The sequence below is a fragment of the Spongiibacter sp. genome, assembly GCF_041602295.1.
Taxonomy (GTDB): Bacteria; Pseudomonadota; Gammaproteobacteria; order Pseudomonadales; family Spongiibacteraceae; genus Spongiibacter.
Genome location: NZ_JBFIGO010000003.1, coordinates 1 through 57,671 on the forward strand (window position 1 = coordinate 1; position 57,671 = coordinate 57,671).

Below are 57,671 nucleotides of genomic sequence, written 5' to 3' on the forward strand. Positions count from 1 at the left end.
CGTACCGGACTCGGTCTTACCGAACTTGGTGCCATCCGCCTTGGTAACCAGCGGCATCGTCATGCCGTGCACCGAAGCGCTGTGCATGCGCCGTGTCAAATCAATACCGGCGGTGATGTTCCCCCACTGATCCGAGCCACCCAATTGCAGGCTGCAGCCGTGGCGCTGATGCAATTCGGCAAAATCCAAGGCCTGCAATAAAGAGTAACTAAACTCAGTAAAGGAGATACCCGAGCCCTCTCTATCTATACGCTGTTTGACCGACTCCTTGGCGATCATACTGTTCACTGAGAAGTGCTTGCCAATATCGCGCAAAAACTCCAAGGCGGTCATCGGCCCAAACCAATCGAGGTTATTGGCCATCTCGGCGGCGTTATCACCACAATCAAAGCTGACAAAACGGGAAATCTGCGACTTCAACCGGTCAACCCAGGTCGCCACCACATCCGGCGTATTGAGCTGGCGCTCCTGCGCCTTAAAGCTCGGATCACCAATCAAGCCGGTGGCTCCACCGACCAAGGCTATCGGCTTATGCCCCGCATCCTGAAAGCGCTTTAGCGCCAACAGCGGTACCAAATGGCCGATATGCAGGCTATCGGCAGTGGGGTCAAAGCCACAATAGAGGGTGCGCGGAGCTTCAGAGAGATACTCCGCCAGACCATTTTCACCTGTCATCTGCGCCACCAAGCCGCGCGCCTCCAAGTCGGCCAGTAACCCGTTATTGAGCCTTGTCATGTTTAAAGAACCTTAATTAACTTTTGTCTGTCATACCGACACACGGAAACTGCATCGGCGCGAACGGCAGGGACTGCCCGGGGCCGAGCAAGATACAACAAGCCCTGCAAAAATGAAACGCAGCACGGCTGACAGCGCCATGCGCAAAGGCTAGAATCTACCTTAACTTTCGGTAAATACGGCTTCAGCCGCAATTCCCCTTTGTTATAATGATCAAAAATTCGCCACACATAACTACCCGGACTCACGATGTTTGACCGCCAACCCAAACGCCACGCAGACTTCCGGGAAAGCCCACGCTTTCCGCGGCGACACCTCGCTATCGCCGCCTCGACCCTGATTGCACTGGGTGTATCGCTGCTGATGCTACCCGGCGAAAATGCGGAAGCCAAACGCACCGCTATCCCGCTTAACCTTGAACTGACACCGCTAAGCGCCATTGAGCAAAGTGCCGAACCGGCACCACTGATCGAGCCCGAACAAGAGTGGCTGGAAGTTGAAGTCCAGTCCGGCGACTCGCTATCGAGCATTTTCGGCCGCGCCAAACTCAGCCCACAGGACTTACACGAGCTGGTCAGCAGCGCGAAAAAGACCAAGGCTCTCAACAAGATCCGCCCCGGACAAAAACTCGGCTTCCAAATTAACGACGAGGGCAAGCTCAAGGCCATGAGCCTGCAAATTGACAAGCTGAGCAGCCTGATTTACGAACGCGGCGTCAATGGCTTTACCACTACCGAGGTGAGCAAAACCCCGGAAGTCAGGCAGCGCGTTGCCAGTGCCACCATTACCAGCTCATTATATAAAGCGGCGCAGGATGCCGGGGTCAGCCAAAGTATTATTATGGAGCTGGCCAATATTTTCGGTGGCGTATTGGACTTCGTTTACGACGTTCGCAAAAACGACTTTTTTATTGTGATCTACGAAGAACTATACCTCGGCGGAGAGCACCTAGGTAGCGGCCAGATTCTCGCCGCCCAGTACTTCAATCGCGGCGACTCCTTTCAAGCGTATCGCTATGTAAATAAAGAAGGCGAGATCGACTATTTTTCAGAAAGCGGCGAGAGCATGCGAAAAGCCTTCCTGCGCGCGCCCCTCGACTTCACCCGGATCAGCTCGCGTTTTGACCCCAAGCGACTACACCCGGTATTTAAAACCGTGCGCCCGCACCGCGGCGTCGACTACGCCGCCCCCAGGGGCACCCCGGTCTATGCTGCCGGCGACGGCCGCGTACTGGAAGCCGGCTACTCGCGAGGCAATGGCAACTACGTGTTTATCAAGCACGGCGAGGCCTACGTCACCAAATATCTACACCTGCACAAACGCGCCGTGTCGCGTGGCGAGCGCGTTCGCCAGCGCGAAACCATCGGCTGGGTAGGCTCCACCGGCTACGCCACCGGCCCGCACCTGCATTACGAATTCCTGATGAACGGCGTGCACCGCAACCCCGCCACCATCGTCGACAAACTCCCCCCGCCAACGCGAGTTAGCCGAGACGACATGCCCGAATTCCACAACCAGATTAGCGGCCTGCAATTGCAGCTGCGCACCTATGCCGCCCAACGCAACTACAGCAACAGCAGTAGCGAAGGCTAGTGAGTCACCCCCTGTATATAGGCCTGATGTGCGGCACCAGCCTGGACGCCATCGATGTGGCGCTGCTGGCCACTGAGCCCGAGATAAAACTGCTCGCCGCCGCCGACTACGCCTTCCCCGGCGACCTGCGCAACGACTTAATGGCACTGTGCCTTGACGGCGACCAGGAAATAGAGCGCCTGGGGCGCGCCGACCGGCAACTTGCCGCCACCCTCGCCGGGGCGGTGAATGACTTCCTGCAAAAACAGGGCCTCAAGGCCGAGCACATCACCGCTATCGGCAGCCACGGGCAAACCATCCGCCACCGACCACACGACGGGCAGCGCAGTGCCGCGGACAGCTTTACCCTGCAAATAGGCGACCCAAACACCATCGCCGAATTAACCGGCATTACCACCGTAGCGGACTTTCGCCGCCGCGACATCGCCGCGGGCGGCCAAGGAGCTCCCCTGGTCCCCGCCTTCCACTCAGCCGCCTTTGCCGCGCCGGGCCGTGATCGCGTGGTCGCCAACATAGGCGGCATGGCGAACATCAGCATACTGTGCGGCGATGGCAGCGTTAGCGGTTTCGACACCGGCCCAGGCAATGTATTAATGGATAGCTGGATTCAGCGCTGCCGCAAACTGCGCTACGACCGCAACGGCAACTGGGCCGCAAGTGGCAAAGCCAATCCAGACTTAGTCGCCCTCCTGCTCGCCGACCCCTATTACCGGCAGCTCCCTCCCAAAAGCACTGGGCGCGAACATTTTTCCCTGGCGAGCATCGACCACTTGCTCAGGCAATTTTCCGATCTCGCACCACAACACATCCAGGCAAGCCTGCTCGAGCTGACCGCCCGCAGTCTTTGCGAGGCGATCACTGAGGCGTCATTAGACAGCGCCGAAGTGTTTCTATGCGGCGGTGGCGCCGCCAACCGCCAGCTGGTTAGCCGAATTGAAGCCCTACTGCCTGACAGCCTCGTCAGTAGCAGCAGCCGCCTGGGAATTGCCCCCGACTGGGTGGAAGCCGCGGCCTTTGCCTGGCTGGCACAGCAGACACTTGATCACCGGCCCGGCAACGTCGCCGCAGTTACCGGCGCCCGCGGCCCGCGCATCTTAGGCGGCATTTATCCCGCTTAACTAAAAGCGGTAGGCCAAACCGATACTGTATACCCACGGGTCGACATCAACATCGACCGTCATCCGCTCGCCACCGTCGAAGCGAATTTCTGCCTCGCTGCGCAAATAGATCCAGCGCAGTGAAGCATTTGCAGCCCAGCGACCAGTTAATTGATAGTCTGCGCCGAGCTGGGCCGACAGCCCAAAGGCATTATTAAGTTTAATCTCGCCCCCGGTCAGACCCAAATCACTGAGCGCTGCGTCACCCTCTGAAGTAAGCTCCTCGTCGAACATCGCCGTATAGTTCAGCCCAATGCCCACATAGGGCTGAACAGCGCCCCGCGGTGCCAAGTGATAGACCGCACTCAGTGTCGGTGGCAACTGCCTGAAATCAGCAATGTCCAAGCCCTCCAACTCACCGCCACCAGACACGCGATGCCTAAAAGGTGTCGCCGCCAACAGCTCAATCCCCCACCGCGCATCCAACATATACGCAATAGTAAATCCCAGCTGTGTATCGCCATCCAACCCCACAGACGAACGGCCACCCGCCAGGCTCAACGCACTGCCATTAAGCTCAACCGGACCGCTATTTTCACGCGGATCAACATGGCTAAGCCCGGCTCGCAACAACCACGCCCCCGCCTCCAAACTATTGGCCGCCACCGGCAATAGCAGGCCCGCGAATACCGCGGGCACACATGTCTTCACTTTGTTCATTTCATCGCCCTTCTCATCAACATAAACCGGACGCTATTAGAACGAAGCCCAGCGACACGCCTGTTGATCTAGATTAAGCAGGGGCCAGAATGGCGATATTTCTTAAGACAGGGCAAGGCGCGGAAAATAAGCAACCCGTCGCATATGGCCGACGACTTATAACGCGCAAGGTAAAAAGAGAGAACGGCGCCGGAGAAACCCAGCGCCCGAAGGTTAGATCGAGAAAGAAGAGCCGCAGCCGCAGGTCGTACTGGCATTGGGGTTACTAACAACAAAGCGCGAGCCTTCAAGGCCCTCCGTGTAATCCAACTGGGCGCCTTCAATATACTGGTAGCTCAGCGGGTCAACCAAGACAACAACACCATCTTTCTCAATCAGCGTGTCATCCTCCTCAGCCAGCTCATCAAAGGTGAAGCCGTACTGGAACCCCGAACAGCCACCACCGGTAACAAACACCCGAAGTTTGAGGTCCTCGTTGGCCTCATCGTCCATCAGGGCTCTCACCTTGGCAACGGCCCGCTCGGTCAATTGCAAGACCGACGGCGTAAATTCCTCAACTGCTGACATACTTCACCTCACTGCTTCGCCCACTGGGCAGACCGCAATTATCCCCTTATCCGACCAAAACAGTCAAGAATTACACCCTCGCACTACGGCAATAGCGCGATACCATCCAGGCCGCTGCGCTCATCCAGCCCGAACATCAGATTCATGTTCTGAACGGCCTGACCCGACGCACCTTTCACCAAATTATCAATCACCGACAACACCACTACGGTATTGCGATTCTGTGGTCGGTGAAGGGCGATACGACAGGTATTGACGCCGCGCACGGTGCGGGTCTGCGGCATACTGCCCAACGGCATAACGTCAACAAAGGGCGCGTCCGCATAGCGCTTTTCAAATATAAACTGCAGCTCATCCAGGCCAACCGCAGAATCCAGCAACTCCGAATACAAGGTCGCGTGAATACCGCGCACCTGCGGCAGCAAATGCGGCGTAAAAGTCAGCTGCACCGGCCTGCCTGCGGCGACCGACAACTCCTGTTCGATTTCCGGCAAATGGCGATGCCCAGCCACGCCGTAGGCCTTAAAACTGCCATCCAATTCTGCAAACAGAGTGTCTACCTTGGCCTGACGGCCCGCGCCGCTAACCCCGGAGGCCGCACTGGCGATCAGCCGCTGATCGTCAACCAACTTCTGCTCCAACAACGGCAAAAAACCCAGTTCAACCGCAGTTGGATAGCAGCCCGGACAGGCAATCAGTCGCGCCGACGCAATCGCCTCGCGATTGACTTCCGGCAAGCCGTATACCGCCTCATCCAGCAAGCCAGCACAGGCGTGCTCCTCGTTGTACCACTTCGACCACAGCGCCGCATCGCGAATACGGAAATCCGCCGACAAATCAATCACCCGGGTACCCGCCGCCAACAACTCCGGCACCAGCTGCATCGCCACATTGTGTGGCGTTGCGAAAAACACCACATCGCAGGTCGCCAACGCTGCGACATCGGGCACGGTAAACTTCAGATCACAGACACCGCGCAGACTGGGGAATAACTGATCGACTGCCACACCATCTTCGGCGCGCGAGGTAATCATTGCCACTTCAGCACCGGGATGAGCAGCTATCAAACGCAGCAACTCCGCGCCGGTATAGCCCGTCCCTCCTACAATCCCTACCTTTAACACTATCCAACCCCTGCCCGCTGCGCGGTAAATATAAGAAATCACCAATATACCGGCCCATAGGCCGGCCAATACAAGACCATATATAATACTTGATTTGCCGGAGACACGCGAAGCCGGTATGGTTTCCGCTCTTACATACCAAGCATTCCAGCATGAACTTCAGCGGCATTAGTCATTTTCGGCGCCGGCTTGCCAATCCGGAGGCCGCACTCCCCTACGCGATCCTCGGACTCGCCTCGGGCGCCATTACCGCCGTACTGATGATCGCCTTCCGGCTGGCACTGGAATGGCCACTGGCCCAGTGGTTACCGCAAGGAAGTTCGGAAAACTTTGAGTCCCTTGAACGCCACTGGCATTTTCTACTGCCGGTGGGCGGCGCACTGCTACTGGGCCTCGCCCTGAGCTTTATTCAGCCGGCCGACCGCTTCACCGGCATTCCCCATGTCATTGCCGCCCTGCACAATGGCCGCGGCCGCCTGCCCTTCAAGAACATGGTCGTGCAGTTTTTTGGCGGCCTACTGGCCCTGCTCAGCGGCCAGTCCGGCGGCAGAGAGGGACCAGCGGTGCATATCGGCGCGGCGGCCAGCAGCCTGGCCGGCTCGCGGCTTCGGCTGCCCAACAACAGCCTGCGGGTGATGACCGCCTGCGGCACCGCGGCCGCCATCGCCGCCTCGTTCAACACCCCCATCGCCGGCGTCATCTTCGCGATGGAGGTGGTGATGATGGAATATACCGTCGCCGGTTTTGTCCCGGTGATTCTTGCCGCCGTCACCGCCACCACGATGTCGCAGGCCGTTTTTGGCGACGTGGTGTTTCTGCCATCGAGCCAGATCGCCATGAACTCCCTGCTCGAACTGCCATTTATCGCCTTTCTCGGCGCCATTTGCGGCGCACTTTCCGGGCTGTTTGTGCTGATTCAGAAACGCTGTCTGGCACTGATTAACCAGCCCATTTTACTGCGCCTCGCACTGGCCGGACTGCTGACCGGACTGTGCGCGCTGATCGCTCCGGAGGTCCTGGGCATCGGCTACGACAGCCTGCAAGCCACCATCGAGGGCCAATACAGCCTGTGGTTTCTGCTGACTCTGATGGCCTTAAAGCTGTTCGCCACCGCAGTATCCTGTGGACTGGGCATGCCGATAGGCATTATTGGCCCCAGCTTGCTGGTCGGCGCCTTTGCCGGCGGCGCCCTCGGCGGCCTTGGCGCCCAGTGGGTACCCAGTCTCGCCGCCGAACACAGCTTCTATGTGCTGATTGGCATGGCGGCGGTGATGGGCGCCGTCCTCAACGCCCCCTTGGCGGCGCTGCTGGCGCTGATCGAGCTGACCCACAATCAAAGCATCATCTTCCCGGCCATGCTGGCGGTCACCGCAGCGCAGCTGGTGCACAAGGAGCTGTTTGGTCTGCAATCTGCCCACCAGACAACACTGCAGGCCACCCAGCAAGCGGTGCGCGCCAACCCGCTAACACTGGCGCTGCTGCGCACCAGCGCCGCCGCACTGATGGACAGAAACCTCCGCCATGTCGCCCAGCATCTCGGCGCCGCCGAGCAGGAAAAACTGCTGGAAACACCGGTGCGCTGGCTAGTCATCACCAATGCCGAAGGCCAGCGCATTATTGTCCACCGCGAGCACTGGTTCCCCTTTGTCAGCGAGCTTACACTGCCGGCAGACGAGACCGTCGATCTCCTCGCCACCCTGGAAAATCGCCGTCGCGCTGCCGCGTTCGACATCAACGGCACCTTGATGGAAGCCCTTGAAACCATGAATCAAGAGGGTTTAGACAGCCTGTTTGTTCGCAACCCCTTCCAGCGCCAAGGCCCGCTGGACGAGGGCATCATTACCCGCGAAGCGCTTTCAGACCACTACAATTTACCGATCAGGTTCTAGCTATGCTCTGGCTTAAAGCTTTCCATATTATCGCCGTTATTTGCTGGTTCGCCGGCATCTTTTACCTGCCGCGCATATTTGTCTATCACGCCATGAGCGAAGACCGCGCCACCCGCGCCCAACTGGCCGTTATGGCCGGCAAGCTGTACCGCTTTGTCAGCCCCTTCGCACTGTTCACCATTGTGTTTGGCCTCGCCATGATCGCCCAACACCCCGACTACTACTTGCAGGCCGGTTGGATGTGGCTGAAATTAGTGTTTGTCGGCGCCTTGGTCGCCTACCATCTATACTGCGGCCGACTGGTGAAACGCTTTGCCGACGACCGCAATCAGCGCAGCCATGTGTTCTTTCGCTGGTTCAACGAAGCACCGGTCATCGCCCTGTTCGCCATTGTATTGCTAGTGGTACTCAAGCCCTTTTAAACACACGACAACTAGGCAAGGCCGGCGCAAGCCGGGATAATGCCCGGCACAACACCGCCGACACCTCGAGGACAGCCCACACACCATGAGTCGCTCAGATCAGCTCTTCCAACAGGCCCGCCAACACATCCCCGGCGGGGTCAACAGCCCGGTTCGCGCCTTCAAAGCTGTGGGCGGCACGCCCCGCTTTATCGACCGCGCCGAAGGCCCCTATATTTTTGATGTCGACGGCAAACGCTATATTGACTACGTGCTGTCCTGGGGCCCGATGCTGCTCGGCCATGCCAACCCGGCGGTCATTCACGCGGTCACCAAGCAGATCCAGAAAGGCCTGAGCTTCGGCGCCCCCACCGAAATTGAAACCCAGTTGGCCGAGCGCCTGTGCGACATCGTGCCGGGTATGGATATGGTGCGCATGGTCAATTCCGGCACCGAGGCCACCATGAGCGCCATCCGCCTGGCGCGCGGCGCCACCGGCCGCGACAAGATTATTAAATTTGAGGGCTGCTACCACGGCCACTCCGACTCGCTGCTCATTAAAGCCGGCTCCGGCGCGCTCACCTTTGGCGTACCCAGCTCACCCGGCGTGCCGGCTGCCCTCGCCGAGCACACCGTGACGCTGAGCTACAACGATATCGACGGCGTACAGCGCGCCTTTGAAGAATTTGGCGATCAGGTGGCCTGCGTCATTGTCGAGCCCGTCGCCGGCAATATGAACTGCGTGCCGCCGCTGCCCGGCTTCCTGGAGTGCCTGCGCAGCTGCTGCGACAACTACCAAAGCCTGCTGATTATCGACGAGGTGATGACCGGCTTCCGCCTCGGCCTGCAGGGTGCACAGGGCTATTACGGCGTAACCGCCGACATTACCTGCCTGGGCAAAGTCATTGGCGGCGGCATGCCCGTGGCCGCCTTTGGCGGTCGCCGCGAGGTGATGGAACAACTGGCGCCCAGCGGCCCGGTGTATCAAGCCGGCACCCTGTCCGGCAACCCCGCCGCCATGGCCGCGGGCCTGGCCATGCTCGACGCCATTGCCGCGCCCGGCTTTTACGATGCCCCCTTCGCCCGCACCCAGCAATTGATCGATGGCCTGCACCAGCGCGCAGACGCCGCCGGCATCGCGCTGAGCAGCAATCATGTCGGCACCATGTTCGGCGTGTTTTTCACCGACGAAGACCGTATCAGCAATTACCAGCAGGTCATGGCCTGCGACACCGAACGCTTTAATCGCTTTTTCCACGGCATGCTCGACGGCGGCGTCTACCTCGCCCCCGCCTCTTACGAAGCGGGCTTTTTGTCGGCCGCCCACAGCGAGGCCGATATCGACGAAACCCTCGACGTCGCCGAGCGCGTATTTGCCACGCTGCGCTAGCCAGCTCAACCAAGGACAAGCATACGATGACCATTAACTTGAGCCGCGGCGCCTTTCCCGCCACCCGTATGCGGCGGCTGCGCGCCGCCGACTTCAGCCGTCGCCTGACGCGGGAAAACCGCCTGAGCGTCGACGACTTGATCTACCCGATGTTTGTCCACGAGGGCCAGCAAAAGCGCGAGACCGTGGCGTCGATGCCCGGTGTCGAGCGACTGAGTATTGACCTGCTCGCCGCCGAGGCCAAGCAGCTCGTGCGACTGGGCATCCCCGCCATCGCCCTGTTCCCGGTTGTCGGTGACGGCGGCAAATCGCTGCATGCCGAAGAGGCCTACAACCCCGACGGCCTCGCCCAGCGCGCCATTAAAGCGGTTAAAGACGCCGCTCCCGAACTCGGCATCATCACCGATGTCGCGCTCGACCCCTACACCACACACGGTCAGGACGGCATCATCGACCAACACGGCTATGTGCTCAACGACGTCACCACCGAGGTGCTGTGCAAGCAGGCACTGGCACAGGCACAGGCGGGCGCCGACGTTGTCGCCCCCTCCGACATGATGGACGGCCGCATTGGCGCGGTGCGCCAAGCACTGGAAAGCGCCGGCCACGTCAACACCTGCATCCTCAGCTACGCCGCCAAATACGCCTCCAGCTACTACGGACCGTTCCGCGACGCGGTCGGCTCGGCCGGCAATCTCGGCAGCGGCAATAAGTACAGCTACCAAATGGATCCCGGCAACAGCGATGAAGCCCTGCACGAATGCGCACTGGATCTGGCCGAGGGCGCCGACATGATCATGGTCAAACCCGGCATGCCCTATCTGGATATTGTGCGGCGAGTAAAAGACCAACTGGCGGTGCCGACCTATGCCTACCAGGTGAGCGGCGAGTACGCCATGCACTGCGCCGCCTTCGACAAGGGCTGGCTAAATCGCGAGGCCGTCATTGTGGAATCACTGCTGTCATTCAAGCGCGCCGGCGCCGATGGCATTCTCACTTACTTTGCCAAAGAGGCCGCAATATTATTGAACCGCTAGCCTTTACGCTGCCAGCGGGAAGCACTATTGTTCACAACACTATAACGATCAAAACAGGGGAAAAGCATTATGAACAAGAACATCCTGGCTATCGCCGTTCTCGCCGCAACGGCCGTCAGCGCCCAGGCCGATGTTGTCGGCGCCAGCGCCGGCGTCTATCAGTGGAAACAGAACTGGGAAGGCGATATCAAATCCGGTGGCGACGAAATTGATCTGAACGACGATCTCGGCTACGACGACGATAACGGCAACAGCTTTTATGTCGCCCTGGAACACCCCATTCCGGTGTTGCCCAATATTCGCCTGCAGCGCACCGATATTGAAATTTCCGAGCGCAGTACGCTGGAGCGTTCATTCACCTATGACGGCAAGGTCTATGTCGCCACAGAAGATGTCGACTCCACCACCGACCTGGGCCACACCGACGCCACCCTTTACTACGAAATCCTCGACAACTGGGTAAACCTCGATGTGGGTCTGACCATCAGAATGTTTGACGGCGAAGCCTCCATCAAAGGCACCAGCGGCGAAGGTAGCGTCGACCTCGATGCGCCCGTCCCCATGCTTTACGGCAACGCCCGCTTCAACCTGCCGCTGACCGGCCTCTATGCACAAGCCATCGGCAACGTGATCAGCGTTGGCGACAACAGTGTGACTGACATGACCGTTGGCCTCGGCTACGAGGTCGCTATCGTATCGCTGGAAGTCGGCTACCGCAGCTTCGATGTCTCACTGGAAGACGACGACGATGAAGCCAATGTCACCGTGGACGGCATTTACTTCGGCCTGAACATCGACATCTAAACACTCCACAACGCAATACGTAAACGCGCAGCCGGGCAACCGCTGCGCGTTTTTTATTTTTCAAATTCCGCTTATGCTCTACCCTGTTAACACACTGCGAGACCCTATCATCATGATTCCGCGTTTAGGCATTCTGTTGGCCGTTCTGTTCAGCCCGACACTGCTAGCCTGCGACTGCCTCTGGCAGGGGGCCTTCAGCGAGGTTCACGGCAACGCCGACCTCCTTGCTCAGGTTGAAATTACTGCTCGCAAAGGCAATAGCGCCGACCTGAATCTTGTGCAAACGTTCGCCGGCAAGGAGCACAACACGCGTATCCGGCTGTGGGCCGACAGCGGCGCGCTTTGCCGTCCCAACATCGATGAGTTCCCTGTTGGCAGCCAGTGGGTCATGGCACTGCAGCGCATCGAACAACCACCCGACGATGCTTTTAATCCCTTTAAACCCAATATCAGCTTCGGCCGCAAAGGCGACTATTACCTGTCCAGCTGCGGGGTGAACTGGCTACCAGTAAAGAGTGGACGGGTATCAGGCAACATACTCAGCGCTACCCGCTGGCAGTATCTCGACCCGAAAAAAACCCCGGTGATCCTGCCGCTGTTTATCGATTGGCTAAGCGGCAACATCGACGATGCCACCCTCGCCGAGGCGGCGCGGCCGCAGGCGCAATCTCGCCAGTTGCTCAACGACACCAAAATGTTTCTATGGCAGCTTGAGCGGGAGCGGCGCGAGGCCGAGTAATTCATCCAGCATGGCCAGCGACATCCCCCAGATGCGGCGCTTGCCGTAAAAATAACAGGGCAAGTTCAGCGCCAGCTTGCCGCGCCGCCATTCCATGCGCTCGCGATTGCCGCGATCGGCGAGGAAATCGAGCGGCACCCAAACCGCTTCCGCAACTTCGTGATTGGGGTGAATACTAACCGGTGTGTGCAGGCGAAACACATAGGGCGACACCACCATCGGCCGCCGCCCGGAGTGCGGCCGACTCACCAAGTCCGACAGCCGACCAATACAGTGGCCGGCCTTAATCAGATCCACATTCAGCTCTTCCAGCGTCTCCCGCTGGGCCGTGCGAATACCAGTGACATCATCGGGGTCCATGCGCCCGCCGGGAAACGCCATATGCCCAGACCAGGGATCACCCTCGCGATCCGCGCGCTTAATCATCAGCACTTCCAGGCGCCGGTCGTGTTCGCGCAACACCAGCGCCACCGCCGAGCGCTTCACCCAGCGTCGCCACCAGCGCCGCCGCGGCCGAAACTGCTTTAGCGCCGCGCTAAAATCGCTGAGCCTCAAACCCCGCTTATCTGCCAAACTCGCCCCCTGTATGCCACGCAACGCAGACCAACACTAAGCATACAACTTGCGCAGCCGCGCCACCGCCTTTTCGAGCTGCGCCATACTCGTGGTGTAGGCAAAGCGCACATGTCGATCGGCGGCGTACTGACCAAAATCCGCACCGGGAGTAATGGCAATGCCGTGCTTTTCCAATAATTCCAGGCAGAATTGCTGGCTATTGTCGGAGAACTTCTCGATACCGGCATACAGATAAAACGCCCCGGCAGGGCAGTGGGGAATATCAAAACCCAAGTCACACAGCGCCGGATACAAAAAATCGCGGCGGCGGGCAAATTCGTCGCGGCGCGCATCCAGTATCTGCCGGCACTCGGGAGTAAATGCCGCCAGGGCGCCGTACTGCGCCATCGTCGACATGGAGATAAACAGATTCTGCGCCAGTTTCTCTAAATGCGGCACCGCCCACTCCGGCGCCACCAGCCAGCCGAGTCGCCAGCCGGTCATGCCAAAATATTTTGAGAAGCTGTTAATCACAAAGGCCTCATCGGTGATCGACAACACACTGGGCGCCGCTTCACCAAAACTCAGGCCGTGGTAGATTTCATCAACGATCAAATGGCCGCCGCGCTGCTCACACAACTGATGCAGGGCGCTCAGCTGTTGCGCACTGAGAATTTCACCACTGGGGTTGGCCGGCGAGGCCACCATCACCCCACAGGTATTCTCCCGCCAGTGCTGCGCCGCCAGCTCGGCGTCGAGCTGATAGCGCTGCTCCGGTCCCACGGGCACCAGCTGCCCCTGCCCCTCCACCAGACGCAAAAAATGACGATTGCAGGGATAACCCGGGTCCGTCATCAACATGCCCTCGCCGGGGTTCACCAGCAATCCGGCGAGCAGCATCAGCGCACCGCTGGCACCCGGGGTGATCATAATGCGTTCGGGGGCAATCTCCAGGCCGTAGTCACTGCGATAATACTCCGACAAAGCCTGACGCAGCTGCGGAATACCTGCAGCCGGACTGTATTGCGTCTCCCCCCGCGACAGCGCCTGTTGGGCTGCCCGCACAATCGGCTCGGCGGTGGTAAAATCGGGCTCGCCGGCGGCCATATGAACAATATCCCGCCCCTGTTGTTCAAGCTGTTTGGCGCGGGTCAGTACTTCCACTACGCGAAACGGCTCGATATCCGCGAGACGATCAGCAATGCGTTTTGCCACAAAAATTCCCCATCTGTTTGTCGAGCGCGCCTAGTGTAGCAGCGCCGCAGCCTTCACTGGCAGCGCTAAAGTGAGCCGCGCGCGTTTTTCTGTAGCGCCAACTACACTTATCTGGTAGTTTTGCCGGTTTGGCGGCACAGCGTCGCGCGCACATCCGCAGTCTGCGGTTAACGGCTTGTTAAAGAAGAGGGCCAAGCATGCCTGCAAAGGACACAGCACAAGAAAGCCTAAAAACGTTCGTTCCCTACTCTCCCAAGAAAGGAGAGGAATATATGAACGAGGCGCAAAAGGACCACTTCCGCAAAATTCTCTACAGCTGGAAGTCAGAGTTAATGGAAGAGGTTGACCGCACGGTTACCCACATGAAGGACGAGGCCGCCAATTTCCCAGATCCCGCAGACCGCGCCACTCAGGAAGAAGAGTTCAGCCTGGAACTGCGCACTCGCGACCGCGAGCGCAAGCTGATCAAGAAAATTGACGCCACCCTCGACCTGATCGACGAAGACGACTACGGCTTCTGCGATACCTGTGGTGTAGAAATTGGCATAAAGCGCTTGGAAGCCCGCCCGACGGCAACCCTGTGCATCGACTGCAAAACCCTGGACGAAATCAAAGAGCGCCAGGAGCGCGGTTAATCAGCGGGCGGCGACCGCCGCCCATGAATAGCGGCTTACCATGCCCGCAACACTGGCACCCTATATCGGCCGCTTTGCACCCTCGCCGACCGGCCCCCTACACCTCGGCTCGCTGTGCAGCGCACTGGCGAGCTATCTCGACGCCCGCTCCAACGGCGGCCGCTGGCTGCTGCGCATAGAAAATCTAGACCCGCCGCGCGAACAAGTGGGCGCCGATCACCGCATCATTCAGTCCCTGCGAGCCCACCGCCTGCTCTGGGACGGCGATATTGTCTGGCAGAGCCAGCGCCTGGGCGCCTACCAGCAGGCACTAGAGCAGTTGCTGGACCAACAACAGGCGTTTTACTGCAGCTGCTCGCGCGCGCAACTAGCCGAACACGGCGGCCTGCACCGCGATCACTGCGTCGCGCCGTTACAAAAAGGCGATGCCGCCGTGCGCCTGCGCGCCAGTAACCAGCCCTACTGCTTCCGCGACCGCCTGCTCGGCCATCAACAGCAGACACCCAGCAGCGGCGGCGATGTTGTACTGCGCCGACGAGACGGCTTGTTTGCCTATCAACTGGCGGTGGTCGTCGACGACGCCGACAGCGAGGTCAGCGACATCGTTCGCGGCAGCGACCTGCTCGATTCCACCGCCTGGCAATTGCAGCTGCAGGACTCCCTGGGCTACCCCCGCCCCAACTACCTGCACCTGCCGCTGCTCACCGACAGCAGCGGCGACAAACTGAGTAAACGCAGCTATGCGCCCGCCCTCGACGACAGCTGCGCCGAAGACAATATTCGCCGCGTACTGCGCTACTTAAACCAAGCCACGCCGCCCACCACCAGTGACCTAGACAGCTTGCTGCGCTGGGCGGCAGCGCACTGGCAGGTCTCAGCCATTCCGCGTCACGCCATCGCAGTCAACTGAACAGCCTTTGCAGTTTGACGGCGCGGCAGTAATAATCCGCAGCATCTTCTCTGTTCAGCGACGCCAGCTCATGCGTATACAAGCTCCGCTTTTACTACTACTGTGCTTTATGGTGGTGTTCACCCCCACCCTCAACCACTGGCTATACAGTGGCGGCAGCTCTTGGTACCGCCTTCACCTTCTCTGGCTGGCGGTCATCGGCTTTGTCTTCCTGGTCAATCTCAAGCACAGCCGCCATGACATTTGATATCAACATCCTCGTTATCGCCGCCCTGGCCTATCTCATTACGCTGTTCGCCATCGCCTATGCCAGCGAGCGCCAGCTGCTGCCGGCAGCGCTGGTCGACCACCCTCTGGTCTATGTGTTGTCTCTGGGGGTCTATGCCAGCGCCTTCGCCTACTACGGCGTCACCGGCATGGCACAGGCCTACGGCCTCGGTTATCTCAATTATTATCTCGGCATCTCGGCGGCACTGTTCTTACTGCCGATTATCATTAGTCCGCTGCACCATATCTGCAAAACCTACCAACTCAACTCCCTGGCAGACCTGCTCAGTTTTCGCTTTCGCAGTCAGTGGGTCGGCTCACTCACCACCGTGTTTTGCAGCTTCGCCATGTGGCCGCTACTGGCAATGCAAATCCAGACCGTCTCCGACGCCACCATGCTGCTCACTCAGGCTGCCGACGACACCAGTGGCAGCGGCTTTCGGCAACTGTCAGCACTGATTTTTTGCCTGATTATCAGCCTATTCACCATTTTATTTGGCTCGCGCAGCCTTTCCTCACGAGACAGCCACCGCGGTCTCGTCGCCGCCCTGGCATTTGAGTCCCTGGTCAAGCTAGTGGCCTTCCTCTGTCTGGGCGCCGCCGCTGTCTATGGCGTCTTTGGCGGGTTCGCCGACATGCAACACTGGCTGACCAGCCAGCCCGCCCTGTTAGAACAATTGCAGCAGTCCGACAACAGCGACAATGCACGAATGATGCTGGTACTGTTTTTCGCCGCCTCACTGTGCATGCCCCATGTTTTCCACATGCTGTTTGCCGAAAACCCCAGCGGCAAAAAACTGTATCTCGCCGGCTGGGGCTTGCCGCTGTATTTATTGTTACTGAGCCTACCGGTACTGCCGTTACTGTGGGCCAGCAGCGCACTGGGCAACGGGCAGCCAAGCGGCGATTACGCCGCGCTGCACGTGCTGTCGGCGCTGGACAGTCCACTGCTATCGCTGCTGGTGTATATCGGCGGCATTTCCGCCGCCAGCGGCGCCATCATCGTCGCCACACTGGCCATCGCATCGATGAACCTCAATCACATTGTCCTGCCCCTGCACCGCCCGCAACGCCGCCCAACAGATATCTACAGCTGGCTACTGTGGACTCGACAAGTCCTTATTTTCACCACCATCTTACTCGGCTACCTGCTCTACACCGTCCTTCCCGACCGGCAAATGCTCAGCACCTTGGCGGCAATTTCCGTAGCGGGCTGCGCCCAATTTCTACCCGGGCTGCTCGCGGTAATGTATTGGCCCAGAGCAAACCGCCAGGGTTTCATCGCCGGACTATTCGCCGGCTTCACCCTCTGGCTACTGGGTCTATTGGCACCCGCCATCGGCTTTGACACCCCGGGTTTTATCCTTACCCTGCCCGGCGTCACCGGCAACCAAACACAAAACTGGATGGCCATTGCCACACTGGCCGTGGGCATCAACACCCTGGTGATGATTCTGGCCTCACTGCTCAGCACCACGTCCAAGGAGGAACGCAGCGCCGCCGAGGCCTGCGCCATCGACGACCTCAACCGGCCGGGCCGCCAGGCACTGGCACTGAAAAGCGCCAAAGAAATGCGTGACCGCCTGACCGAATCCCTTGGCAGCGCCGTCGCCCACAAGGAGTTTGGCCGCGCTCTCGAAGAACTCCGGCTCAACGACGACGAGAGCCGTCCCTATGCTCTGCGCCGCATTCGCGACCGCATTGAAGTCAATCTCTCTTCGCTGCTCGGCCCCTCTATCGCCCGCCGGGTGATCGACCGCAGCCTCCCCTATGCCAACAACCTAATGGGCGAGGGCGAAGACATAAACTATATCGAGGATCGACTGGAACACTACCAGGCCCACCTCACCGGCCTGGCCGCCGACCTCGACGCCCTGCGCCGCTACCACCGACAGACCCTGGAAGACCTGCCCACCGGGGTCTGCGCCCTGGCGTCAGATCACGAAATCCTGCTGTGGAACAAAAGCATGGCCAGCATTACCGGCGTGCAAAGCGGCGACATCACCGGCTCCAGCCTCAGCGGCCTGCCGCCCGCATGGCATAAACTGCTCACCGATTTCAGCCATAGCGAAGATCAGCATTGGAATAAAACCGGCATCGAAGTCGATGGCCAGCCGCGCTGGCTCAACCTCCATAAAACCGACTCGCAGCTACCGGGCCGCGACGAGCTGATTATTGTTATCGAGGACATCACCGACACCCAGCTGCTGGAGAAAGAACTCGGCCACCAGGAACGCCTTGCCTCCATCGGCCGCCTGGCCGCCGGGGTCGCCCACGAGATCGGCAACCCCGTCACCGGCATCGCCAGCCTGGCGCAAAACCTGCGCTACGAAACCGACGACCCGCTACTGTTGGAAAGCGCCGACCAAATCGTCAAGCAAACCCAACGCATCAGCAGTATCGTGCAAAGCCTGGTCAATTTTGCCCACAATGGCCGCGAACACCCCACTCGCGCCAAGGAAGCCGTCTCCATCCGCCGCTGTGTTGACGACGCCGTGCAGTTGCTGCAGCTGGACAAGGAGGCCGAGCAAGTGCGCTTCCTTAACGACTGCCCCCCCGAGCTAGAGGTCGCTGGCGACCAACAGCGACTCGTTCAGGTCTTTATCAACCTGCTGACCAATGCCCGCGACGCCAGCCCAGCCGACTCCGCAGTGCATATCGACGCCAATACCATTGGGGAGAAAAATCAAGCGCATATCCGCATCTGTGACAGCGGCAGCGGCATCGAACCGCAGCTCATTGAACAGATATTTGAACCCTTCTTCACCACCAAGGACCCCGGTAAAGGGACCGGCCTCGGCCTGGCACTGGTATACCGCATTATCGACGACTTGGGGGGCGACATCAGCGTAGAAAGCCCCCATAACAATGGCACTCAGCCGGGCACCTGCTTCCACATTCACCTGCCGCTCGCCTGCCATCTCAGCAATGACTGCCCGCCCTAAGGCCCCGGAGAATGTGGAATTATCGCGCTGGACGCGTTATGTTGGTGGGCTAAATATGGCAAGCCCGAATAGCGATGGAGCCCTCTATGCCCCGAATCCTGATCGTTGAAGACGAAGATGTTATTCGCCTCGCGCTGCGTCGTCTGCTAGAACGCAACGACTATCAGGTAGATGAAGCCGCGTCGGTACAAGAGGCCGTCAACAACTTCGACCTCGACAGTTACCAACTGCTTATCAGCGACCTGCGCCTGCCCGGCGCCCCCGGCACCGAGCTCATCAACAAAACCGAGCGCCCCGTGCTGATTATGACCAGCTACGCCAGCCTCAAGTCCGCCGTCGACTCGATGAAAAAAGGGGCGATCGACTACATCGCCAAGCCCTTTGATCACGACGAAATGCTCGACACGGTCGCCCGCATTATCAGCGATGACGACAGCGCCAGCGCGCCCGGCAACACCCGCCAGCGCCAACAGCAGGCGCGCGCAAACGGCATGATTGGCAGCTGCAAGCCGATGCAGCAGCTGTACGAGCACATTCGCCGCGTCTCCCCCACCGACACCACGGTCTTGGTACACGGCGAAACCGGTACCGGCAAAGAGCTGGTCGCCCGCGCCATCCACAGCCAGAGCAAGCGCGCCAACAAAGCCATTATCTGCGTCAACTGCGCCGCCATCCCGGAAACGCTGATTGAGTCCGAGCTTTTCGGCTACGAAAAAGGCGCATTTACCGGCGCCAATACCAACCGCATCGGCCTGATCGAAGCGGCCGATGGCGGCACTTTGTTTCTCGACGAAATCGGCGAATTGCCGCTTGAGGCCCAGGCGCGGCTGCTGCGCTTTATTCAAGAAGACGAAATTCGCCGCATCGGCGCCGTGGAATCCAGCAAGGTCGACGTGCGACTGATCTGCGCCACCCATCGCGACCTCAAGGACATGGCCCACAACGGCCGCTTCCGGGAAGACCTCTACTACCGCATCAACGTCATGAAGCTGGAGCTGCCGCCGCTGCGCGAGCGCGGTAAAGACATACTGGAGATTGCCGAAACCCTGCTGCAGCGCCGCTGTGAAGCACTGGGTCGCGAGCGACTGAAACTGAGCCCCAAGGCCATTCAAGCGATCACCACCTACGTCTGGCCCGGCAATATTCGCGAATTGGAAAACGCCATTGAGCGCGCGGTGATCCTCTGTGAAGGCAGCGAGATCGACAACGAACTGCTAGATATCGACCTCGAACTGGTAGACATCAGCCAGATCCGCGGCCGCAAACCCGAGCGCAGCCGCAACCCCAACATCAGCGAACGCAAAGACGCACGCCCCAGCCGGGTGCGCAGCTCAGATCCCACTGAAGACCTGTCACTGGAAGACTACTTCCAGCGCTTTGTGCTGGAACACCAGGACAGCATGAGTGAGACCGAACTCGCACAAAAACTCGGCGTCAGCCGAAAATGCCTGTGGGAACGCCGTCAGCGCCTGGGGATTCCACGCAAAAAAACCGCCCGCTCCGGCGGCTAACGCCCGTTACCCAAGAGCCGCGCGCGTAACAACTTCCGTTTACTAAGGTAACAAAGACGCAAAAATCCCGTTTTCACGCCAGCAAAGGATATAAGTAAACAACTGATAAATAAGGAAAAACCAAAGTTGGCACAAGGAATGCTTTGTTATTTGACAAAGAACAATAATAAACACAATAAAAATAATAAAACGCGGCAAAATAAAAATAATAGACGTAGTAAAGAGACCTGGGTGGGGAAGACATTGTTTTCCCCTTCTTCATTTTTGGACCCGACAAAATCCCCCATTCCCCCGACGGCGCGCCAAGCACTCCGCTTGTGCTAGAATGCCGCCTTTGCCATTTCAGGCTGATATCGAGATCAATGAGCACCACTACTGTTTCAGGACTTTGGAAAAAACTCGCCGGCAAACTGAGTCGCTCCAATAGCAGTCCACACCGCCCGACAATCATCCCCCGCGACGACCATTGCGTATCACGCAGGCTCATCAGCGACGGCGCACTGAAGGTCATTCAGCGCCTTAACCAGGCCGGCCACGAGGCCTACCTGGTGGGCGGAGGCGTGCGCGACATACTGCTTGGCGGGGAGCCCAAGGACTTCGATGTCGCCACCGATGCGACCCCCGAACAAATTCGCGGTCTGTTTCGCAACAGCCGCATCATCGGCCGCCGCTTTCGCATAGTCCATGTGCGCTTTGGCCGAGAAGTAATTGAGGTCACCACCTTCCGTGGCAACCACGATGCCGCGCCCGTACACAGCAACCCCAAAGGCAAGCAGTCCGCACGCAATGAGTCCGGTATGCTGCTGCGCGACAATGTCTATGGAAGTATTGACGAAGACGCTGCCCGTCGCGATCTCAGCATTAACGCCCTCTACTATTCCAGTCGCGACTTCGCCATTTACGATTTCGTTGGCGGCATCGACGACCTCAACCGCCGCCTGATCCGTGTGATTGGCGACCCGGAAACCCGCTATCGCGAAGACCCCGTGCGCATGCTGCGGGTCGTGCGTTTTGCCGCCAAGCTGGACTTTGACATAGAAGCCCACACCGAAGCGCCGCTGCGCCAACTCGCGCCACTACTGGAAGATATTGCCGCCGCGCGAATGTTCGACGAGGTGCTAAAACTGTTTATGGGCGGCCGCGCCCTGCAAACCTACGCGCTGATGCAGCGCTACGGCCTCTTTGCCCCGCTATTCCCGGCCACCCAACGCCTGCTCGACGAGGAGTGCCCAGAAACCGTCGAACTCATACACCAAGGCCTGGCCAACACCGACGCCCGCATCGCCGAAGGCAAACCTGTTACCCCCGCCTTCCTCTACGCAGTCTTGCTCTGGCCGGTGGTTAAAAAACTGCACAAAGAACAGCTCGCCGACGGCGTGCCACCGATTCCCGCGCTACATCAGGCCGCCGAACGCTGCCTGCACAAGCAGCAGCAGCGAGTGGCTATTCCGAAACGTTTTTCGCTGCCGATGCGCGACATCTGGGAGCTGCAACTGCGCTTCGAGCGCCAATCCGGAAAACGTGCCGAACAACTGGTAGAACACCGCTACTTCCGCGCCGGCTACGACTTCCTGCTGCTCCGCGAACAGTCCGGCGAAATTGGCGAGCAACTCAGTCAGTGGTGGCAGGCCTTCTACGAAGCCCAACCGGATACCCGCAGCAATATGCAACAGCACAGTGAATCCCAGGAGGAGCGCCCACGTCGCCCTCGACGCAGACGGCGTGGACCGCGCAACAAGGGATGATCCGCAGCTATATTGGCCTGGGCAGCAACCAGGCATCGCCCCTGGCGCAGATCTACGGCGCTCTTAACGCCCTTAAGCGCCTGCCGGGCAGCCGCTTTATCGGCAGTTCCAGGCTGTACGGCAGCCGCGCCATTGGCCCCGGCCAGCAACCCGACTACATCAATGCGGCCGCCGCCATAGACACCGCACTCAGTGCCGACGAACTGCTAACCGCCCTGCAGCGTATCGAGCTGCAACACGGCCGTCAGCGCGACGTCCGCTGGGGCGCCCGCACCCTGGACTTGGATATACTGCTGTTCGGCGACCAGCGCATTGACAGCGACAGCCTGCAAATCCCCCATCCGCGCATGGCCCAGCGCCCCTTTGTACTCGCGCCACTGGCCGACTTGTCACCGGCATTGGCCACAGCCAACAGCGCCCTGCCCACCCCCCTCGCCGAGCTGATTGGCACCGAGGAACTGTGGCTAATCAATGCCGATGAGCTGTCCAACTATGCTGAATGAACCACTATTCAAATCCGCTACGCCCCCCCGCCACATTGCGATAGAAGGGCCAATCGGCGTAGGAAAAAGCACATTAATGCGCAAACTGAGTGCCTCTCTGGGGTATGCGACACTGGAAGAGAAGGCCGAGGAAAACCCATTCCTGGAACGGTTTTACAATAATCGCCGCCACGGCGCCCTCTCCGCCCAGCTGTTTTTCCTCTTTCAGCGCGCCCAGCAACTTAACGACCTGCAACAAAGCGACCTGTTCGAGCGCGGCTACATCGCCGACTTCCTTTTTCAAAAAGACCCGCTGTTCGCGCAGATCACCCTGGACAGCAACGAGCTAGAGCTCTATCACAAGGTTTACCAACAGCTCAGCGTCGACCTACCCCGCGCCGATTTAGTCATCTACCTGCAGGCACCCAGCAAAGTACTGCGCGAGCGCATTCAGCAGCGCGGCGTGCGCTTCGAGCGCAACATCGACACCGCTTATCTGGAACAGGTCAACGAGGCCTACTGCGAATTTTTTCTCGACTACAGCGCGTCGCCGCTATTGATCGTCAATGCGGAAGAGATAGACTTCGCCCACAGCGATAGCGACTACCAGCAACTTCTCGACTATTTACTGGAAATTCGCAGCGGTCGCCATTATTTTAACCCCTCTTTTTTCTGAGTCTCCGCGAGGCCCACTATGAGCAAGAGCAGCATCCCCAGTCTGTTGCAAAAGAAACAGCGCGGCGAAAAATTTGCTGTCGTCACCTGCTACGACGCCAGTTTTGCCCGCCTCGTGGAAAAAGCCGGCATCGAAGTCATCCTGATTGGCGACTCTCTCGGCATGGTATTACAGGGACAAGATTCCACCCTGCCGGTGAGCGTTGCGGACATGGCCTACCACACTGCCAGCGTCGCCCGCGGCTGCTCAGCCCCGCTGATCATCGCCGACCTGCCCTTTGGCAGCTACCACAACAGCCTGCAATGCCTGGAAAACGCCACTGCACTCATGCGCGCCGGCGCGCACATGGTCAAGCTTGAAGGCGGTGCCTGGCTGGCCGACAGCGTCACCCAGCTCAGCCGCGCCGGCATACCGGCCTGTGGCCACCTGGGCCTCACCCCACAATCGGTTAATGTCCTGGGCGGCTACCGCGTACAGGGCCGCGACACCGACCAGGCGCAGCAGATCATCAACGATGCCAAGGCCCTGGAAGCCGCCGGCGCCGCCATGCTGGTACTCGAGTGTGTACCGCGCCAACTCGCGACAGAAATCAGCCAGACTCTGAGCATTCCCGTCATCGGCATCGGCGCTGGCGCCGGTACCGACGCCCAGGTTCTGGTACTTCACGACTTGCTGGGCATCACCGAGAAAACCGCGCGTTTTGTCCGCAATTTCGCCGACGGCAGCAGCAGCATCGAAGACGCCCTGTGCCGCTACCGCGCCGCCGTATTGGACGGCAGCTTCCCCGCCGCCGAACACAGCTTTGACTAGCGACAAGAAACGGGCCAACATTGTTACCTAGAGAAACGAAAATTGCGGTAACAAAGTTCTGACTTTTTTGTTACCAAAGCATTGAACGGCCATAATAGTTGGGGCATACTTGCCCGCCACCGTCGAACTGGTCAGTTTGTGACCAATGTACTCACTGAGTACTGAACGCCGGTGAACAGGTCGCCAGCCCGCGGAACGAGCGGACTGACTTCACAGCAAACTGCCTTTGTACACGCCGTACAAAGATCGAGATTGGGAAGTTAGGTGGTATGAAAACATACAGCACAACCGCCGCGCTCCGCGCCGCTATTTCCGCCGCACGCCGTGCAGGAAAAACTGTTGCCTTCGTTCCCACTATGGGGAATCTCCACGAAGGGCATATTTCACTGGTTCGTCGCGCCGCGCGCGAGGCCGATGTCGTGGTGGTGAGTATTTTCATCAACCCACTGCAATTTGCCGCCAGCGAAGACCTGAGCAGCTACCCTCGCACCCTGGCCGCCGACAAAGAAAAATTGTTCGCTGAAGGCGTGCAGCTGCTGTTCCAACCCGCGGTAGAGGAAATCTACCCCGAAGGCATGGACCAACACAGCAAGGTTTCAGTTCCCGCAGTTTCTGAATATCACTGCGGCGCCAGTCGTCCCGGCCACTTTACCGGCGTGGCGACCATCGTTAACAAGCTGTTCAATATGGTTCAGCCCGACGTTGCGGTATTCGGCGAGAAAGATTTTCAACAGCTCAGCGTCATCCGCAAAATGGTCAAGGACCTGTGCATGCCGATCAATGTCATTGGCGTTGCCACCGCCCGCGCCGAAGACGGCCTGGCACTGAGCTCGCGCAATGGTTACTTGAACGATGAGCAGCGCCACACAGCTCCAGAGCTGCACCGCGTACTGCAGCAGACGCGCGAAGCCATCGCCTGCGGCTACGACAGCTACGGCGAACTGGAAGAGCACGCCAAACTGGCACTGCAGGACGCCGGATTTGAACCCGATTACGTAAATATTTGTGATGCCCGCAGCCTCCAACAGGTTCGCGGGGACACCGAAGAAGTTGTTATACTAGCCGCCGCCAAGTTGGGCACGACGCGACTAATCGACAACGTCACCCTGACCCTGAATCCCAGTGCCGACTGGGGCATGCTGGCCGCTAACTAAGCGCCGGCCGAGAACGACGAGAAAGGAACAGCGTTATGCAGTCCGTTATGCTGAAAGCCAAACTCCACAAAGCTCGAGTAACCCACGCGGTACTGAACTACGAGGGCTCCTGCGCCATAGACGGCAAATTGCTGGATATGTCCGGGATTCGCGAGTTTGAACAGATTCAAATCTACAACGTCACCAATGGTGAGCGCTTCACCACCTACGCCATTCGCGGTGAAGACAACAGCGGCATTATCTCTATCAATGGTGCCGCCGCGCACAAGGCCGGCGTCGACGACACCATTATTATCTGCGCCTATGCCAGCTATACCGAAGCGGAATTGATTAACTTCAAACCGCGGCTGATCTATATGAATGAAGACAACACTGTCAGTCATTCCAGCAATGCTATTCCCGTGCAGGTTGCCTGAACGCGACCGGCAACAGCACTGCTAAAAGGGCCCCATGCGGGCCCTTTTTTTCATCTAAATCATGGACTTGCTCACATATTCACAAGCCCGCTAATTACCGCCCCCCACACCAAGGTTACTATACTGTAGCCAAAACACTCGACCACTCTCACGGCGGCCAGTGCTCTGGCACCGCAAATATAACGAGGATAATAAGCGGAGCTGATCCACCGCCGTCACAGCAACTGACAGCCCTCACTGTCGGCGCGCCCGGCCCGCGTATAACACTATAACAACAAGAGAAAAAGGAAGACTATGCAAAAGCAATCGGCCAAATCCCAGTGGCGAGCGCGGTGGTGCATCGCCCTAACAATCCTGCTCGGCAGCACTAACCTCGCCAACGCACTAGATCTAATCGAACTACTCGGCGGCAATCAGGGCCAGGCACTGCCACTGCCCGCAGAGGTCACCTTTACCTACACCGCCGGCGACCAGCTCATCCCCGACAAACTCACCGCCGAGGGCATCGACTTGAAGCCCGCCGCCGACGAAAGTGGTATCAGTGGCTACCGCCTGTACTGGGCCGACGACGCCGGCAACAAAATCATCGACCTGCCGCTACTGGGCGGCAAGCCCTTTATCACTGAGCTCAATACCAGTGGCCGTGCGCTGAGCTACCGCTTTGCCGCAGACACCACGGTACCGCCCAGCGCCTTTTCCGTATTGGCTTGCTCGCGCACGGCCGACAGCGAATACTGCGGCAGCTCGGCAAGCGACAAGGTTTTTTACCGCTTCCGCGACAGCGGCATGGCCGCGACCCTAACAGAACTCCCCCTGGTGACCGGTGACCTCGGCGCACTCGCCAACTGCCCCGGTGTCGAAGTCGCCGCCAGCTGTGGCAACCAGATGTGCGACGCGCTGGAAACCGCCGAAAATTGCCCGGCGGACTGCGGCAACTGGCAGCTGGCCTCCTACAACTACCAGACCCTGTGCAGCGATATTCAGTCGATCCACACGCCAAGCAGTGTCGCCGAAGTCCAGCAACTGGTCAGCGCCGCTGCCGCCGCCGGCAAGCGCGTCAAGGTCACCGGCAAGGCCCATTCGGCCACCGAGGTGATGTGTACCGATGGCGTGCTGATCAGCACCGCGCAACTGACCATGCACAACCCCAGTCTCGGCATTCAATTGGAAACCTTCGAAGGCGTCGAGGTCGTTAAAGTCCCCGCCGGCACCCTGATGTGGGACCTGTCCGAATGGCTGCACCCACGCGGCAAGTCCATCGGCTATACCCACCTGGGCTATGCCTACCCCACCGTTGCCGGCCACATCGCCACCAGCTCCCACGGCAGCTCACCGCGGCACCGCACCGTACTCGCACACAGCGTGGTGGGCATGGAGGTCGTCACCGCCGATGGCCAGTTGCGCCAATTCTCCCGCGGCACCACCAAGAAAGACCTGTGGAAGGCGCTGACCACCAATCTCGGCTACCTCGGCGTGGTCACCAGCCTGCGCATAGAAGTGCAGCCGACCACCAATCTGCACGTAAAGGTCACCTACCACGACGACGACTACCTGTTCCAGAATGGCCCGGATTCGGCCTGGGAAAATATCAAGGACTGTGACTTCGGCCAGTACAACTGGTATCCCGGCATGTCCAAAGTCATCCGCAGCTGCGGCATGGAAACCAGCGCCCCCGCCGAGCCCGGCGCACTTAACCGCCTGCTCAACCCCTCGGTACCGGCGGAGATTTTCCCCTTTTTCAAACAGGGCATGCACGCGGCGGCCTGCAACCCGGGCGGCTATCTCGACGGCTTTATGGAGCGCTTTCGCTACCTGCAGTTTGTTAACCAGCCGCCCTTCGTTAAAGACCAAGATGGCAAAAGCGTGTTTACCGCCGACGTGGTTGGCCCCCAGCACCGGATGATCACCAGCACACTGGTCGATGGTCAGGACGGTTTCTTCCAAATGGACTGGGAGGTCGCCGTGCCCCGCGCCAATGCGGCGGCCGCCATGCAGTACATCAACAACTTCCTGCACGGCCAGAACGCCAAGAACCTCGACTTGCGCCTGCCGCTGGTCGGCGTTTTCACCCGCTATGCGAAAAGCGAAGACCACACACTCATGGCCTACACCGGCACCGGCGGCCCCTTTGCAGACAACAGCCACGTGGTGCATATCGAAATGCCGATCTACGTGCCCGCCGGCTTTAATCAGGCCCAGCTGGACGCCTATATGGCGCCGTTTGTCGAATATGTCAGCGTGCTGATCGAAGAGTACGGCGCCCGCGCTCACTGGGCCAAAAACCGCGAGTGGACCTTCGACCTGCAGCGCCAACTGGGCTCCTTCAACTACGGCGACCGCCTGAAAAAGTTTAACAAGGCCGTCGCCACACTGGACCCTAACGGCGTGTTCGCCAATGAATACGCCAAGCGCATCGGCATCATCTACCCCAACTTCAACTATCCCGCTGACTGGTAGACGCCACAGACTTCGACCAGGGGCCTTCGGGCCCCTTTTTTTGGCCCGGCGTTAAGCCCTACGCTCAACTCACTAGCCACCTGCGACTTTAGTCTAGTTGGGCTTCAATGGGCGACTGACAGAGGGTATCCTCAATTCACTCGCTCGCGGCAGCGCTGCGGCAATCAAAATAATAGCCCTTAACAGGATGCGCCATGACAACCTATACCCTTCATCCCGTACCGGAAACCTTTGCCCGCAACGCCCATATCGACCGCGAGCGCTACGAAACGATGTATCAGCAGTCCATTCAGTCACCGGATACCTTCTGGGCAGAGCAGGCATCGGAATTTCTCAGCTGGGACACACCGTGGCAAACGGTCTGCGAATACGACCTGGCCAAGGGCGAGGCGCGCTGGTTTGACGGCGGCCAGCTCAATGTCAGCTATAACTGCATAGACCGCCACCTCGACAGCCGCGCCGAGCAGACGGCCATCATTTGGGAGGGGGACAACCCCGCCGACAGCCGCCATATCAGCTATCGCGAGCTGCACAGTGCGGTGTGCAAATTCGCCAATGTGCTCAAAGCCCGCGGCGTTAGCAAGGGTGACCGGGTGTGCATTTACATGCCGATGATCCCCGAGGCCGCCTATGCGATGCTCGCCTGCGCGCGTATCGGCGCCGTCCACTCGGTGGTGTTCGGCGGCTTCTCACCCGAGGCACTAAAAGACCGCATCCAAAACGCCCAGTGCAAAATGCTGATTACCGCCGACGAAGGCGTGCGCGGCGGCAAAACCATCCCCCTTAAAGCCAATGCCGACAAGGCGCTGGCCGACTGCCCGAGTGTCGACAGCTGCCTAGTTATCACCCGCACCGGCGCCGCCATCGACTGGCAGGAGGGCCGCGATGTGCGCTACGAGACCGCCATTGAAGCCGTCGACGCCGACTGCCCCGCCGAGGCGATGGACAGCGAGGCGCCGCTGTTCATTCTTTACACCTCCGGCTCCACCGGCAAACCCAAGGGGGTGCTGCACAGCAGCGCCGGCTATCTGCTGCAGACGGCGATGAGCCACAAATACGTGTTCGACTACCAAGACGGCGAGGTCTACTGGTGCACCGCCGATGTCGGCTGGGTCACCGGCCACAGCTATATTGTCTACGGCCCGCTGGCCAACGGCGGCACCACGCTGCTGTTTGAGGGCGTGCCCACCTACCCCGACGCCTCGCGCTTCTGGCAGGTGGTCGACAAGCACGACGTCAGTATCTTTTACACCGCGCCCACCGCCATCCGCGCGCTGATGGGCGCCGGCGACGAATTTGTCGAGCGCTGCTCGCGCAGCAGTCTGCGCCTGCTCGGCACGGTCGGCGAACCGATCAACCCCGAGGCCTGGGAGTGGTACTACCGGGTGGTGGGCGACAAGCGCTGCCCCATCGTCGATACCTGGTGGCAGACCGAAACCGGCGCCCATATGCTCACCCCGCTACCCGGCGCCACGGATATGAAACCCGGCGCCGCCACCAAGCCCTTCTTCGGCGTGGAGCCGGCACTGCTGGATAACGACGGCAATGAGATCGACGGCCCCGGCGAGGGCCTGCTGGTGATCAAGCGCTCCTGGCCCAGCCAGATCCGCAGCGTCTACGGCGACCACCAGCGGATGATCGACACCTACTTTAGCCAATTCCCCGGTTACTATTTCACCGGCGACGGCGCCCGCCGCGACGCCGACGGCGATTACTGGATCACCGGCCGCGTCGACGATGTGCTGAATATTTCCGGCCACCGCATGGGCACCGCCGAGATCGAAAGCGCACTGGTGCTGCACGACAAAGTCGCCGAGGCCGCCGTGGTGGGCTACCCCCACGACGTCAAAGGCCAGGGCATTTACGCCTATGTGACCCTAATGCACGACGTCGAGGGCAGCGAGGCGCTGATCCAAGAGCTGACCGCCCTGTGCGTGCAGGAAATTGGTCCTATCGCCAAACCGGATTTAATTCAGTGGGCGCCCGGCCTGCCCAAGACCCGCTCGGGCAAAATCATGCGCCGAATCCTGCGCAAGGTGGCCGCCAACGAGCTGGACAACCTCGGCGACACCTCCACCCTGGCTGACCCATCCGTGGTGGAACAGTTGATCGACAACCGCGCCAACCGCTAATATCAACACAGCGCAAGGCTCCCCCCCAGGGGGAGCCGTTTTTGTTGCAGCGGCAAGGATTGGCCCCACTACCCTCAGGACCACAACATGGATGTTGTCAAAACCCTCCGCCCGGGCGACTCGGGCAGCCATCGCAAAAGCGCATGCGGCAAACCGCTCTACACCCCCATCGCAACCATCCTCGACCCATACAAGGCATCAACCCCACACCACCGCGTCCTGCAAATGACCGAGAGCAACCCTGCCGTGGCCATTCGAGTGCATTATTAAGAACAGGCGTTGCGGCGGAAAACAAAAGCCGCAGGGTTGCCAATGGAGCCCGCAACTGAAGTTGTGGCTGATGCGGTACAACGATGCGGTTAAGATGGGATCGAGGGGCAGAATTGAGGACGGGCCCGCCGGAACGCGCCACAATCGCCAGCCACAATAATTACAAAACCATAGAGACAGCGCTCATGACCAGACCACTGCTTGACCTCGCCCAGGTACATCCCAACATTCAAAGCAAGCTGGGCGGCAACTACGCCGATACGCTTAAAGAAGTACAAGATGCCATTGCCAGCCATCACGTCGTGGTGGTGGGCATGAAGCAGAACCCGTTTTGCAAAAAAGTCAGAAAGCATCTGGACGGTGCCGGCGTCCGCTATCACTATCTGGAGTACGGCAGCTACCTCAAGGAATGGCACCGCCGCCTGGCGATCAAGATGTGGAGCGGCTGGTCAACCTTTCCGATGGTGTTTGTGGCCGGCCAGCTGATTGGTGGCAATCAGGAAACCGAGGCAATGCTCGCCTCTGGAGAGCTGGCCGCCAACGCAGAAGCCGGCTGATTACCCGGCACTACACTGGCGATAACGTTCGGCCCCTTATTACCGTAATGGGGCCGCTGTTATTCAATGGCAAGAACACTACCGTTCGCGGTGCTTGCTTTATGCCGCTCAGAGCATATAACCGGCCAGCGGCGGGTCGACCCGAACCGCGAAGGGAAGGCTAATTTCGTAAACGACGCCGCCAGTGCCAAAGCCGGCCGGTAGGCCATTGCGCAGGGCACGCTGACTAGCAACGTACAGGCGGCGACCATCGGGCGAGAACGCCGGGCCAGTAACCTCGGTGACGTTGGGGTCGCCGGGCAGCCTGAGCAGGGGGATGGTGCTGCGGTCGGGCAGCAGTACCATGGCACGCATGTCGCCGCCGTCCTCGACCACGACCATTTCGCCGTCCAGTGTCATGGTAATGTTATCGACCCCTGCCAGCGGCGGCTCTTCAGGGTCGACCGGAGAACCCACCGGGCCGTCAGCCGGGTTGTAGATACTTTCGATGGTGTTGCCGATAGTGTCGATTGCCCAGATGTTGTCGTCGCTCTTCGTTGAAAAAAACACAAATCCCGAGTGAAACCAGCAGCCTTCATTGCCCTCGAAGATGGTAGCGTCGTCGAGGTAGACCTCGCTCTGCGGGCGGCCGTCATCGATGGCATTGATCCAGCGGATAGGCACTGGCCCGAGACGGGCGGCCTCAATGCCGGCGTCAACGGCCAACACCTGCAGCAAGCCCTGCTGCCAGTCCGGCCGATCGCCGGCCGGCCAGGATGAGGCGCTCTCAAAAATCGTGCGGTAGAAGCGTTCATCGCCGGCCATATCTTCGGTGTGGTAGATGGCGCGGCCCTCCGGGTCGAGGGCAACCATTTCGTGGGCCTTGCGACCAAAGCGATCCAGCCGCAGAGGCTCACCACCGTCGCGCAGCGGGCTGCACTCAAACATATAGCCGTCGAGAATTTCTTCTCCGTTAACCCACGTTCCCCAAGGCGTGACGCCACCCGAGCAGTTGGTGGTGGTGTTGCGCTGTACCGGGTAGGCATCCACCAGGTTGCCGCTGGCATCAAAGCGCAGCGCGCTGACGCCGCCGCGCAGCAAGCCCAGCGATTCTACATGCTCCCGGGAGGTGCCGGGCAGCCCGGCGGCGCCACCGGTAGTGCTGTCGCGAACCTCACTGTTGGACACATAAATCCAGCCGCTATCGTCGGTTCGAAACACCGCGCCGCCGTCGGGGTCGGAGTGCCAGAGAAAGCCCGGATTGTCGGGTATCGGCGGCTCATTAAAAACCGCGACGACCCGCGAGCTGAACCCCGCAGGAAGTTGCACGCCGTTTTCGTCGGGGGCCTGTAGGGGACCGATATTGGCTAGGCGGCTGCGCAGCACGCCGACCGCCGAGCTGCTGCTACTGTTCCGACAAGCGCTCAGCCAACTCGCGGTGGCGAGACTGCCGGCGGAAAACAGCAGGTTGCGCAGGAAGGCTCGACGGGACTGGCCGCTGCGCTCAGCGGCTTCAAGGAGTGGGTTCATCAGTGACTACCTGCAGTGTTTGGCAAAGCCCGACCAACTCAGCTGGTGATGGAGTGACTCTGCCGTAATTGTTGTTATTGTATTGGAAACGATTCCAGCGCCAACGGTTATAGCGAAGTAACCATTCAATGGTCAAGCCTTAGCGCTCTGACGGCAGCGTTGCAACTGCCGCACTGCGACAGCTCATTGGCAAATGATTCGCCCCCCGCTTCGCCGTCGCCGCTATTGAATAATGTCCCGCCACTTGCGGCTGCGCCGGGCAACCAGCTTGACATAGGAACACACCGCCACCGCCTGCCAGCCATGCGTTTCAATGTATTCAAAGGTCTTTTCCACCAGCTCTTTGCCCACGCGGTGGCCGCGCAACTCGGACGGCACCTCGGCATGAATCAGATAGAGCTTGCCGTCCTGCTTGCGGTAGTTGACGGTCGCACACGGGCCGTTTTCCAGCGCCAGCACGAATTGCTGTTGCTGCGGACGGTGTTCGATTACCGTTGCTGCCATATCCCGTTTCCTGAACCGCTTGTGTGTGTTCAGCGGGCTCGCCATCGCGCCCCCGCCACGGTAATCACTTGCGGCCTGGGGCGGCCATTGCTACTACTTAGTAGGCCAGCTCGTCTTCGCTGATATCCATCAGCGCATCGGCACCGGCGAGCATCGCCGCCTTGTGGGTAGCGGTGCGCGGCAGCAGGCGCTGGAAGTAGAAGCGCGCGGTCTTCACCTTGCCGCGGTACAGGGCGTCATCCACACCGGCATCCAGCTTCTGCTGAGCCACTTCCGCCATTTGCGCCCAGATGTAAGCGAAGGCGATATAGCCGGAGTACATCAGGTAGTCGACCGAGGCCGCACCGACTTCATCGGCGTTATTCATCGCCTTCTCGCCCACCGCCATGGTGACCTCGCCCCACTCCTTGTTGAGCTCGGCCAGCGGGGCAATAAACTCGGCCATCGCCGCATTGTCTTTATGCGCTTCACAGTATTTGTGAATCATCTTGGTGAAATGGCGCAGCACTTCGCCGCCGCTGCCCATCACCTTGCGACCAATCAGGTCCAGCGACTGAATGCCGGTGGTGCCCTCGTATACCGTGGAGATACGGTTGTCGCGGGCGATACGCTCCATACCGTGCTCGCTGATATAACCGTGACCGCCAAACACCTGCATCCCCAGGTAGGTGACCTCCTGGGCGGTTTCGGTACAAAACGCCTTGGCGATCGGCGTCAGCAGCTCCAGCAATTTACCGGCGTGGGCCTGCTGCTCCTCATCGCCGTGCTTGGTCAAATCCACTTGCTGGGCCAGCCAGTAAATAAATGCGCGCTGGCCTTCGACAAAGGCTTTCTGGGTCAGCAGCATGCGGCGCACATCGGGGTGCACAATAATCGGGTCGGCGGGGCCATCGGGATTTTTCGGGCCGGTCAGCGAGCGCATTTGCAGACGTTCACGGGCGTAGTCGATCGCGCCCTGATAGGAAATTTCACCCATTGCCAGGCCTTGCAGAGCAGTGCCCAGACGCGCCGAGTTCATCAGTTTGAACATGATCTCCAAACCGCGATTTTCTTCACCGAGCAACACCGCGCGGGCGCCGTCGTAGTTCATCACGCAGGTAGCCGAGGCTTTCAGGCCCATTTTCTTTTCAATAGAGCCACAGGTGATGTTATTGAAGTCGCCCATTGAGCCGTCTTCGTTAACCCAGTATTTCGGCGCAATAAACAGCGACACACCCTTGGTACCTTCCGGCGCCCCTTCCACCCGCGCCAGGATGGCGTGAATGATATTGTCGGTCATATCCTGCTCGCCACCGGAAATAAAGATCTTGGTGCCCTGCAGGGTATAGGTGCCGTCATCGTTTTTGCTGGCCTTGGTGCGCAGCAGGCCCACGTCAGAGCCACAGTGCGACTCGGTCAGGCACATGGCACCCGCCCACTCGCCGCTGAGCAGCTTGGGCAAATAGCGCTGTTGCTGCTCTTCAGTACCACCGTTTAACAGGCAAGTCACCGGCGCCAGCGCCAGCCCGCCGTACATGCTGAACGCCCAGCTGGGGGCGCCAACCATTTCGCTAATCACCGAATTCAGCGAGCCCGGCAGCCCCTGACCACCCGCCTCGGCGGGAATACTCAGCCCCTGCCAGCCGCCTTCGCCCCACTGGCGAAACGCATCTTTGAAACCATCGGGGGTAGTCACCTTGCCATCGCTAAACGTGCAACCCTGCTCGTCGCCAATAGCGGCGATCGGGTTGACCACGTTTTCAGCAAACTTGGCACCCTCGCTGATAATGGCATCCATCAGATCGCTGCTGAGCTGTTCGCAGCCCTGCAATCCAGCATAGTGCTGCTCACTGTTGAGCAGATCTTTCAGGACAAAATCGATATCGCGCAGGGGGGCTTTGTAGTCGGCCATCTCAAACCTCACGGGGCTATAATTTGCAAAAAATGTCGCCGCAGCATAGCAGATAGGGCAGACCGCGTTATTAACATTGGGGGTCAAACCAAGAACAGATCGTGCTCACTCGCGCCAGATCGCCGCCATTTCGGCGCTGCTTAGCCGCTGCTGGCCAACCAGCTGTACGCGTAGGGTGGCAGCAATAGATCACCGCACTCGGCGGCAATCTCGGCGCCGCTCAGCAGCTCTCGCCAACACAAATCGGCATCCAGGTTAAGCTCCGAGATCGGCAGTGTTTGCGCCTCTGCCGTCAAATTATAGATCGCCAACAGCGTCTGTGGCGCCGCTTCCCCGGCGCGGCTCTCGCGGCGCAGGCCAAACAGCTTATCGCCCAAATGCAGCGGGTACTGGGCCGCATTGGGGTGAAACGCGGCTTGCTCGGCGCGGCGGGCAATCAATGCCTTCAGGGCCTCAAAAATCCGCCGTTGATGCCCGCCCTCGCCCAGCGCCTGCGCCAGTTCGTCGGCCTGCCATTGGTGGCGGTTGATGGCGCGATTGTGATTGCTATTGGCCACCCGCTTTTCATCATTGCCGGTGGCCAACAAGCTGTGGATATACAGCGCGGGGATGCCTTGCAGCGACAGCATCAGCGCGTGGGCACAGAGATAGCGCGCCTCCTGAAAGCCATCTTCGCCGGCGCCGCGACGGCGGCGCATGGCATCAAACAGGCTGATGTTAATTTCGTAGGGCCGGCTCTCGCCACTGCCCAGCGCCCGCCACGACACCAAGCCGCCGCTTTGCTGCATCAAACTCACCAGGGCATCCACTTCCTCGTCGGCCAGCAAGCCCTCTACCGGGCGCAGGCCGATGCCGTCGTGCGAGGCGATAAAATTAAAATAGGTGGTACCGTCCTGGGCCGCCGGCATGCCCATCATCCAGCGCGTCAGCGCCGAGCTGTCGGCACTGACCAGGGCGTGCAACAGTAGCGGCGGCAGCGAAAAGTTGTAGACCATATGGGCTTCGTTGGCATTGCCAAAATACGCCAGGTTCTCGCGCAGCGGGATATTCGTTTCGGTAATCAGAATGGCGTCGGGCGCGGCGTGCTCTATCAAGCTGCGCAGCAAGCGAACAATTTCATGGGTCTGAGCGAGGTTTAAACAGCTGCCGCCCACCTCCTTCCACAAAAAGGCCACGGCATCCAAACGAAAAATTCTCACCCCTTGGTCGAGGTAGTGGCGAATAATGCTGACAAACTCTAACAGCACCTCCGGATTGCGGAAATTGAGATCGACCTGATCGTGGCTGAAGGTACACCAGACATGGCGCTTGCCATCCAGGGTCTGCACTTCGGCCAGCAGCTCGCTGGTGCGCGGCCTGACCACCGCCGACAGGTCCCACTGCGGATCGGCTTCAACAAAGTAGTCCTTGCCCGGGTCGCGGCGCTGCTTAAAATTCTCAAACCACTGACTGCGGCTGGAACAGTGGTTAATCACCAGGTCGGCCATCAAATCAAAATCCCGGGCAATGGCGCTGATGTCCTGCCACTCCCCCAGCGCGGGGTTGACCGACACATAATTGATCACCGAAAAGCCGTCGTCCGAGCTCCAGGGATAAAACGGCAGAATATGCACACCGCTGATCACCCCTCGGCACTCGCGCCGCAAAAAGTCGTGTAGGGTATGCAGCGGCCACTCACCCTCTTTAAGCAGCGAGTCCCCATAGGTAATCATCAGACAATCGCGCTGGCTCCACAGATTCTTGTGGCGCTCGGGCATAAAGCAGCGCTGATCCAGCTCCATCAGCGCAATCATTCTCTCCAGCAGTGGCAGCGCGTCGCGCTCGGGGTAAATCTGCTGAAGCTGCGCGGCCAGGGTATCGCGCAGGTGTTGCAGAGCCGTCGCGACCGTCATGCGCCGTACTCATCGGTGTCCGCCGCCACCGCCGCCAGCAGCTCTGCCGGCAACTGCGGCTCGGCGCTGCACACCCGATTCCAACTGGGTATAAATGGGGTTTCCATCGGATTGTCCAAAAAGGCATTGCCCGCCTTGACGATATTGCCGGCAAACAGCTCCACCGCCTCCTCTTCGCGATGCAGGTCCAGGTCCAGGCCGTTCATCACCGCGTCATTGCGATAGCTTTCAACAAAATCCAGCGCCACGCGGAAATAGGTCGCCTTGATCGAACGAAAGGTCTCGCTGTTAAACACCACCCCGGTGGTCGCCAGCTTGCGGAAAATGGCCTTGGAAATATCGATCGACATCTTCGACAGGCCGCCAGCATCGTTGTCGGCCGACAGCGACTGGTGCTTGTGGTCGTAGGCATCGGCGATATCCACCTGGCACAGGCGGTTGGTGGAATAGTTGCGGTACATCTCCGACAACACGCCGATTTCCAAGCCCCAGTCACTGGGAATACGCAGATCATTGAGTACATCGCGACGCATCGAAAACTCGCCGGACAGGGGGTAGCGGTAGCTATCGAGATACTCTAGATAATCCAGGTCGCCGAAGATTTTTTTCAGCGAGCGAATCAGCGGCGTGACCAGCAGCCGGCTGACCCGGCCATTCATCCGGCCGTCCGCCACCCGCGCATAAAAACCCTTGCAGAACTCATAGTTAAACCCCGGATTGGCCACCGGATAAAACAGCTGGGCCAGCAAGCGTCGGTCGTAGGTCAGAATATCGCAGTCGTGCAGAGCGATGGCCTCGCTGCGGTCAGAGGCCAGCACATAGCCCATGCAGTACCACACATTGCGCCCCTTGCCCGCTTCCATGGGCGCCAGCCCCCGCGACTGCAGGCGGGCATCCAGTGCCCGCAGGCGCGGGCCGTCATTCCACAGCACGCGGTGGCGCTGGGGCAGGCGACTGAAAAACTTCAGCGCGTGGCGGTACTGGGCCTCGTCGGCCTGATCCAGGCCAATGACCACCTCTTCCAGGTAGGGCACCTTGGCGATTTCATCAATAATATGCCCCAGCGCCGGCCCTTCCAGCTCGGAAAACAGCGACGGCAGCACCAGCGCCATCGGCCGGTGACGCGCAAAGCCGCTGAGCTCCGCCTCCAGCTCCGCCACCGGTCGATCAACAAGATTGTGCAGGGTAGTGATAATGCCGTTCTGATAAAAATCCGCCATAACTCGGTCCTTGTTATTTATTTTAAGTGCCGCTGTCCGCGGTGGGCGCCGCCCGGCTCCCTATAGCCACGCATTTTTTGTGCCGCTTTACTCTTCGTCCAACAGGTCCAGCAAACTGCGATTCCAGCCCGCCGGGCCCTCCTGCTCGCTCAGCCACACTCTCCCGCGGGGCGCGGGAATCGACGGCGGCGCGTGGCTGGGCGAACGTATCACCACCGCCTCGTCGGCCAGCGCCAGCATCGGCACATCATTGCCGCCGTCACCCAGCGCAATGCACCGCGGCGTCGGGCAGTCGGCCAGCAGTTGCGGGGCCAACCACTGCATGGCGCAGCCCTTGTCGCAGTGATCACTGATATGCACAAAGCGGCCACCGCGCTGGGCGCGCAAACCCTCGGCCCGCAGACAGTCCTCAAACTGTCGCCACGGCCCCTCACCGCCCCGCCAGACAATGGGCTCGGAATAGTCGCGCTGCAGGGCCAGCTCCGCCTCATTTTGGTGCAAGCCAGTCAGGGCGCACAGCCCCTCGACATCCATGTCGGCAAAGCCTTGAAAGTCGAAGCCCCGCTCGCGACGCCAGCGCTGCAGCAGGGGCAAAAACTCACTGCGCGGTCGCGCCAGGGCCTTCACACGCCCCCAGCGCCCGCTGGCCAGCGACGGCGGGCCGGCCTCGGGAAATATCACCGCCGCGCCGTTCTCCACAATATAGGGATAGGGGTTAGCCAGCTGCCGGCGCAGCTTAGCGATCTCCGCCGCCGTTTTACTGCTGTTTAGGACCAGCGGGATACTCCGCCTAGCCAACAGTGCCAGGGCCTCGCCAGCCGCCGCAAAGCTGTAGTTGTGGTGATCGAGCAAACTGCCGTCAAGATCGGTAAATACCACTGTCGCGCGGGCCATCACCCCTCCTCCCGATAATAGACCGCGGTGATTTCACGCTGCGCATCCAGGCACATACGCGCGTCGGCCAGTGCCGGCAAGACCGCCAGAGCATGGCGACTAAGGCGCTCGTAATGACTGATAAAGCGCCGCAACTGTTCGGCATTCATAAACTGCGCCGCGCGATCATCGCCACGGCGCTGCGCCAGCTTCTGTTCCTGCTCACCCCGCCAGCGCGCGACGCAGTCAAAGCTGGGGGCCTGCAGCATTAACAGGTAGTCAATCTCGGCAAACAGTCCTTGATAGGCGCCCGCCAATTGCCCGTTCACCCAGCTTCGCCACTGGCCGTCTGCGTCTTCCTCTGCCTCCAGAGCATTTACTGGCGCGACCAGCTCAGCCGGCGCTTGCGGTGGCACGCCCAGACACCAGCCCTCAAAAATAACCAGATCCGCTGCCGCCACTTGCGGCCAGTCGGCGTCCGCCAGCGGCTCGTCGCGGGCCTTATCAAACCGCGGCAGAGCGCAGGGCCAACCCGCGCGCAGAGCCGCCAAGGTAGTGCGAGCCAAAGGCGTATCGTGGGTGCCCGGCACACCTCGGGTGGCGAGCAAGGGGTGCCGGCGCTGCGCCAAGCGGCGGCGATCCGCTGAGGATAAGTAAAAATCATCCAGTGACACAGAGGCGATATTCAGGCCGTGGTGGCGAGTCAAATACCACTGGTAAAACGCCGCCAGGGTCGATTTGCCACTGCCCTGGGCGCCCTGTATTCCCAGCACTTTCAGGTCGTCGCCGCGCTGCGCCAACAAGCGCTCGATAAACGGCAAGAAAACCCCCTCAACCTGCCGGCGATAACTCTGCGGCAGTGATTCGCGCTGTAAAAAATCGTCTAAGCCCGCAAGCTGAAAAGACAAGACCACCCTCCTATATGCCGCCGCACACTATCCGGGCACAAGCGCGCCCTCTATCAGCTTAGGCTATATATCAAGCAGGTTTCTTGCCAAATAATCTTAGTAAAAGAGAAAAGTGCGGGGAGAGAGAACGGGCCGAAGAATATCGACCCGAAACGACACATCGATCAGTGTACGTGGCCGTGGGCGATCTCTTCTTCGCTCGCCGCACGCACCTCGGCAATGCTGACGTCAAAGTGCAGAGTTTGGCCTGCCAGTGGGTGATTGGCATCGACGGTGACATTCTCGTCATCGACCGCTTTAACCACAACCATCTGCATCTGGCCACCTTCGCCCTGTGCCTGAAACTGCATACCGACTTCGATCTGCTCTACGCCCTGAAAAGCAGCGCGTGGCACAGCCTGAATTAATTCAGGGTTGAGCTCGCCGTAGGCATCGCCCGGTTGCACAGTCACTTTCAACTCGTCACCCGCCGCTTTACCTTCCAGCTCGCGCTCCAAGCCGGGGATAATGCCACCGTGGCCATGCAGATAAGCCAGCGGATCCTGGCCTTTAGATGAATCGAGTTCAACACCGTTGTCATCGGTGAGGGTGTAGTGAAATGCCACCACGCAATCGTTGGCAATGTTCATGGGAACCTCCCGTTAAAATGAGCCGGCAAGCATGACAGCTTTGCACGGCGAGGTCACGCCAACAGCTGCAATCCCGGTGATATTCGCCAAAGTTGTAGGCTTAACTCAGAAGTTCCCTCCCCTTGCCGGGCGACTTTTGACAAGCGCCGGGAATCCGCAACGCGGTGCAGGGGCGGCTAGCACACGGCGCGCCCGGCCGCCGACAAGCGGCATATTTACCCCCGCGGCCAAACTGCGCCACCCAGGAAAAGCACGCTTAGCAGCGCCTATGGGGCTTAACCCTGGCCTTGCAGCTGCTCACGCAGCCACTGGCAGGCGCGCTCTCGCTCCGAAAACAGTTCCAGCCGCAGAGCATGTTTGCGAGGCAGCGAACGTATGGTGTCAAAAATCATATCGCTGCGCCGCGAGTGGCGCACGATGGCAATGGCACATAATCCCGGCTCACTGCCAATATCGGCCTGAGCTTCAAACTGCATAGAAAAATCCAGACTGCCGGTCACTAACAGCGCGTAGCGCCGGGGACCACTGCTCGCCAGCCACAGGCGAAGTTCAGCTAGCGCATTTAGGTCAATTTCACTGCCCCGATCGACGACCAGTTCGACGATGTCGCCGTCGCGGCGCACACCGGCATAACTCAACCTCCACATTGCGCCCTCCTGGCCCAAAGCGGCTAGTTTAGGCGGCGCGACTATCAGGAAAAATAAGTAGTTGTCTCTAATCCAAAAATCACCGCCGCAGCCGACCCGGTTTTACGCGCCCCAGAGGGAGGAGCCGCATCATCGCCAAGGGCATGGCTTCAGGGCGTGATCGACGCCCGTCAAAATGCAGGGCCTTGCACCGCCAAACGACGATACCAATGCGCCTTACAAGGCACTGGCGCAATTCTCAGCTTAACCGTGTTCAATCATCTCCTGGCCCATTTCAACAATGCGGCGGCGCAGCCAAATATGGCCGGGATCGTGCTGCAGCAGTGGACTCCAGGCCAACTTGAGCTCAATAGGAATAATCATAAACGGCGGCTTGCGCACCGCCAGACGCGGATCATCGGCGTACAGCTTGGCGACCTGCGTCGGCAGGGTCGCGATCAAATCCGGGTGGCGCGCCAGCAGCGCCGCCACTTGGTAATGGCGGGTAAATACACGGATCTGCCGCTCGTGGCCGACTTCAGCCAGCGCCTCATCCACCCAGCCCAGACGCTGGCTGTCGCGGTGGCTCATACCGCGACCGACCCCCATGCCGGTTTTACTCACCCAGATATGCGGCGCGGCGAGAAAGGCGTCCATATCAAAATTTTCCAGGGCCGAGTTCTCACTGCTCATCAAGCAGGAAAAACTGTCGCGCCACACCGTGGCCTGGTGAAAGGACTGGGGCAGACGGTCAAAGCGGTTGACCGCCATATCAATCTTGCCCTGCTCCAGATCCTGAAAGGTCACATCTGAGGGCGTGAGAATATCCAGGGTAATATTCGGTGCCTCGTCACGCAGCTTGAACAGCAGGCGGGTCAGCAACGTAGACTCAGCATAGTCACTGGCCATGACGCGGAAAACCCGCGTACTTTTAGTGACTTCAAAATCGGAGACCGGCAGCACCGCCTGCTCCACCGAGGACAGAATATTGCGCACCTGCGGCTGCAGTTCCAGCGCCCGCTCGGTGGGCGTCATCCCCTCACTGGTGCGCACCAGCAGAGGGTCGTTGAACAGGTCGCGCAAGCGGCGCAGGCCATTGCTCAGTGCCGGCTGGGTAATCCCCAGTTGCTCGGCGGCCCGCGTGACATTTTTTTCGCGCAACAGCACGTCGAGATAGACCAACAGATTCAGGTCGATACGCGATAGATTCATGGCGCTGATAGCTCCGCTAAATAGTATAATACGGCGTGATTATGGGCAGTTTTTCACCACTTCGCCAGCACAAGGGTTTGTTAGCAGGCAAAAAAAAGGCCCGGTAGAACCGGGCCAAGCCTCACTGACAGGAAATCGTTGAGGACCGAAGTCCTTAAGCGCCGTGCTTCGCTTTGTATTCGATACGGCGGCGGTGCAATACTGGTTCTGTGTAGCCACTGGGTTGCTTGACACCTTCAAAAACCAGCTCGCAAGCGGCCTGGAAAGCCACACTATCGTCAAAGTTGGGCGCCATATTGCGGTAGCTTGCATCGCCGGCATTCTGGCGATCAACAACCGCTGCCATCCGCTGCATAGTTTCCATTACCTGCTCTTCACTGCAGATGCCGTGGCGCAACCAGTTGGCGATGTGCTGACTGGAAATACGCAGTGTCGCGCGGTCTTCCATTAGGCCGACATCGTTAATATCGGGCACTTTTGAGCAGCCCACGCCGGCGTCTATCCAGCGCACCACATAACCGAGGATGCCCTGGGCATTGTTATCCAGTTCGCTCTGGATCTCTTCGGCGCTCCAGTCGGTGTTCTCGGCGACCGGGATTGTCAGAATATCTTCCAAAGCGGCGCGCTGGCGATCAGCCAGCTGCTCTTGCTGGCTGCGCACATTCACTTCGTGGTAGTGCATTACGTGCAGGGTGGCCGCCGTGGGCGAAGGCACCCAGGCACAGTTGGCGCCAGCTTTAGGGTGGCCAATTTTGGCTTCCATCATCTGCGCCATTTCGTCGGGCATGGCCCACATGCCCTTACCGATTTGCGCCTTGCCGCTGAGACCACAGGCCAGACCGATATCGACGTTCCAGTCTTCGTAGGCCTTGATCCAAGCCTGTTGCTTCATGTCCGCCTTGCGGACAAAAGCGCCGGCTTCCATGCTGGTGTGGATTTCATCACCGGTGCGATCCAAAAAGCCGGTATTGATAAAGATCACGCGTTCACTGGCGGCGGCAATACAGGCCTTTAGGTTAACCGTGGTACGGCGCTCCTCATCCATGATGCCTATTTTCAGGGTATTGCGAGCCAGACCCAGAGCGTCTTCAACGCGGCCAAACAGCTCGGCGGCAAAAGCCACTTCTTCGGGGCCGTGCATTTTCGGCTTAACGATGTAAACGCTGCCGGTACGTGAGTTGCTCAGGCTGCCAGTCTTTTTCAAGTCGTGCATGGCCGCCAGTACGGTGACCATGGCGTCCATAATGCCCTCAGGGATTTCGTTGCCCTGTGCATCGATAATCGCGTTATTGGTCATCAGGTGACCGACGTTGCGCACCAGCAGCAAGCTGCGGCCGTGCAGAACTTTTTCGCCGCCGTTGGGCGCGGTGAAGACGCGGTCTTCAGCCATGCGACGGGTCTGCTCTTTGCCACCTTTACTAAAGGTTTCGCTGAGGTTGCCCTTCATCAGGCCCAGCCAGTTGCTGTAGGCCACGCACTTGTCTTCAGCGTCTACCGCGGCAACCGAGTCTTCACAGTCCTGAATGGTGGTCAGGGCAGATTCCAGACAAACATCTTTCACCTGAGCGGCATCGGTTTTGCCAATCGGGTGGCTGCCGTCAATCTGAATATCAATATGCAGGCCGTTGTTAACCAACAGGATATTGCTGGGCGCAGCGGCATCGCCGATATAACCGGCAAATTTTTCCGGCGCTTGCAGACCGGTGCTGGCGCCATTGGCCAGGCTAACAACCAGACTGCCATTTTCTACTTTGTATGCCGTGGCATCGGCGTGGCTGCCTTCAGCCAGGGCAACATGCTTGTCGAGGAAGGCCTTGGCATAAGCGACAACTTTCTCACCGCGAACCGGGTTGTAAGCGCCAGCGCGCTCGGCACCGCCCTCTTCAGAAATCACATCGGTGCCGTACAGGGCATCGTAGAGGCTGCCCCAACGGGCATTGGCAGCGTTCAGGCCAAAGCGGGCATTCATCACCGGCACTACCAGCTGCGGGCCAGCCAGGGTGGCGATCTCTTGGTCGACGTTTTCAGTGGTAATGGCGAAATCGGCAGGCTCGGGCAGCAGATAACCCAGCTCTTCCAGGAAAGCTTTATATGCCGCCATATCCGGCTTACCAGGATTGGCGCGGTGGTAGTCGTCAATCTTGGCCTGAATCTCGTCTCGCTTGGCGAGCAGGGCTTTGTTCTTGGGCGCCAGATCAGCGACAATCGCGGCCAGCGCAGACCAGAACGCATCGGGCTCGACACCGGTACCCGGGGCAACTTGCTCATTCACCAGACGGTACAAGACCTCGGCAATCTGAAGACCACTGTGTTCTACCCGGTTGATTTGCTGCGCGGACATCTGCCACTCCTTCTAGCGTCGGTGAGTCTAAAAACCGCCCTTAATAATAAGAAGCATGAATGTTATCGGCTAACACATGCAAAACAGAGATAACGGCCTAGGTGGACATCCTAGCTACCCGCCAATAATTTCACAAATATATCCACATTATGCTTGTTATTCATTTATTAAATAATGGATGGCCGGCAGGCCCCGCAGCAATATATTAATATAGGAATTGCTTCCACAAGCGAACCAGCACAACACCCCATCAATATTTCCAGTGAAAATACCGAATATAGAGTCTATAAATTAGAAAAATCAATATGCCGCGAGTAAACTAGCCAGCGTTAAACCACCCACTGCAATGAAAAAGGGACCGCATATGTCATCGTTAGAAGCAGACATCCAATCCATCGCCGGACTTAAAGAGCAAGCCGGCAGCCCATGGGATGCTATCAACCCCGAATCTGCCGCGCGCATGCGTGCTCAGAACAAATTCAAAACCGGTCTGGACATTGCCAAGTACACCGCTGGCATCATGCGTCGCGACATGGCCGAGTTCGACAAAGACAAAACCAAGTACACTCAGTCTCTGGGCTGCTGGCACGGTTTTGTTGGTCAGCAAAAGCTGATCTCTATCAAAAAGCACTTCGGCTCAACTGAACGTCGCTACCTCTACCTGTCTGGCTGGATGGTTGCCGCACTGCGCTCTAGCTTCGGTCCTCTGCCCGACCAGTCTATGCACGAAAAAACCGTTGTTGCCGACCTGGTAAGAGAGCTGTACACCTTCCTGCGCCAAGCTGACGCACGCGAGCTGGGCGGTCTGTTCCGCGAGCTGGACGCTGCACGCGAAGCTGGCGACAGCGCCAAAGAAGCTGAAATTCAAAGCAAAATCGACAACCACGAAACCCACGTTGTGCCCATCGTTGCCGACATCGATGCCGGTTTCGGTAACGCTGAAGCGACTTACCTGATGGCCAAGCAAATGATCGAAGCCGGTGCTTGCTGCCTGCAGATCGAAAACCAGGTTGCCGATGAGAAGCAGTGTGGTCACCAGGACGGCAAAGTAACCGTTCCCCACGCCGACTTCCATGCCAAGCTGCGCGCACTGCGTTACGCATTCCTTGAGCTGGGTGTTGATGACGGTGTTATCGTTGCACGTACCGACTCTGAAGGCGCTGGCCTGACTAAAGAGATCGCTGTTGTTCGCGAACCAGGCGACCAGGGTGACGTTTACAACTCCTTCCTGGATTGCGAAGAAGTTTCTCCAGAAGACACTGCTGAAGGTGATGTACTGATCAGCCGCAACGGCAAGCTGGTTCGTCCTAAGCGTCTGCCTTCCGGTCTGTACCAGTTCCGCCAGGGCACTGGCCACGAGCGTTGCGTATTTGACTGCATCGAAGCCATCAACGCTGGCGCTGACCTGCTGTGGATCGAAACTGCCGTACCAACTGTCCACGAAATCAAGGGCATGATGGACGAGATTCGCAAGGTTCACCCTGATGCGAAACTGGTTTACAACAACTCGCCTTCGTTCAACTGGACGCTGAACTTCCGTCAGCAGACTTACGATGCATGGGCGGCTGAAGGCAAAGACGTTTCCGCTTACGACCGCGCCAACCTGATGTCTGCTGAGTACGACGACTCTGAACTGTCTGCTGCGGCTGATGCACGTGTACGTACCTTCCAGGCAGATACTGCCCGCGAAGCAAACGTATTCCACCACCTGATCACTCTGCCGACTTACCACACTACAGCACTGTCTGTAGACAACCTGGCGAAAGAGTACTTCGGTGACAAAGCGATGCTGGGTTACGTTGAAGGCGTACAGCGCAAAGAGATCCGTCAGGGTATCGCCTGCGTTAAGCACCAGAACATGGCTGGCTCCGACCTGGGCGACGACCACAAAGAGTACTACGCAGGTGAAATGGCGCTGAAAGCCGGCGGTGAGAAAAACACCTCTAATCAGTTCGGCTAATCTGAACAAGTGTTAAGCAAAGTGCCCTGCAATTAGCGACACGCAGGGCACAGCGCACTTGCGAACATAAAGGCGACACCTTTAAAAGGGGTCGCCTTTTTTGTGGACAGAATCATCTTAATCAGCGAATCGCAGGCCTTTTAGAGCCCGCCGAGATATTGCTAAGCTGTGCAAAGCTTCCCTAAACTTCTAGATGCCTTCCATCTCAAACCGACTGTGTAACTTCGACTATGACTGACACACCAGATTTTCTTAAAGATGCTAGCGCTTTATTAAGCGAACAGGGCTTTACCACCAGCAGCACTTGGTATCACGGTACCTCTTCGGCTCTGGTTGACGCCATCATGGAACAGGGCTTAAAACGCTCCGGCGACAAGGCACTGAAACAAGCCGCAAAACAAACCATGGCCACTATCGGCAATAGCTATGCCGAATCCATTGAGCCGGTCTTTTTAACGCAGAGCAAAGAGTTAGCTTTTTACTGGGCCGAGCAAACCGTAAGAGAGCGCAGCGTCCGGTTTCAAGGCAAGGAACAGCCGGTTGTACTTGCGGTAACACTTCCTGAAGAATTGAATACCAAAGTTAAACCCGATGTGGGCGCCGCCAGCTTATTGTTAGTCGAAGAGGGCGAGAAATTTATGGCTTATCTGGCAGGTATTTACCAAGCTAACCAGTTCGACGCGCCCGAAATAGACCTGATGAAAGCCGACCGCTTAGAGTACTTAAATAAATTGGGCATGGCGTATTACGATGCGGATATTAGTGCATCATATCTCAATGTAGTCACAGGCTAAGCCCAGACCCAAGCTGAACAATTAATTCCATGCTCAGCGCCAACCCTACCGCTTCGAGCCCCGGAGGAAAATCATGCCCATCTCTACACCCGATCTCTGCGACGAATTCGGCGACGACGTCCGCGTTCTTGAACTGCCCCTACGCCACTACGGTGCCACACGCAATTTTGGCGGCGAAGTAGTCACCGTTAAATGTTTTGAAGACAACTCTCTGGTTGCCGAGCAGGTAAAACAGCCGGGTGAAGGCCGGGTATTAGTCGTTGATGGCGGCGGCTCGGTGCGGCGCTCACTGCTGGGCGACAACCTGGCCGGCGCCGCAGTTAAGAATGGCTGGAGCGGTATTATCATTTACGGCTATTTGCGCGATGTCGAAGAGATAGCACCAATGCCTCTGGGCGTCCTGGCGCTGGGCAGCGTGCCGCGCAAAACGGAAAAACGCAACGAGGGCCAGCTAAATGTTGCCCTGCATTTCGGCGGCACCCACATTCAAGCCGGCGACTATGTTTACGCCGACGACACCGGTGTTATCTTCTCTGCCAAAGCACTGGTAAGCTAAGCCTCAAACCGGGCGCCCCAGGGTGCCCGGCAAACAGAATAACAAGGGGAATACGATGAAACTGGGACTTCTACTAGGTTACTCCGGCAAGCAACTAAAGTTGCCGATGGACGATATCAAACACGCCGAGTCGTTGGGCTTTGACTCTGTCTGGACCGCCGAAGCCTACGGCTCCGATGCCGTCAGCCCGGCGGCATGGATTCTGGCGCAAACTGACAAAATCAAAGTCGGCACCGCCATCATGCAAATGCCGGCGCGCAGCCCTGCGATGACCGCCATGACCGCCATGAGCCTGGACTCACTGTCCGGCGGACGCTTCATCGTCGGCCTTGGCGCCTCCGGCCCACAGGTCGTGGAAGGCTGGCACGGTGTGCCCTACGGCAAACCCGTGACCCGCACCCGCGAATATATCCAGATTATGAAACAGATCTTCGAACGCCAAGGCCCGCTGGAATTTGACGGCAAGATGTACCAGATCCCCAACAAGGGTGAAGGCACTACCGGCCTGGGCAAGGCGCTGAAATCGATTCTGCACGGCGACCCCAATATCCCCATTTACACCGCCTCGATCACCCCCGCCGGCGTTGCGGCCTCGGCGGAAGTGGCCGACGGCGTCTTCCCCGTATGGATGAGTCCCGACAAGTATTCAGTGCTGGAGCCCGCCATTAACAAAGGCCTGGAAAAGAGCGGCCGCACAAAAGCCGACTTTGATGTCGCGCCCTTTGTTGGCGTCATTATGGACGACAACCTCGACGGCTGCCGCCACTTCATCAAGGACTTCCTGTCGCTGTATATCGGCGGCATGGGCGCCAAGGGCAAAAACTTCTACACCGACTACGCCACTCGCATGGGCTACGGCGATGCCGCCGAGAAGGTTCAAGACCTGTACCTGGCGGGCAAAAAAGATGAGGCCCGGGAAGCCGTACCCAACGAGCTGGTCGATGAAGTCGCCCTGGTGGGCCCCGAGGCACGCATCCGCGAGCGCGCCAAAGACTGGAAAGCCGCCAACCAGCGCGGCGAGGTCGGCACCATGATCCTCAACTGCCAGCAGGCCGAGGCCCGCGAAGTGATGGCTGACTGCTTCCTATAGATCGCAAACCGGGAGTATCCCACCCCCGCCGCCCGACTTCGCTTTTACGGCAAAGTCGGGCAAACTCTCCAGCACTGCCCTCGCCGATGTAACAGGACCCGATACGCAATGACCGCCGTCACCCGCCGCCTCGCCATGGCCATACTCAATGGCTTTGACGCCTTTTTCGCCGAGTTTAAAAATATCACTCTCGGCGCCCAGGCCCGCTTTGAGGCCGCCGACTGGCACGGCTCGCAGCGGGCCATGCGCGCCCGACTGGAACTGTGGAAGCAAAAACGCTCCATCGTTGCCGAAGCGGCCTACACCATCACCGGGGGGAGCGTGGAAAACCGCGACCATTGGGAAATTGCCAAGCAAGAGTATGCGGAGCTTATCCAGAACCACGACAACTACGAGATCGCCCAGTCCTTCTTCAATTCGATCTACTGCCACGTATTCAAGCACGAAAAAATCCGCGACCTACATACTTTCGCGACCACCCCGGTCGGCCATCGCGGCCCCATCGACAGCGACTCAATCCTGCGGCGCTACCGCTTCGACGGCAATAACGCCGCCGACATCGTTCGCCAACTGCTCAATAACTGCGAATTCAATATCCCCTGGGAGGACCTCGACCGCGACATCAGCTTCATCATGCATGAAGTCAATCAGCAGCTGATGCCCCGAGTCCCCGAGGGCGGTGACGACATCTGGGTAGAAACCCTGGAGTCACTGTTTTTCCGCAATAAGGCCGCCTACCTGGTCGGCCGGGTCTACAGCGGCAACTTCAGCAAGCCCTTTGTACTGCCCATTCTGCACTCCGAGGAGCGCTCGCTGTTTGTCGACACCCTGCTGCACGACCCCGACGACATCTCGATCCTGTTCAGCTTCAGCCGCAGCTACTTTATGGTCGACGCCTCCATTCCCTCGGAATACGTCGCCTTTCTGCGCCGCTTGATGCCGCACAAAGAAGTGTTTGAACTGTACAACGCCCTGGGCATGCCCAAGCACGGCAAGACTGAGTTCTTTCGCTTTGCCGTCAATGAAACCGTCAACAGCGAAGCACCCTATGTGATCGCGCCGGGCATCAAGGGCATGGTAATGCTGGTATTCACCCGCCCCGATTTCGGCTACGTATACAAAGTCATCAAGGACAAATTCACCCCACCCAAGGAAATGAGCCGGGAACACGTCAAAAAGTGCTACAGCCTGGTAAAACGCTGGGATCGCGGCGGCCGTATGGCCGACACCCAGGAATTCAACAACCTGGCCTTTGACCGCCGCCGCTTCTCCGATGAACTGATGGCCGAACTCTACAAAGAGGCGCCCTCGCTGATCGAAGAACACGGCAATGTGTTGATCCTTAAGCACGTGTATATCGAGCGCAAGATGATTCCGCTCAACCTCTACCTGAAAGACTGCAACGAACAGCAGCTGTACAGCGTGATGGACGAGTATGGCAGCGCCATCAAGCAGCTGGCCGCCGGCAACATCTTCCCCGGCGACATGCTGCTGAAGAACTTCGGCGTTACCCGCCACGGCCGCGTGGTGTTCTACGACTACGACGAAATCTGCCCGCTGACCGACTGCAATTTCCGCAGCCTGCCGGAGCCCAAAACCGAGGAGCAGGCCATGGCCACCCAACCTTGGTACGAGGTGAATCCCGAGGATGTCTTCCCGGAGGAATTCCGGCTGTTTTTCTCGGGCAACCAGCGCGCCAAAAAAGTCTTCGACGAGCTGCACAGCGACCTCTACGACCCGGCATACTGGCGAGAGCTGCAAGACAAGATTCGCGCCGGCTACGTCGCCGACGTATTCCCCTACCGCAAGAAGCAGCGCTTCCAGCAACGACCACACTGAGCCCACAAACAAAAACGGCGCCATCTCGCGCCGTTTTTGCTGCCGCTCTTTCAGCCCACGCGACTCACTACTGCTCCAACAGAAAGGTTACCGGACCGTCGTTGACCAGGCTGATCTGCATGTCGGCGCCAAACTCACCGCTGGCCAGTTTACTGTGCCGCGCCTCCAGCCAGACCAGCGCATGGTCGTAGAGCTGCTTCGCCCGCTGCGGCTCTGCGGCGGTTGAAAACCCAGGCCGGCGCCCCTTGCCGGTCTCGGCAGCCAGCGTAAACTGCGACACCAGTAACAAGCCGCCATCAACATCTCTAAGCGAGCAATTCATGCGCCCTTGCTCGTCAGCAAACACGCGATAGTTCAGCAAGCGCTCCAGTAATTTTTCCAGCACCGACTCATCGTCCGCTTTCTCAATACCGAGAAATACCAGCAACCCCTGGTCAATTTCGCCGATACAACTGCCGTCGACGTCCACACGGGCGCTGCGCACCCGCTGCAATAAGGCTTTCATCGCTTTCCTGTATTACTGTTGATTCGCTGAATCGCCGCGCCGCGCTCAGGCGCCTTCGCCGGAAAACTGCCGCACCAAGACCTCGGCAATCTCATCGGTCGCCTTCACCAAGGCATCACTCATGCTCGGCTCAAACGCCGAGTGACCGGCATCGCGCACCACAAACAACTCGGCACTGGGCCAGCGTTCGTGAAGGCTCACGGCATTGTCCAAAGGGCAAATCATATCGTAGCGGCCGTGAACAATCACCGCCGGAACCTCTGCCAGCGCGGCCATATTGCCCAGCAAGTTATTTTCTTGAAGGTAGGGGTCACTGCGGAAAAAATGATTTTCGATGTGCGACATCGCCACCGCGGTGTGGGTGTCGAGCAAATGCTCCTCAACGTCATGGTTAGGCCGCAATGTAGAGCAGCGCGCCTCCCAGTGACACCAGGCCTTGGCCGCCGACATTTTCGCCAACTCATTATCACCGTGCAGCTGGCGATGGTAGGCGTCTATCCAGCTTTCGTCGGCGCGGCGATTCGCCACCTCGTCAAACTCCTGCCAGTAGTCGGGAAAGATACGGCTCGCCCCACCCTCGCAGTAAAACCAGCGCAGGTCCTCTGGCCTGGCGAGAAAAATCCCCCTCAGCACCATGGCCAGCACCCGCTGGGGGTGGGCCTGGGCATAGGCAAGGCTCAGCGTCGATCCCCAGGAGCCGCCGAACAGCACCCAGTGATGAATACCCAAAAACTCGCGAATGGCTTCAATGTCGTCGATCAGCGCCAACGTGTTGTTGCTCAACAGGCAGGCATGGGGCTCAGAGCGCCCACAGCCGCGCTGATCAAAGAGAATGATGCGATAAATTTCCGGATCAAAAAAACAGCGGGACTTGGGACTACTGCCCGCACCGGGACCACCGTGCACAAACAGCACCGGAATCCCCTCGGGGTTGCCGGATTCTTCAAGATACAGAACGTGCGGGGACTGCACCGCCAGGCGGTGGGTCTGATAGGGTTTGATATCGGGATAGAGTGCCTGCATACCTCGCACCTGGATCGATTAACTACTGATCCTCAGTGTAGCGCAGTAGGGGGCGGGCTGCCGCCCCCAAAGTCCCTTATAGACTTACTTGCCGGCGCGCTTGCGCTCGTTTTCCTTGAGCAACTTCTTGCGCAGGCGAATGCTCTTCGGCGTCACTTCCACCAATTCGTCATCCTCGACAAACTCCAGCGCCTGCTCCAGGGTGTGAACCACCGGCGGAGTCAGGGTCAGCGCTTCATCGGTGCCCGAAGCGCGCACGTTGGTCAGCTGCTTGCCCTTGGTGGGGTTAACCACCAGGTCATTGCCGCGGCTGTGCAGACCGATAATCTGACCTTCGTAGACTTCTTCGGCGTGGCCGAGGAACAAACGGCCGCGATCCTGCAGGTTGAACAGACCGTAGCTCAAGGTCTTGCCCTTCACCATCGACACCATTACGCCGTTTTGGCGTTTGGCCATTTCGCCGCCCTTCACCTCACCGTAGTGATCGAACACGGTGGTCATAATGCCACTGCCCGATGTCAGGGTGAGGAACTGGCCGCGGAAACCAATCAAGCCGCGTGCCGGTGCGATAAACTCCAGCTTAACGCGACCCTTGCCGTCAGGTTCCATATTGGTCATTTCGGCTTTGCGCAGGCCCATCTCTTCCATTACCGAGCCCTGGTGCTGCTCTTCAACGTCGATCACCACCTGCTCGTAAGGCTCTTGCAACACGCCGTCGATTTCTTTTTGTACCACTTCCGGACGCGACACACCCAGCTCAAAGCCTTCGCGGCGCATGGTTTCGATCAGTACTGACAGGTGCAATTCGCCGCGACCTGAGACCTTGAATTTGTCCGGGGTCTCACCCTGCTCAACACGCAGCGCCACGTTGTGGATCAGCTCTTGTTCGAGGCGGTCTTTGATATTACGGGTGGTAATAAACTTGCCTTCCAGACCAGCAAACGGCGAGTCGTTAACCTGGAAGGTCATGCTCACGGTCGGCTCATCAACGGTCAGCGCGGGCAGTGCCTCGGGCTGCGCCGGCGAACAGATCGTGTCGGAAATATTCAGACCTTCAATGCCGGTAATACACACAATGTCGCCGGCCTGCGCCTGCTCGACTTCGACGCGCTCCAGACCGTGATAACCCATCACCGTCAGCACGCGCCCCTTGCGCTGCTTGCCATCGGCACCCACCACAACCACCTGCTCGTTGGGCTTCATGGTGCCGCGGGTAATGCGACCGACACCGATAACGCCCACATAGCTGTTGTAGTCCAGCGCCGAGATCTGCATTTGCAGCGGGCCGTCGACATCAACGTCCGGCGACGGGACTTTATCAACAATCATTTCAAACAGCGGCGTCATATCGTCCGCCAGCTCATCCGCTTCCGGACCGGCAATACCATTGAGGGCCGACGCGTAAATAATCGGGAAGTCCAATTGCTCGTCGGTGGCGCCGAGGCGGTCGAACAGGTCAAACACCTGATCCATAACCCAGTCCGGGCGCGAACCCGGGCGATCCACCTTGTTGACGACAACAATCGGCTTCAAGCCGCGCTCAAAGGCCTTCTGCGTTACAAAGCGCGTCTGTGGCATGGGCCCGTCGACGGCGTCGACCAGCAGCAATACACAATCGACCATCGACAGCACGCGCTCAACCTCACCACCAAAGTCGGCGTGTCCAGGGGTGTCAACGATATTAATGCGGTAGTCGTTCCAGCGAATGGCGGTGTTCTTCGCCAGAATGGTAATGCCGCGCTCTTTCTCCTGATCGTTGGAGTCCATGATGCGCTCGGCATCCTGGTTGCGGCGGTCGAGGGTACCCGACTGGCTCAGCAGTTTATCAACCAGTGTGGTTTTACCGTGGTCAACGTGGGCGATGATGGCGATATTGCGCAGCTTATCAATCATGGAGTGGGGTCGTCGTCGCAGAAATTTGGGCGCGCAGTATACACCAGCGGCGCCGAGATAAGCACAAATCCTCCGCATCATGGGCATATTGCCAGTGTTTAATCCGGCAATTGCCTCGCCGCGCGGCTTGGGGCCCTGCCCCTTTCCCGCTACAATTCGCCAAAAGCCTTTTCCCCCGATGGAATAATAATATGAGCAAAGCCCTGACGGCCCCCGAGGGCGTGACCTGGAAGTCGCGCTGGACATTCATTCTCGCCGCCACCGGTTCAGCCGTAGGACTGGGCAACATTTGGAAATTCCCCTATATCACCGGCGAATATGGCGGCGGCGCCTTTGTGCTGACCTATCTGGCCTGCATCCTGATGATCGGCATTCCGGTGATGATCGCCGAGGTGATGATCGGTCGCGCCGGGCGCAGCAACCCAGCCGACGCCATGAGCCGACTGGCCAAGGAGAGCAAACGCAGCAGTTACTGGGGGCTGGTCGGCGTTGCCGGCGTGCTGTCGGGCCTGATGATCATGATGTTTTACAGCGTAGTCGCCGGCTGGGCGCTGGACTATGTTGCCCAGAGTGCCAGCGGCGCCTACAGCGACCTCGATGCCGAGCAGATCGAGAGCAATTTCGGCCAGTTGCTGGCGAGCAACGGCCAGCAACTGCTGTGGCACAGCGTCTTCTGCCTGCTCACCGCCTCCGTGGTCGCCGCCGGCGTCACCAAGGGCATCGGCAAGGCCGTCGACATCCTGATGCCCATGCTATTTGTCTGCCTGCTGCTGCTGGTCGGCTACAGCGCGATCAACGGCGATTTCGCCGCCGGCCTGCACTTTATGTTCGACACCGATTTTAGCCGGCTCAATGGCGAGGCCATTCTGGTCGCCATGGGCCACGCCTTCTTTACCCTCAGCCTCGGCATGGGCGCCATCATGGCCTACGGCGCCTACTTTCCCGGCCACTCCTCCATCGGCAAAACCGTGCTGACCATCGCCGCACTGGACACCGTCATCGCCCTGCTGGCCGGTATGGCAATGTTCCCGCTGGTGTTTGCCAACGACCTGGTGCCCGGCCAGGGCCCCGGCCTGATGTTTGTCACCCTGCCCATCGCCTTTTCAAACATGAGCGGCGGCCTGTTTTTCGGCACCTTATTTTTCACTCTGGTCAGCATCGCCGCGCTCAGCTCCTCGATCTCGCTGATCGAACCCGGCGTCGCCTGGCTGGAAAGGCACGGCTTTAATCGCCCGCTCGCCACCTTTGGCCTGGCCGGAACGGCCTGGCTGGGCGGCATTGCCAGCATTCACTACGAGGCGGTCTTTAACGCCCTGGACTACCTCACCGCCAATGTCATGCTGCCCCTTGGCGGCCTGCTGATTGCGATCTTTGTCGGCTGGCAAATGCCCGCGCCGCGAGTACTGGACGAAACCGGCATCGTCAGCAGCAGAGTGTTTAGCGCCTGGCGCTTCCTGTTGCGTTACATTGCCCCGCTGGGCATTATCGCCGTCTTTCTCCACAGCCTCGGCCTGCTCACCTGGTAACTTGCCGGGCCGACAACAGCGATTAAGGAAGGACCGTGAACAACACCCTGCTGCGCGTTTTTATTATCGGCGGCCTTGTGCTCTTTGGCAGCCTCTACTACTACAGCGGCGAAGTTGAAGACAGCTATCGCGAGCCGGCGCGCAACTATCTGCAGCGCGCCCTGCTGAACATTTCCAGCTGGCAGGCCAGCGCACTGAAAACCGAGCTGAGCCGCCAGACCCTCGCCCATGTCAGCGACGCCCAATTGAGCTCACTGGTTGAGCAGTACCGCCACCTGGGCCGCTACCAGCGCATGGACGAACTGCGCTTTTCACGGCTCAGCGGCGCCCTGTCGCTGTTTGCCGAGGCGCCACGACTGAGTTACAGCAGCAAGATTTATTTCGAGAAGGGCGCGGCCATTATGACCGCCACACTGACCCTGCAAGACCAGCGCTTAAAACTCTATAACTTTAATCTGGCCACCCCCTAGGGCAGCCATCGCTAAGACAGCAACAGCGCCCGCTGCAGAATATCGCGCGCGGCGCCGGCAATGGCCTGCGAGCGGTGCTCGGCATCGACATGCACCAGCGTTGCCTCCCCCTCCGCCACCAGCTGCTCACCGTCCTCGCTGTACAGCGCCTGACGCAGACTGAAGCTGCTATTACCCAGACGAGACACCCAGGCGCGGGCGCGCAGCGCCTTGCCGTGGCGCCACTCGCGGCGATAATTCAAACCGATCGCGGCGATCACCAGGCGAAAGCCACCTACCGCCGCCATCGCCTCGCTGCGCAACCAGCGCACCCGCGCCTCCTCAAGATAGGAGAAATAGCTGACATGGTTGATATGTCCGAGACTGTCCTGGTCGGCCCAGCGCGGCTCGATCAGCACATCGAATAATGGCTCTGCGCTAACCCCACTCATGACGGCCGGTACACCTTAATATTCGTGTAGCCCTGATCCAGCAGGTGCGCCGCGTGCAGGCGACTCATCACCCCCTTGTCGCAATACAGCTGATAAACCGTATTGCTGTCCAGCTCGCTGCAGCGCTTGTGCAACTCGTAAAACGGCAGGCACTGCACTGCATTGCGCTCCAGCTTGAGCGGCTGGCGGTCGACTTCATCGGGGTGGCGCACGTCCAGAATCACCGCCTCGGCCAGCGGAATCGGCAGCACCTCAACATCGGTATGACTGACCTCCTCGTCGGCCAGCTGATCGATATTGCTGTAACGGGCCGCGGCAATGGCTCGCTCCAACACGGCAAAATCAAACTTCGCCTCCTCGTGGGCAATGCGCTCGGGGCGCGCCCGCGTGGTCGGCTTCACCGAGATCACCCCGCAGTACTCCGGCATATTGGCGGCAAACTGCTCGGTGCCAATGCGCGCAGCGGTGTTAATGATATCCAGCTTGTCGGCGGTAATCAGCGGTCTCAGCACCAGGGTATCGGTCACCTGGTCGATGATCGACAAATTGGTCAGCGTCTGGCTGCTGACCTGCGACACCGCCTCACCGGTCACCAGCGCCGGCGACTCCAGCTCGGCCGCCACGCGCTCGGCGGCGCGCAGCATCATGCGCTTGAGCACCACCCCCATCTGCGAATTGTCGACATTCTTAAGGATCTCGGCCACCACATCCTCGAAGGGCACAGTGATAAACTTCACCCGGTGCGAGGCGCCAAACTTCTGCCACAGGTACAGCGCCACCTCTTTTACACCCACCTCGTGCTCGCGACCGCCGAGATTAAAGAAGCAAAAGTGGGTGCGCATGCCGCGCTTCATGGTCATGTAACTGGACACCGTGGAATCAAAGCCGCCGGAGATCAAGCTGACCACCGAGTCCACTGTACCAATGGGGTAGCCCCCCAGCCCCTCGTGGCGCCGCTTCACCACGCAAAACTGGTCGTGGCGCACCTCAATGCGCACCACCTCATCCGGGTTCTTAAGCTTGACCCCCGCCGAGGGCACATGCTGATTCAGACCGCCGCCGACATAGCGCTCCACCTCGCCCGAATTGAAATCGTGGCTGCCGGTGCGCTTGCAGCGCACCGCAAAGGTCTTGCCCTGCAGGCTG

At 59.1% G+C, this 57,671-nt stretch carries 51 protein-coding genes (1 of these 51 running past the window's edge); 29 read left to right on the plus strand and 22 right to left on the minus strand.

Annotated features, from left to right (window positions below):
* On the minus strand, nt 1–735 hold a 735-nt coding region (gene tyrS / locus ABYM29_RS00940), incomplete at its 3' end, for a tyrosine--tRNA ligase (protein ID WP_372860964.1).
* Between the two features lie 249 nt (nt 736–984).
* Between tyrS and ABYM29_RS00945 the strand changes: the two genes are divergently transcribed.
* Together ABYM29_RS00945 and ABYM29_RS00950 are read left to right on the plus strand one after the other, a co-directional pair.
* Nucleotides 985–2,328: an OapA family protein gene (locus ABYM29_RS00945; RefSeq protein ID WP_372860966.1), complete on the plus strand. Its 1,344-nt coding sequence runs from the start codon at nt 985–987 to the stop codon at nt 2,326–2,328.
* The gene (locus tag ABYM29_RS00950; RefSeq protein ID WP_372860967.1) at nt 2,328–3,446 is read left to right on the plus strand and encodes an anhydro-N-acetylmuramic acid kinase; all 1,119 of its coding nucleotides are present in this window, start codon (nt 2,328–2,330) and stop codon (nt 3,444–3,446) included. The genes ABYM29_RS00945 and ABYM29_RS00950 overlap by 1 nt, the downstream gene beginning before the upstream one ends.
* Here ABYM29_RS00950 and ABYM29_RS00955 read toward each other — a convergent pair whose 3' ends face one another.
* The 3 genes from ABYM29_RS00955 to argC all read right to left on the minus strand — a co-directional run bounded on the left by ABYM29_RS00955 (nt 3,447) and on the right by argC (nt 5,836).
* Nucleotides 3,447–4,145: an OmpW family protein gene (locus ABYM29_RS00955; RefSeq protein ID WP_372860970.1), complete on the minus strand. Its 699-nt coding sequence runs from the start codon at nt 4,143–4,145 to the stop codon at nt 3,447–3,449.
* Nucleotides 4,146–4,358: 213 nt separating this feature from the next.
* Entirely contained in the window at nt 4,359–4,712 is a 354-nt protein-coding gene (gene erpA / locus ABYM29_RS00960) for an iron-sulfur cluster insertion protein ErpA (protein ID WP_372860972.1), read from the minus strand.
* An 83-nt stretch (nt 4,713–4,795) separates the two neighbouring features.
* Nucleotides 4,796–5,836 (minus strand): N-acetyl-gamma-glutamyl-phosphate reductase, encoded by a 1,041-nt coding sequence (argC, locus tag ABYM29_RS00965; protein WP_372860975.1) that lies wholly within the window; start codon nt 5,834–5,836, stop codon nt 4,796–4,798.
* A gap of 152 nt (nt 5,837–5,988) precedes the next feature.
* Between argC and ABYM29_RS00970 the strand changes: the two genes are divergently transcribed.
* The 6 genes from ABYM29_RS00970 to ABYM29_RS00995 all read left to right on the plus strand — a co-directional run bounded on the left by ABYM29_RS00970 (nt 5,989) and on the right by ABYM29_RS00995 (nt 12,096).
* Nucleotides 5,989–7,725, plus strand: a complete 1,737-nt coding sequence (locus tag ABYM29_RS00970; protein WP_372860977.1) for a chloride channel protein — start codon at nt 5,989–5,991, stop codon at nt 7,723–7,725.
* A 2-nt stretch (nt 7,726–7,727) separates the two neighbouring features.
* Complete coding sequence (gene hemJ / locus ABYM29_RS00975; RefSeq protein WP_372860979.1) at nt 7,728–8,147, plus strand: protoporphyrinogen oxidase HemJ; 420 nt, start codon at nt 7,728–7,730, stop codon at nt 8,145–8,147.
* Nucleotides 8,148–8,232: 85 nt separating this feature from the next.
* Complete coding sequence (gene hemL, locus ABYM29_RS00980) at nt 8,233–9,516, plus strand: glutamate-1-semialdehyde 2,1-aminomutase (protein WP_372860982.1); 1,284 nt, start codon at nt 8,233–8,235, stop codon at nt 9,514–9,516.
* Between the two features lie 26 nt (nt 9,517–9,542).
* Nucleotides 9,543–10,553 carry a porphobilinogen synthase gene (hemB, locus tag ABYM29_RS00985; protein ID WP_372860984.1) on the plus strand — a complete coding sequence of 337 codons (1,011 nt, stop codon included), beginning with the start codon at nt 9,543–9,545 and terminating at the stop codon, nt 10,551–10,553.
* 69 nt (nt 10,554–10,622) lie between these two features.
* A complete protein-coding gene (locus ABYM29_RS00990; protein ID WP_372860987.1) occupies nt 10,623–11,357 on the plus strand; it encodes a TIGR04219 family outer membrane beta-barrel protein in 735 nt (244 codons plus the stop codon).
* A gap of 112 nt (nt 11,358–11,469) precedes the next feature.
* Complete coding sequence (locus ABYM29_RS00995; protein ID WP_372860989.1) at nt 11,470–12,096, plus strand: hypothetical protein; 627 nt, start codon at nt 11,470–11,472, stop codon at nt 12,094–12,096.
* Here the strand turns inward: ABYM29_RS00995 and ABYM29_RS01000 are convergent.
* Nucleotides 12,058–12,669, minus strand: coding sequence for a CoA pyrophosphatase (locus ABYM29_RS01000; protein WP_372860990.1), 612 nt, complete (start codon nt 12,667–12,669; stop codon nt 12,058–12,060). The two genes, ABYM29_RS00995 and ABYM29_RS01000, sit on opposite strands and share 39 nt — an antisense overlap.
* Before the next feature lie 36 nt (nt 12,670–12,705).
* Complete coding sequence (locus ABYM29_RS01005; RefSeq protein WP_372860992.1) at nt 12,706–13,866, minus strand: pyridoxal phosphate-dependent aminotransferase; 1,161 nt, start codon at nt 13,864–13,866, stop codon at nt 12,706–12,708.
* Nucleotides 13,867–14,063: 197 nt separating this feature from the next.
* On the opposite strand from ABYM29_RS01005, the gene dksA reads away from it, so the two are divergent.
* The 14 genes from dksA to ABYM29_RS01075 all read left to right on the plus strand — a co-directional run bounded on the left by dksA (nt 14,064) and on the right by ABYM29_RS01075 (nt 30,833).
* Nucleotides 14,064–14,501 (plus strand): RNA polymerase-binding protein DksA, encoded by a 438-nt coding sequence (gene dksA / locus ABYM29_RS01010; protein WP_372860995.1) that lies wholly within the window; start codon nt 14,064–14,066, stop codon nt 14,499–14,501.
* Between the two features lie 40 nt (nt 14,502–14,541).
* Entirely contained in the window at nt 14,542–15,411 is an 870-nt protein-coding gene (gene gluQRS, locus ABYM29_RS01015) for a tRNA glutamyl-Q(34) synthetase GluQRS (RefSeq protein WP_372860998.1), read from the plus strand.
* Nucleotides 15,412–15,481: 70 nt separating this feature from the next.
* Entirely contained in the window at nt 15,482–15,658 is a 177-nt protein-coding gene (locus ABYM29_RS01020; protein ID WP_372861000.1) for a hypothetical protein, read from the plus strand.
* The gene (locus ABYM29_RS01025; protein WP_372861003.1) at nt 15,648–18,623 is read left to right on the plus strand and encodes an ATP-binding protein; all 2,976 of its coding nucleotides are present in this window, start codon (nt 15,648–15,650) and stop codon (nt 18,621–18,623) included. The genes ABYM29_RS01020 and ABYM29_RS01025 overlap by 11 nt, the downstream gene beginning before the upstream one ends.
* Before the next feature lie 86 nt (nt 18,624–18,709).
* The gene (locus tag ABYM29_RS01030; RefSeq protein ID WP_372861005.1) at nt 18,710–20,134 is read left to right on the plus strand and encodes a sigma-54-dependent transcriptional regulator; all 1,425 of its coding nucleotides are present in this window, start codon (nt 18,710–18,712) and stop codon (nt 20,132–20,134) included.
* Nucleotides 20,135–20,496: 362 nt separating this feature from the next.
* Nucleotides 20,497–21,879, plus strand: a complete 1,383-nt coding sequence (gene pcnB, locus ABYM29_RS01035) for a polynucleotide adenylyltransferase PcnB (protein ID WP_372861007.1) — start codon at nt 20,497–20,499, stop codon at nt 21,877–21,879.
* Nucleotides 21,876–22,382 (plus strand): 2-amino-4-hydroxy-6-hydroxymethyldihydropteridine diphosphokinase, encoded by a 507-nt coding sequence (gene folK, locus ABYM29_RS01040; RefSeq protein ID WP_372861009.1) that lies wholly within the window; start codon nt 21,876–21,878, stop codon nt 22,380–22,382. The genes pcnB and folK overlap by 4 nt, the downstream gene beginning before the upstream one ends.
* Nucleotides 22,357–23,037, plus strand: a complete 681-nt coding sequence (locus tag ABYM29_RS01045) for a deoxynucleoside kinase (protein WP_372861012.1) — start codon at nt 22,357–22,359, stop codon at nt 23,035–23,037. Before folK ends, ABYM29_RS01045 begins: the two co-directional genes overlap by 26 nt.
* Nucleotides 23,038–23,055: 18 nt before the next feature.
* Complete coding sequence (gene panB / locus ABYM29_RS01050; RefSeq protein ID WP_372861014.1) at nt 23,056–23,847, plus strand: 3-methyl-2-oxobutanoate hydroxymethyltransferase; 792 nt, start codon at nt 23,056–23,058, stop codon at nt 23,845–23,847.
* Nucleotides 23,848–24,116: 269 nt separating this feature from the next.
* A complete protein-coding gene (panC, locus tag ABYM29_RS01055) occupies nt 24,117–25,001 on the plus strand; it encodes a pantoate--beta-alanine ligase (RefSeq protein WP_372861017.1) in 885 nt (294 codons plus the stop codon).
* A gap of 35 nt (nt 25,002–25,036) precedes the next feature.
* A complete protein-coding gene (gene panD, locus ABYM29_RS01060; protein WP_372861020.1) occupies nt 25,037–25,417 on the plus strand; it encodes an aspartate 1-decarboxylase in 381 nt (126 codons plus the stop codon).
* 294 nt (nt 25,418–25,711) lie between these two features.
* Nucleotides 25,712–27,874, plus strand: a complete 2,163-nt coding sequence (locus ABYM29_RS01065) for an FAD-binding protein (protein ID WP_372861023.1) — start codon at nt 25,712–25,714, stop codon at nt 27,872–27,874.
* A 194-nt stretch (nt 27,875–28,068) separates the two neighbouring features.
* On the plus strand, nt 28,069–30,006 hold the full coding sequence (gene acs, locus ABYM29_RS01070; RefSeq protein ID WP_372861025.1) for an acetate--CoA ligase: 1,938 nt from the start codon (nt 28,069–28,071) through the stop codon (nt 30,004–30,006).
* Between the two features lie 455 nt (nt 30,007–30,461).
* The gene (locus ABYM29_RS01075) at nt 30,462–30,833 is read left to right on the plus strand and encodes a glutaredoxin domain-containing protein (protein ID WP_372861028.1); all 372 of its coding nucleotides are present in this window, start codon (nt 30,462–30,464) and stop codon (nt 30,831–30,833) included.
* Between the two features lie 108 nt (nt 30,834–30,941).
* Here ABYM29_RS01075 and ABYM29_RS01080 read toward each other — a convergent pair whose 3' ends face one another.
* The 11 genes from ABYM29_RS01080 to ABYM29_RS01130 form a co-directional block, all read right to left on the minus strand.
* Nucleotides 30,942–32,342, minus strand: coding sequence for an alkaline phosphatase PhoX (locus ABYM29_RS01080; protein WP_372861030.1), 1,401 nt, complete (start codon nt 32,340–32,342; stop codon nt 30,942–30,944).
* 222 nt (nt 32,343–32,564) lie between these two features.
* Nucleotides 32,565–32,846, minus strand: coding sequence for a GNAT family N-acetyltransferase (locus ABYM29_RS01085; protein WP_372861032.1), 282 nt, complete (start codon nt 32,844–32,846; stop codon nt 32,565–32,567).
* Nucleotides 32,847–32,943: 97 nt separating this feature from the next.
* On the minus strand, nt 32,944–34,737 hold the full coding sequence (locus ABYM29_RS01090; protein ID WP_372861035.1) for an acyl-CoA dehydrogenase C-terminal domain-containing protein: 1,794 nt from the start codon (nt 34,735–34,737) through the stop codon (nt 32,944–32,946).
* A 140-nt stretch (nt 34,738–34,877) separates the two neighbouring features.
* Nucleotides 34,878–36,629, minus strand: coding sequence for an alpha-amylase family glycosyl hydrolase (locus ABYM29_RS01095; RefSeq protein WP_372861036.1), 1,752 nt, complete (start codon nt 36,627–36,629; stop codon nt 34,878–34,880).
* Nucleotides 36,626–37,849 carry a glycosyl transferase gene (locus ABYM29_RS01100; protein WP_372861039.1) on the minus strand — a complete coding sequence of 408 codons (1,224 nt, stop codon included), beginning with the start codon at nt 37,847–37,849 and terminating at the stop codon, nt 36,626–36,628. The genes ABYM29_RS01095 and ABYM29_RS01100 overlap by 4 nt, the downstream gene beginning before the upstream one ends.
* Nucleotides 37,850–37,936: 87 nt before the next feature.
* Nucleotides 37,937–38,743 (minus strand): HAD-IIB family hydrolase, encoded by an 807-nt coding sequence (locus ABYM29_RS01105; RefSeq protein ID WP_372861041.1) that lies wholly within the window; start codon nt 38,741–38,743, stop codon nt 37,937–37,939.
* Nucleotides 38,743–39,630: a hypothetical protein gene (locus tag ABYM29_RS01110; protein WP_372861044.1), complete on the minus strand. Its 888-nt coding sequence runs from the start codon at nt 39,628–39,630 to the stop codon at nt 38,743–38,745. Before ABYM29_RS01110 ends, ABYM29_RS01105 begins: the two co-directional genes overlap by 1 nt.
* A gap of 164 nt (nt 39,631–39,794) precedes the next feature.
* Nucleotides 39,795–40,259 carry a peptidylprolyl isomerase gene (locus ABYM29_RS01115; protein ID WP_372861046.1) on the minus strand — a complete coding sequence of 155 codons (465 nt, stop codon included), beginning with the start codon at nt 40,257–40,259 and terminating at the stop codon, nt 39,795–39,797.
* 275 nt (nt 40,260–40,534) lie between these two features.
* Nucleotides 40,535–40,906: a hypothetical protein gene (locus tag ABYM29_RS01120; RefSeq protein ID WP_372861049.1), complete on the minus strand. Its 372-nt coding sequence runs from the start codon at nt 40,904–40,906 to the stop codon at nt 40,535–40,537.
* A gap of 243 nt (nt 40,907–41,149) precedes the next feature.
* Nucleotides 41,150–42,097, minus strand: coding sequence for a LysR family transcriptional regulator (locus ABYM29_RS01125; protein ID WP_372861051.1), 948 nt, complete (start codon nt 42,095–42,097; stop codon nt 41,150–41,152).
* Nucleotides 42,098–42,251: 154 nt separating this feature from the next.
* The gene (locus tag ABYM29_RS01130) at nt 42,252–44,438 is read right to left on the minus strand and encodes a malate synthase G (RefSeq protein WP_372861054.1); all 2,187 of its coding nucleotides are present in this window, start codon (nt 44,436–44,438) and stop codon (nt 42,252–42,254) included.
* Nucleotides 44,439–44,802: 364 nt separating this feature from the next.
* Between ABYM29_RS01130 and ABYM29_RS01135 the strand changes: the two genes are divergently transcribed.
* The 5 genes from ABYM29_RS01135 (at nt 44,803) to aceK (ending at nt 50,677) form a co-directional block, all read left to right on the plus strand.
* Nucleotides 44,803–46,398, plus strand: coding sequence for an isocitrate lyase (locus ABYM29_RS01135; protein WP_372861057.1), 1,596 nt, complete (start codon nt 44,803–44,805; stop codon nt 46,396–46,398).
* 230 nt (nt 46,399–46,628) lie between these two features.
* Entirely contained in the window at nt 46,629–47,192 is a 564-nt protein-coding gene (locus ABYM29_RS01140) for a hypothetical protein (RefSeq protein WP_372861060.1), read from the plus strand.
* Nucleotides 47,193–47,265: 73 nt separating this feature from the next.
* Nucleotides 47,266–47,748: a ribonuclease E activity regulator RraA gene (gene rraA, locus ABYM29_RS01145; RefSeq protein WP_372861062.1), complete on the plus strand. Its 483-nt coding sequence runs from the start codon at nt 47,266–47,268 to the stop codon at nt 47,746–47,748.
* Nucleotides 47,749–47,803: 55 nt separating this feature from the next.
* On the plus strand, nt 47,804–48,838 hold the full coding sequence (locus ABYM29_RS01150; protein ID WP_372861064.1) for an LLM class F420-dependent oxidoreductase: 1,035 nt from the start codon (nt 47,804–47,806) through the stop codon (nt 48,836–48,838).
* Between the two features lie 108 nt (nt 48,839–48,946).
* A complete protein-coding gene (gene aceK, locus ABYM29_RS01155; RefSeq protein WP_372861067.1) occupies nt 48,947–50,677 on the plus strand; it encodes a bifunctional isocitrate dehydrogenase kinase/phosphatase in 1,731 nt (576 codons plus the stop codon).
* 67 nt (nt 50,678–50,744) lie between these two features.
* Here aceK and dtd read toward each other — a convergent pair whose 3' ends face one another.
* The 3 genes from dtd to typA form a co-directional block, all read right to left on the minus strand.
* Nucleotides 50,745–51,182, minus strand: a complete 438-nt coding sequence (dtd, locus tag ABYM29_RS01160) for a D-aminoacyl-tRNA deacylase (RefSeq protein ID WP_372861069.1) — start codon at nt 51,180–51,182, stop codon at nt 50,745–50,747.
* 45 nt (nt 51,183–51,227) lie between these two features.
* On the minus strand, nt 51,228–52,205 hold the full coding sequence (gene pip / locus ABYM29_RS01165) for a prolyl aminopeptidase (protein ID WP_372861071.1): 978 nt from the start codon (nt 52,203–52,205) through the stop codon (nt 51,228–51,230).
* Between the two features lie 84 nt (nt 52,206–52,289).
* Nucleotides 52,290–54,098, minus strand: coding sequence for a translational GTPase TypA (gene typA / locus ABYM29_RS01170; RefSeq protein WP_372861074.1), 1,809 nt, complete (start codon nt 54,096–54,098; stop codon nt 52,290–52,292).
* Between the two features lie 191 nt (nt 54,099–54,289).
* On the opposite strand from typA, the gene ABYM29_RS01175 reads away from it, so the two are divergent.
* Both ABYM29_RS01175 and ABYM29_RS01180 read left to right on the plus strand, forming a co-directional pair.
* Nucleotides 54,290–55,624: a sodium-dependent transporter gene (locus ABYM29_RS01175; RefSeq protein ID WP_372861075.1), complete on the plus strand. Its 1,335-nt coding sequence runs from the start codon at nt 54,290–54,292 to the stop codon at nt 55,622–55,624.
* 35 nt (nt 55,625–55,659) lie between these two features.
* The gene (locus ABYM29_RS01180; RefSeq protein ID WP_372861077.1) at nt 55,660–56,094 is read left to right on the plus strand and encodes a hypothetical protein; all 435 of its coding nucleotides are present in this window, start codon (nt 55,660–55,662) and stop codon (nt 56,092–56,094) included.
* Between the two features lie 11 nt (nt 56,095–56,105).
* On the opposite strand, the gene ABYM29_RS01185 is transcribed toward ABYM29_RS01180, so the two are convergent.
* Nucleotides 56,106–56,525, minus strand: coding sequence for an acyl-CoA thioesterase (locus tag ABYM29_RS01185; protein ID WP_372861078.1), 420 nt, complete (start codon nt 56,523–56,525; stop codon nt 56,106–56,108).
* On the minus strand, nt 56,522–57,671 hold the 3' portion of the coding sequence (gene thiI, locus ABYM29_RS01190; protein WP_372861080.1) for a tRNA uracil 4-sulfurtransferase ThiI. Its footprint extends 305 nt past the window's final position; only the last 1,150 of its 1,455 coding nucleotides appear in the window; its start codon lies off the right edge, out of view; it ends in the stop codon at nt 56,522–56,524. Before thiI ends, ABYM29_RS01185 begins: the two co-directional genes overlap by 4 nt.

Coding starts and splice junctions, on each gene's coding strand:
- ABYM29_RS00995 (WP_372860989.1), top strand. CDS start 11,470: ATGATTCCGCGTTTAGGCATTCTGTTGGCCGTTCTGTTCAGCCCGACA.
- ABYM29_RS01085 (WP_372861032.1), bottom strand. CDS start 32,846: ATGGCAGCAACGGTAATCGAACACCGTCCGCAGCAACAGCAATTCGTG.
- hemJ (WP_372860979.1), top strand. CDS start 7,728: ATGCTCTGGCTTAAAGCTTTCCATATTATCGCCGTTATTTGCTGGTTC.
- ABYM29_RS00955 (WP_372860970.1), bottom strand. CDS start 4,145: ATGAACAAAGTGAAGACATGTGTGCCCGCGGTATTCGCGGGCCTGCTA.
- pip (WP_372861071.1), bottom strand. CDS start 52,205: ATGCAGGCACTCTATCCCGATATCAAACCCTATCAGACCCACCGCCTG.
- ABYM29_RS01175 (WP_372861075.1), top strand. CDS start 54,290: ATGAGCAAAGCCCTGACGGCCCCCGAGGGCGTGACCTGGAAGTCGCGC.
- ABYM29_RS01105 (WP_372861041.1), bottom strand. CDS start 38,743: ATGGCCCGCGCGACAGTGGTATTTACCGATCTTGACGGCAGTTTGCTC.
- rraA (WP_372861062.1), top strand. CDS start 47,266: ATGCCCATCTCTACACCCGATCTCTGCGACGAATTCGGCGACGACGTC.
- ABYM29_RS01130 (WP_372861054.1), bottom strand. CDS start 44,438: ATGTCCGCGCAGCAAATCAACCGGGTAGAACACAGTGGTCTTCAGATT.
- hemB (WP_372860984.1), top strand. CDS start 9,543: ATGACCATTAACTTGAGCCGCGGCGCCTTTCCCGCCACCCGTATGCGG.
- ABYM29_RS01020 (WP_372861000.1), top strand. CDS start 15,482: ATGCGTATACAAGCTCCGCTTTTACTACTACTGTGCTTTATGGTGGTG.
- ABYM29_RS01140 (WP_372861060.1), top strand. CDS start 46,629: ATGACTGACACACCAGATTTTCTTAAAGATGCTAGCGCTTTATTAAGC.
- ABYM29_RS01135 (WP_372861057.1), top strand. CDS start 44,803: ATGTCATCGTTAGAAGCAGACATCCAATCCATCGCCGGACTTAAAGAG.
- acs (WP_372861025.1), top strand. CDS start 28,069: ATGACAACCTATACCCTTCATCCCGTACCGGAAACCTTTGCCCGCAAC.
- panD (WP_372861020.1), top strand. CDS start 25,037: ATGCAGTCCGTTATGCTGAAAGCCAAACTCCACAAAGCTCGAGTAACC.
- typA (WP_372861074.1), bottom strand. CDS start 54,098: ATGATTGATAAGCTGCGCAATATCGCCATCATCGCCCACGTTGACCAC.
- pcnB (WP_372861007.1), top strand. CDS start 20,497: ATGAGCACCACTACTGTTTCAGGACTTTGGAAAAAACTCGCCGGCAAA.
- panB (WP_372861014.1), top strand. CDS start 23,056: ATGAGCAAGAGCAGCATCCCCAGTCTGTTGCAAAAGAAACAGCGCGGC.
- erpA (WP_372860972.1), bottom strand. CDS start 4,712: ATGTCAGCAGTTGAGGAATTTACGCCGTCGGTCTTGCAATTGACCGAG.
- ABYM29_RS01045 (WP_372861012.1), top strand. CDS start 22,357: ATGAGCTGTCCAACTATGCTGAATGAACCACTATTCAAATCCGCTACG.
- gluQRS (WP_372860998.1), top strand. CDS start 14,542: ATGCCCGCAACACTGGCACCCTATATCGGCCGCTTTGCACCCTCGCCG.
- ABYM29_RS01120 (WP_372861049.1), bottom strand. CDS start 40,906: ATGTGGAGGTTGAGTTATGCCGGTGTGCGCCGCGACGGCGACATCGTC.
- ABYM29_RS01080 (WP_372861030.1), bottom strand. CDS start 32,342: ATGAACCCACTCCTTGAAGCCGCTGAGCGCAGCGGCCAGTCCCGTCGA.
- ABYM29_RS01150 (WP_372861064.1), top strand. CDS start 47,804: ATGAAACTGGGACTTCTACTAGGTTACTCCGGCAAGCAACTAAAGTTG.
- dtd (WP_372861069.1), bottom strand. CDS start 51,182: ATGAAAGCCTTATTGCAGCGGGTGCGCAGCGCCCGTGTGGACGTCGAC.
- ABYM29_RS01090 (WP_372861035.1), bottom strand. CDS start 34,737: ATGGCCGACTACAAAGCCCCCCTGCGCGATATCGATTTTGTCCTGAAA.
- hemL (WP_372860982.1), top strand. CDS start 8,233: ATGAGTCGCTCAGATCAGCTCTTCCAACAGGCCCGCCAACACATCCCC.
- ABYM29_RS01065 (WP_372861023.1), top strand. CDS start 25,712: ATGCAAAAGCAATCGGCCAAATCCCAGTGGCGAGCGCGGTGGTGCATC.
- folK (WP_372861009.1), top strand. CDS start 21,876: ATGATCCGCAGCTATATTGGCCTGGGCAGCAACCAGGCATCGCCCCTG.
- ABYM29_RS01115 (WP_372861046.1), bottom strand. CDS start 40,259: ATGAACATTGCCAACGATTGCGTGGTGGCATTTCACTACACCCTCACC.
- ABYM29_RS00970 (WP_372860977.1), top strand. CDS start 5,989: ATGAACTTCAGCGGCATTAGTCATTTTCGGCGCCGGCTTGCCAATCCG.
- ABYM29_RS01185 (WP_372861078.1), bottom strand. CDS start 56,525: ATGAGTGGGGTTAGCGCAGAGCCATTATTCGATGTGCTGATCGAGCCG.
- dksA (WP_372860995.1), top strand. CDS start 14,064: ATGCCTGCAAAGGACACAGCACAAGAAAGCCTAAAAACGTTCGTTCCC.
- ABYM29_RS01030 (WP_372861005.1), top strand. CDS start 18,710: ATGCCCCGAATCCTGATCGTTGAAGACGAAGATGTTATTCGCCTCGCG.
- ABYM29_RS01125 (WP_372861051.1), bottom strand. CDS start 42,097: ATGAATCTATCGCGTATCGACCTGAATCTGTTGGTCTATCTCGACGTG.
- ABYM29_RS01075 (WP_372861028.1), top strand. CDS start 30,462: ATGACCAGACCACTGCTTGACCTCGCCCAGGTACATCCCAACATTCAA.
- aceK (WP_372861067.1), top strand. CDS start 48,947: ATGACCGCCGTCACCCGCCGCCTCGCCATGGCCATACTCAATGGCTTT.
- panC (WP_372861017.1), top strand. CDS start 24,117: ATGAAAACATACAGCACAACCGCCGCGCTCCGCGCCGCTATTTCCGCC.
- ABYM29_RS01095 (WP_372861036.1), bottom strand. CDS start 36,629: ATGACGGTCGCGACGGCTCTGCAACACCTGCGCGATACCCTGGCCGCG.
- ABYM29_RS01025 (WP_372861003.1), top strand. CDS start 15,648: ATGACATTTGATATCAACATCCTCGTTATCGCCGCCCTGGCCTATCTC.
- ABYM29_RS00945 (WP_372860966.1), top strand. CDS start 985: ATGTTTGACCGCCAACCCAAACGCCACGCAGACTTCCGGGAAAGCCCA.
- ABYM29_RS00990 (WP_372860987.1), top strand. CDS start 10,623: ATGAACAAGAACATCCTGGCTATCGCCGTTCTCGCCGCAACGGCCGTC.
- ABYM29_RS01100 (WP_372861039.1), bottom strand. CDS start 37,849: ATGGCGGATTTTTATCAGAACGGCATTATCACTACCCTGCACAATCTT.